Raw genomic sequence first — 55,628 nt, 5'->3', positions numbered from 1 at the left:
ATCCGGTGCTAATGTTTAATTATTTTTAAGACATTTTCATTTTTGCTTGACATCATTTTTTTAATATTTTTTCACTTTAATTATATCAAACTAATACTAAAACTTAAAAAAAATCATGATTTTTACTATCGAAAAGTATAAAAATCCCCCGTTACATACATAACGAGGGTTGTAAAAGTAATACTATTTATTTTCGTAATAAATTTCTTCTTTTACGGCATCTGCCTGTTTCTTTCCACATAAAGCTTCCAATATCGCAAATCCAAAATCAATTGTCGCTGCAGCACTTCTACCAGTGATGAAGTGACCATCTTTCACAACATACTGATATTGATAATCTCCACCAAAATCGTCGTTCATGGCAGTGAAGCATGTATATTTTTTGCCCTTTAAATATCCAAGTCTGCCAAGTACTGTTGGTCCTGCACAGATTGCACATACCAATTTATCTTCTGCATCAAATGTTTTGATTGCGGCTTTCACAGTTTCATTTGCTTCTAATACTTTAAATCCAGGTCCTCCTGGTAATACAATTGCCTGATAGTCATTAGCATTAAATTCTGCTAATGGTTTTAAATTTGTACAAGTCATGCCAAATCGACCTGTTTTATCATCTGATTCTACAGCATATAGATCTACATCCACGCCACCTCTTCTAAGAATCGCAAATGTTCCTATAGCTTCTATTTCTTCAAATCCTTCTGCTAAAAATACACAAACTTTCATTTATTTTTCCTCCTTTTATTCCTTTGGATCTCTAGGTTTATATGGTTCAAATGTATTTGGAAACAACATATATTCCACAATACGTGCACAATCCGCAACACAGCCTCGACAGCTTCTGATACGATCTGTAACACCATCACTTCCACGTAATACATTGCATTCACAACTACTATTCCATTCTTCAAATACTCTGCACATATCATGCCCTAAGGTAAATGTGGACTGTTTGGTTTTTGGATTTTTTAATTCTCCATCACTGTTTTCCAATCCTGCCAACATCATCATGCCACATACAGAACCACACATTTCATAACGTTTCGCAATACCAAGTCCAAATGCTTCACTTACACGAAATGCTGTTTTTTCATCCATTCCTAATAAATCTGCATAGGTACAAACGACAGACTGACAACAGTTATACCCGTTTTTATGACGATTTAATGCATCTTCAACTCTTGATTTCATTTGTGTCTGCCTCCATTTCTTTTTGCATTGTAACACATTTAAAATGGTATGAAAAATTATATTTTCTGATAGATAGATAACAAACGCTAATACTTATGATATTTAGAAATCTTTTATAAAAAACTTTATGATATTTCATATCCATAAACAGATATTGAAGAAAAAAATCAGGATATCCATATTATCGATAGATAACATGTCACAGGTCAAAAAAAGAGGAAACATGTTCCTCTAAGCTAAATCTTCCCCATTGCTGGCAATGACTTTTTGATACCAGGCAAATGATTTTTTCTTTGTCCGTCGATAACTTCCTTTTCCCATATCATCCACGTCCACATATATAAAACCATAACGTTTTTTCATTTCTCCACTGCTGGCACTTACTAAGTCAATTGGACCCCAGCAGGTATAACCAAGTAATTCTACACCATCTTCCTCAATGGCATCTTTCATGGCCTGTATGTGATTGCGTAAGTATTGGATACGTTCATCATCTTCTACATAGCCATGTTCATCTGTTTCATCTATGGTACCCAATCCGTTTTCCACGACAAACAATGGTTTTTGATAGCGATCATATACTTGATTTAACGTAATGCGAAAGCCTAATGGATCGATTGGCCATCCCCACTTGCTAAATGTCAGATAAGGATTTTTTGCGGATGCAAATAGATTTCCTTCTGCCATATTGTTTTTATCTAAGGATGCCGCAATACAGCGGCTATTATAGTAGGAGAACGCCACAAAATCTACGGTATACTCTTTTAGAATCTGTGTATCTTCAGGTTCCATTTTCGGCATACAGTTTTTCCGTTGTAGTTGCTTAATGGCATAGGCTGGATAAGCACCACGTGATTGTACATCAATGAAGAAATAATTCTCTCGATCTACCTGCATTGCCTTAAAGACATCTTCCGGTTTACAACTGTATGGATAAGCACTGCCTGCCGCAAACATACATCCAATTTGATTGTTTGGATCTATTTCATGTGCTAGTTTTGTTGCAAGTGCACTTGCAACGAGTTCATGGTGGGCCGCCTGATATTTAATGGCTGTTTCATTTTCTTCTTTTTGAAATACCAGTCCAGCACCCATAAAAGGTGCATGTAAAATCATATTTATTTCATTAAAGGTAAGCCAGTTATGTACAAGTCCCTGATATCTATCAAATAATGTTTTACATAATTTTAAATAATGGTCAATCATTTCTCTGCTTCGCCATCCACCAATGGTCTTTATAAGATGAATAGGACAATCAAAATGAGTAATAGTTACTAAAGGTTCTATGCCATAATGCTGACATAAGCGAAAGATGTTTTCATAAAACTGTAAGCCTGCCTCATTGGGAATATCTTCATCCCCCTTTGGATAAATTCTGGTCCAAGCAATACTCATGCGATATACTTTAAAACCAAGTTTTGCAAATAAAGCAATATCCTCCTGATAATGGTGATATAAATCGATTCCATGATGCGATGGATAGTGATGGTTTTTATCACATGATAAATGCTCAATATGTCCAGCGATGATCTTACTTCGATCTGGTCCACTTGGGCAGATATCCACATTGGCAAGTCCTCTGCCATCTTCTTGATATCCACCTTCACATTGGTTGGCAGCCGTTGCGCCACCCCATAAGAAGTTATCTGGAAATCCCATACTACACCTACTAACGAATGATATGCATTAGGTTTTCCCCATGCATAATGGTTTCTTTATTTTCTGGTAATACATCCATAAAGTTTGCGCTGTTGGTAATAACAATTGGCGTTTCAATACAATAACCAGCTTTTGTAATGGCCTCCATATCAAATTGAATTAGTTTTTGACCTTTTTCAATATGATCTCCCTGTTTCACAAATGCTTCAAATCCTTCTCCATGTAATTGAACCGTATCTAATCCAATGTGAATTAATACCTCTACTCCTTCATCACTGGTGATACCAATCGCATGCAGGGTTGGAAAAAGGGTTGTTACTACGCCATTTACTGGTGCATATACCATACCTTCTTCAGGCAGGATTGCGGCTCCTTTTCCTAATGCACCTGTTGAAAATGCACCATCTTGTACATCTTCAAGTTTCATTAGTGTTCCACTTATCGGGCTGATGATATCATCTTTCTGAATCAGGTTTTCTTCTTTTGTTTCGGTGTTTGTATCTGGCTTTTCTGTTTCTTCTTTATCCTTAAAACTTATCATCGTCATCACAAAGGCTATGATCATGGTAATGATAACACCTGTAATGGCAACAATCAGATTATCAATAGAACCATCTGGGGCAATCATTGCAGGAAATTCAAAGATTCCCATGCCACCCATCATAAATTTTCTAAAATTGAAGGCTCCATAAAATGCACCACCGATGCCCCCAGCGATACAACTGATTACAAATGGTTTCTTTAATGGCACCAGGATACCATAGATGGCTGGTTCTGTGACACCAAAGATACCAGAGATAAAGTTAGGCAGACACATTTCTTTTAGTTTTTTATTTTTGGTTTTGATAAAGATAGCCGCTACAACAGCTGAAGTCGCAAAGGTACATGCGAAGAATGGCATCATTACATTATCAAATCCATATGTCACAATATTATTGATATATACAGGAATAAAGCCCCAGTGTAATCCAAAGATTACTAAAATCTGCCATGTTAAGCCAACAATGCCACCAGCTAAAAGTGGAGAGAAATCGCGAATAGCGATTACTGTTTCCGCAATCAGTTTAGAACCAAAAGTTGCGACTGGTCCAATCAACAAGAAGCCAACTGGTAAAGAGATCATCAATGTCAACATTGGCACAAAGAAGAATTTCACCAGATCAGGCACAATTTTACTAAACAGCTTTTCACATTTGCTGGCAAAATATACGATAAAGATTACGGGTATAACCGTGGATGTATAATCCATAGAGATTACAGGAATGCCAAAGAAATCAATATAGACAGGTGATGCAAACATTGTTCCTTCAAACATTGTGTATAATGGCTCCATTCCATTTGAAATCATAGAGCTTTGAATGGCTGGATAACACATGATTGCGCCAACGGCTAAACCTACCATTGGTTTTAAGCCGAATTTTTTCGCTGATGTATATCCTAAAAATACAGGTAAAAAGGTAAATAATCCATCGCCAATCGCATTTAAAATCATATAGCCGCCACAGGTATCAGGATATAATCCCATGACAACAAATAAGGTATTAAAGCCCTTGACCATTCCACATGCGGCCATTAAGCCTAAAATTGGCTGGAAGATACCAGATATGATATCGATGAATTGATCTAATGGCTTTTGTTTTTTCGCATGTACAGGCTCACTGTTTTGAAGATTTAGTAAAGGCATGACTTCTTCATAAACATTCGCTACCTGATTTCCAATAACGATTTGATATTGCCCACCGCTTTTCATTACGGTCACAACACCATCCATACCTTTGATGACTTCATCATTTGCGATGTTTTCATCTTTTAATTTAAAACGCAGACGTGTGATACAGTGGGTTAAACTAATAACATTGTCTTTTCCTCCCACTTGTTTGACGATTTCTTTTGCTAGTTCTTGATATTTTTTCATTTTCTTTTCCTCCATTTTTTATTGTTGAAGGTCAAGCCAACTGAATGTAACTATCCTTTATGAATGTATCAAGTTTGTTTGTATACCGCTTTGATGCCTCCTTTTTATATCTATATATCAGTAGTTTCCTACTTTGATACCTGCACAATACGTGAGATGTGAATGCTTAAATACAGAATTTCTTCATCACTTAATGTATAGCCATATTTTTGTTTTAGGAAATGAGCAATTTTCTGTACACAGACACATGCTTTGGGATACTTGCTTTGGACAAGCTCCAACATGTTGTCCACATCCTGTCCTTCATAGCTTTTTCCCGAAAACAAGCGCTGTGCAAAGAATTTCAAATGGGTGATAAAGCGATAATAGTAGACGGAATCTTCATCTAATTCAATAGAAAATGTCATACGCACGATGGTTTCAATTTCCTGCATGACTTTTGTAATTTCTTTTACGGATTTAGTATGCATATCCAATTGTGCATTCACAATATGCAATGCGATAAAGCCTGCTTCATCATCATTTAATTGAACATGAAAGCGTTCTTCAATCAATTTGACAGCGTATTTTCCTACTTGATATTCATCACGGTAAAACTTTTGAATATCCCAAAGCATAACATTCTTTACTTCAATATCCTGTTTCTTACGTTCTACTGCCATATAAATATGATCACATAAGGAAACGATGACATTCTCATTTAATGGATTATCAATGTGAATTTTCGCATAAGATATAATTTCTTCTGCGATTTCCACATGCTCCACAGGTATGGTTTGAAACAGCTCCTGTAAGCGTTTGTTTGCTGTGGTATCCTTTAGAGTAAAGACTTTTTCTATCTTTTGATCATCTACAGGTGTTCCTGCTTCTACCTGAAAGCCAATCCCTCTGCCGGTTAAGATTTGTTCCTGTCCCTGTTCATCTAATGCAACTACTACATTGTTATTTAGACGTTTTTTATATGTATACATCTTTCCACCTCATCTCCACAAAAAAACCTGTCAATCTATCAAACGATATAATGAATCATCAAAAGATCACTATATAAACATTTTCAGATATAACAGGTCGAGCTTGTATTTAAACAATAACTATCCTATTTGCAAGGTTATTCTAACACTAGTTTTTCCCCTTGTCAATCAGGTTTTTTACTTTCTTTTGTAAATAATCGGATCATCAAATCCAAAAGTACGCTTTCCATTCATCTCCATGGATTCAGATACTTCTAATCGATCAGCTGAGAAAGTTTCATGTAATGTGAATTTTAAAACTGGTGTAAACATACTTTCACTGCCACCTTCCCAAACACCATCATGATATTGATAAAGAGCTGGTGTAAACTTAGATGAAACCTTTAATTCCTCATAATTCAAAGAGGATAAATGCTCATATGTAAAAGTAGATGCATCATAGCCGGATGGCATTTCATAAGAAGTTAATTTTATACCTTCTTCTACCTCTTCAAATAGAAATAGATGAGGTGATGCATGGCTTTTTCCATTGCTAGCGTAATTGCTTTCTTCTAAAAGGAAGATGCCTTCAAATGCTACTGGTAAATGCTTAATGTTTGCATTGATCACTGTATTACGGTGTTGGGCGAATGGAAAATTGATATCTTTTTTCTGTTGTTTGTCTTGAAACTGTTCACGATTATCAAATTCACCTTCTAATAACTTCACAAATTCTACTAATGTTTTCATTGGTACTACCTCCATCTGCCTACCATCATACACCGAACAGGACTCATTTACCAGATGAATGCTTCATTTGTATTAATTAATTAGACAGTGATTGAATATGGGCAACAATACTACCTATAATATCTACACGATTAAATGGTGTAATCAAATAAAATCCATCCACCAGATCATAAATTTTTTCTGCGATTTCACAGGATATTGTAACCGCAAGTTCACTTGCTTGTGTGCGATCTTTATCCACATACAGATCAATGATTTCCTGATCTACATCGATACCGGATATTTCATTATTCATATATACTGCATTACGATGGGATACGATAGGAATAATACCACCAAAGATTTTAGATGATAATGCTTGTTTTGCCAGCTTTAAGTTTTCATAGGCCTGTTTCGATAATACCGGCTGACTCATAAAGGCAGTAACGCCTTGTTTTTCTTTCTTTCTGGCTTTTTCCAGTTCTGCCTTAAAGTTGACTGCATTGATATTTAATGCGCCACAAATTAAGAATGGCTGTGGAAAGGTAGTTTGATTTAAATCGTTGATAAAGCCAGCCAAAAGCTGAGAATTGAAATTGAATACCCCTTTGACCTGTTTACGATCTTCAGCAGGGATTGGATCACCAGTTACAACCAATACATTATGCACACCTTCGATTTGTAGACCAAACAGCAAAGCCTTCGTCGCATTGATGTTACGATCACGACAGGTCATATGTGGTATGACATGCATTCCCATTTCACGATGTAGTTTACAAGCCAGTAAAGAGCTGTCAACCCTTGCACGTGCCACAGGGCAATCCGCAATGGTTAATGCATCTACACCTGCCTGCTTCAAATAGGCGGCATTATCCATGAAATGCTCGATATCACAATGATTTGGCGGGTCAAATTCAACTGCAATTATTTTTTCTCCTCGTTTGATTTTCTGATGAAAAGGATCATGGTCTATGATTTCTTTTTTATCATTTTTTATTTCTTTTGTGCTTGATTCTACTTTAGGACTTTGTATTTTCAACTGTTTACGAATAGCTTTAATATAAGCCGGTGTCGTACCGCAACATCCGCCAATGATACTGGCGCCATGGGTAATGATCTGCATCATTGCGTTGGCATAATAGGTTGAATTATCCCTAAAAAAGGTACGATTATGCAGAATGGTTGGATATCCCGAATTTGGCATGACACTGATTTTATGATGCTTGATGGATAATCCCTGAAGAATGCGATCTAAATGCATTGGACCACAGATACAGTTCATGCCAATCGCATCTACATAAGGACATGTGTCCATTTCCATCAATAGTTTTTCTCCACTGATTCCCTGTCTAGTATAGCCATCCCCACTTAACGCAAAGCTTGTGATGATATAGCTTTGTGGACTTTTTTCTTTGATATAGGCGCAGATTTCTTTTAAGGCGATATCATTATAAAAGGTTTCAAACAGAAAACGGTTGGCCCCTAAAGATAAAAAGATATCCACGATTGCCTGATATTCCTTAAAAAGATCCATTCCTTTCTGCTGGGCCATTGGGCCGATATCCGCAAATACTTCTACCTGGTATTCTTCACCAATGTCTTTTGCGAGTAGATATCCCTGATGAATGATGTTTTCAAGTTCTTCCTTCGTACAATCAAGGTTTTGGGCATTGGCAGAAAAAGTATTGGTTTTTATGGCATTGGCACCTGCTTCACAATATTCCCGATGAATCTGTAAGACTCGTGAGGGATATTGTATATTCGCTAGTTCACAAAGTATTGGTTTTTATGGCATTGGCACCTGCTTCACAATATTCCCGATGAATCTGTAAGACTCGTGAGGGATATTGTATATTCGCTAGTTCACAAAGTATTGGTTTTTATGGCATTGGCACCTGCTTCACAATATTCCCGATGAATCTGTAAGACTCGTGAGGGATATTGTATATTCGCTAGTTCACATGGCATATCTTCATCATATAAAGAAGCATAATATGTCCCAAATGCGCCATCAAATAAGAAGGGTTCTTTGATATCTAACATTGGAATACCTCCTTTGCGATGTCTGCGCTTTGTTTTGCGTCTTTTGCGTAATAATCCGCATGGATTTTTTTCGCATATTCTTCACTGACAACAGCACCGCCTACCATAATCTTACATGGATGTTTTGCGTCATGTAGTGCCTGGATGGTTGCCTCCATGGATGCTAATGTTGTCGTCATCAATGCACTTAATCCAATCAGATAAACATTTTCCTGAATGGCAGTTTCCACAATTGTTTCAACTGGTACATCCTTGCCTAAGTCAATGACTGTAAAGCCATAGTTTTCTAATACTACTTTTACGATATTTTTACCGATATCATGGACATCTCCTTTGACAGTCGCAAGTATAATCTTTCCTTTGGAAATACTTTCAGCACCGCTTTTTAAAATACTTTTTCGTATTTCTTCAAATGCACACTGACTGGCAGTTGCCGCATTGATCAGTCCTGGCAGATAGATTTCTTTTTTCTCATAGCGTTCCCCAACGATATCCAAAGCCGGAATCAATTGTTCATTAACGATATCCAATGGTTCTTTTTCTTTTAATGCTTCGATGGTCAATTGACGTGTTTCATCTTTCAATCCTTTACATACCGCCTCCATAAGTGTGACTTCTTTATTTGATGTTTGTGTTACTGGTTGATTGCTCATATTGGCATACGCCTCAACATACGCCATACAGTCTTTATCTAATCCAGATAATACACGATACGCACGGATTGCGTCCATCATTACTTTTTGATTAGGATTGATGATTGGCATTGTTAAGCCTGCGGATAGTGCCATCGTTAGAAAATGCTGGTTTAATATACTACGCTGCGGCAGCCCAAAGGAGATGTTACTGACACCGAGTACGCTTTGTACACCCAGTTCTTTGCGAATAGCAGTTAATGTCTGTAATGTTTGTTTTGCCTGATCCTGTTGGGCGGATACTGTTAGTGTTAAACAATCTAAAAACACACGTTGTTTTTCAATTCCATAGGCTTGTGCACATGCAGTGATGCGCTTTCCAATTTCTAAACGTTTTTCTTTTGTTTCTGGAATACCTTTTTCATCCAGTGTCAAACCGATGACATTGGCGCCATATTTTTTTATGAGTGGCAAGATTGCCTGCATATTGGCTTCTTCCCCATTACAAGAATTTACGATAGGGATACCATTATAAATCCGTAATGCTGCTTCCATGACTTCTGTATTCGTTGTATCAATCTGTAAAGGAACATCAATTACCGTCTGTAATTCTTTGATGACTTTTACCATCATGCTTTTTTCATCGATACCAGGCAATCCTACGTTAACATCTAAAATATCAGCGCCACCTTCTACTTCTTCCATCGCAATGGATAAAATTTCATCCATATTCTGATGGCGCAAAGCCTCTTTCATTCGCTTATTTCCTGTAGGATTGATACGTTCTCCAATCACATGCACATCATCTAGTTTCAGGCATTTTGTAGGTGAACAGGTGTAGCCTGCTTCTTCATATAAACTTTCGGAGCAGGTAGAAACAAGTGTTTCTGTTAGTGCCTTAATAAAGGCTGGTGTTGTGCCACAACATCCTCCCACATAGCGAACAGGCAGTTCTTCATAAGCTTTCATCTGACTTGCAAAGCTTTGTGCATCCATATCATACGTATTGCTCATAGGATCTGGCAGTCCTGCATTTGCTTTAATGATTAAAGGAAGGGGTGTCACCTTAGCTAATCGTCTGGCAATTGGCAATATTTCGGCTGGTCCTAAGGAACAGTTGATGCCAAGGGCATCTACGCCAAGTCTTGTGGCAGTAATTCCAAAGCTTTCCACACTACATCCGGTAAATGTTCTTCCATCATGTTCAAAACTCATTGTCACAAAGATTTCCATATCACTGTTTTCTTTTGCGGCAAGTATCGCCGCTTTAATTTCCATCAGATCACTCATTGTTTCAAAAACAACCAGATCTACACCTGCCTTTACTCCTGCGATAATTTGTTGTTTAAAGATATCATACGCTTCTTCAAAGCTTAAATAGCCATTTGGCTCTAACAGCTCTCCAATAGGTCCAAGATCAAGAGCAACTCTGGCCTTTCCATTTGCGGCCTTTTTCGCAAGCTCAACAGCCTTCATAATCACTTCTTCTACACTATATGGACATTTTTCAAGTTTCTTACGATTTGCGCCAAAGGTATTAGCATAAATAATCTGGGCGCCACTTTCAATATAATTTCTATGAAGCTTCATAAGCAGTTCTTCATGTTCAAACATAAATGCTTCTGGTAATTCTCCTGGTTTTAAACCATTCGCCTGTAGCTGGGTACCCATGCCACCATCTAAATATATTACATTACGCTCCACAACGATTCCCTCTCTTTCTTAACTCACATGTATCTTTTAAATCACAGTATGCACACCCACTGATGCGCTTTTCCTGCTTTTTATCTGATATCCCTATCATCGCAGTAATGGATTTTAGCGGGATCAATAAGGAAGATTCATTCACAAACAAACCGATTTTACGTTTGGTATCCAGACGTTCACAAAAGGTTTTCTGTATATCGATGCGTAAATCTCCATAGCCACAGGAAAAACGATCGGTTAAATAACGATGCTGCTTAGCATATTTCTGTGCCAGTTCTTCCTGAAAATCATTTGCGAATGCTTCAATACCTGCATTACATACTGCATCAAATACCAGCATATCTCCCATATCTTTTAAGGATAAACGTTTTGCTTCCACATCGATTGCAGTTCCAAGAGTGGCAGCCATAAAGATCACCTGATCACAGGTTTTCAATAATTCTCTGATATCTTTGCCATGTAATGGGATTTTCAAATCATTATCATATCCATGTATCGTAGAGATATGATACACCACCTTTGGCTTTGCTAGTTCTTTAACACGTTTGATTTGTGTCTGTATCTGATTTGTTAAATGTTCATCTGCTTCTTTACATCCAAGATAATGTAATACCTCATCAAATGGAATATCCGGCATCAATCTTTCCATGCTCATCTTCCTTTCTTTACAAAAAAAGCTTTCATCCATAGGACGAAAGCTCGTGTTACCACCTAATTTTATCTCAATCTCACAATTGAAATCTTCATAAGTACGCCTGCATATGCAGGTTATACCTTTGCCTGTAACGTGACATCACGTCATGATCTACTATATGTTCAACCATGCAACTCCAAGACCATCTTCCCATACACGCTCCTTATTTCCTTTCACCAAGCTGGAAACTCTCTTTGAAGGTTTATGTATCGTACTCTTCTTTTCATCATCTTTAATTTGCCTTATTTTACCATGCCACCTATCTTACGTCAATAAAAAGATATTTTTATAAAGAATTTTTCTGATATAATAAATAATGAAAGGTGATGAGGGAACATGAAAAAGAAACTCTTATGGATGATCGCTGTTAGTTTATTATTGACAAGCTGTTCAAAAAAACAAGAACCGCCAGTACAAAAAGAACTAACGAAAGAAGATATTTCCATAGCTGAAGAACAGGGAAAACAAGTAGGCTTAGAGATGTTGAAGAATTCAGAAAAAGAAACTGCCTATATCATGGTGGCAGAAGATGGAAATGCTAATGTTTATGATACAAAGATTGGTGGTACACCATATTTACCACCTGATTTTGATTATCCATATGATCGAGAAGCTGGTATGGAGAATCAGCCGTTAATCATGCTGGCACAATTCAATTTCTCCCAATTCCCAAAGAACGATCGTTTTCCTGATCATGGTATTTTGCAAATATATATATCTGGAAGTCATGGCGCCAATATGTATGGGTATCATTATGAAAATCCCAGCAATGATGAATCATTCCGTGTGATTTATTTTGATGATATAGAAACAGATGAAACAAAGCTTCAATCACCGCCAAAGATTGAAAATGATGAAGAATTCCCATTACAGCCAATGGATACCTGTATTAAAATCAAGATTGAAGAAAAGTCATATCCGACCATTCCTGAAATGGAAGATTTTAGTGATATCATGGCATCAACATATCAAAAATTATATCATAAAGATTTAGATTCCAACCCAGCAAGTGTTTATTTAAGCAGTGCGGTTTATGATACCCTTGGCTATACGCCAAGTCGTATGAGTGGGCATCCTTATTATATGCAAGGAGATCCTAGAAGTGAGCTGGATGCATTGGTTTATGATGAAGTACTGGCATTATTTCAACCTGATCTAAGTGATCATTTTATGTTTGCGGATGGTGGCTGTGCCGTCTTTATGATCAACCACGAAGATTTAATAAATCATGATTTCTCTGATGTATATTATACATGGGACTGTTTTTAAAAAGTCCCATGTTTTATTTATGGCGTTTTCTTAATTCCTCGATCTGCTTCATACGTTGTGTTACCTTTTGTTCACTTCCCTGCATGGTTGGTTCATAATAGATTGCATGTAATAAAGCATCTGGCAAACACTTCATATTTGTGATTTTATCATCATAATCATGTGCATATTGATACCCTTCTCCATAATGTAAATCAGCCATCAATTTGGTTGGCGCATTACGGATTTGTAAAGGTACTGGTTCTGCGATTGTTTGTAAAGCATCTTTTTTCGCAGCTTCATATGCCATATATAAAGCGTTGGATTTTGGCGCAAGTGCACAATAAGTAACGGCATGTGTTAAATGCACACTGCATTCTGGCATCCCCAGATAATGACATGCCTGATAAGCCGCAATACAGATTTCTAAAGCACGGCTATCTGCCATACCTATATCTTCACTGGCAAAGCGTACGATTCTTCTTGCGACATATAAAGGATCCTCACCAGCTTCTAACATTCTGGCAAGCCAATAAATCGATGCCTGTACATCTGAATTACGCATGCTTTTATGCAAAGCGGAAATGATATTATAATGCTCCTCTCCTTTTTTATCATACAACAGACTTTTTTGATTGATACATTGTTCCATGATTTCTTTGGTGACATAAATACCATCTTCTTTTTGTTCACTGTTGAGTACGATCATTTCTAAGGTATTCAAAGCTGTTCTGGCATCGCCATTCGCAAATCCGGCAATCATATACAACATATCATCATCTATATGAACATGGTCACCTTTAAACCCAAATTCATCATGTATGGCATTTTGAAGCAGCTCTACAAGATCTTCTCTTGTAAGAGGTTGTAAAACAAATACCTTACAGCGGGATAACAACGCTCCATTGATCTCAAAGCTTGGATTTTCGGTTGTCGCACCAATCAAAATGATACTGCCTTTCTCCACATAAGGAAGAAAAGCATCCTGTTGTGCTTTATTAAAACGATGGATTTCATCTACGAAAACAATGGTCTTTTCTCCTAAACGACGGCTTACTTCCGCTTCTTTCATGACTTCTTTGATTTCTTTTACACCACTGGTAACCGCAGAAAAATTGATAAAGCGGGCCTTTGTCTGATGAGCGATAATCATCGCAAGGGTTGTTTTTCCTACCCCAGGTGGACCCCAGAATATTAAAGAAGATATACGATCCGCTTCAATCAGTCGATACAATACTTTACCTTTTCCAATCAAATGCTTTTGACCAACAAATTTATCTAAACTCATGGGGCGTAAACGGCTTGCTAAAGGAGTATCACTTTTATCTTCAAATAAAGATTCCTGTTGCATAAGATCACCTGCTTTCCCCTCTATTATATCATGAAAAAGAAGGCATAATACGCCTTCTATTCTCTTTCAAAACTTGCTTCTATAATCTGACCTTTATCTACATCTACCATAATGACAAATGTGACATCTTGCTTTGGATGAGCTACCCAGCTTTCCACATGTCCTGGATCATAAATATGCTGTGTAGGGATGGCCTCTTTTTGAAAAGATAACTGTGCTGCATCTTTACGATAAGTTTTCACAAAGTCATCCACAAGCTGTTGCGCCTGTTGATCAGATAGCTTGTTTCCTGTAGATTCTGAAGATATTTCATAATTTTTAAATACAAAATGCTTTATTCCCATATCGTTGGAATGTATTTGTATACTATATCGATACGTATAACTACCATTCTTATCTTGCGTACTTGCATAATTACCAAACATATAAAACTTTACATTATCCACTGTTTCTATTTTCGCTGTATTCATTTGTGTCAAATATTTTTCTGGCACAAAAGCTGATAAAGATTGAAACAGTTCTTTTTGTTGCTGCAGCTCTTGATCTGTCAGCTTTTGATTCATTGCTTGTAATTCTTCATCATATATCTTTTGATATGTATCAACATCTTCAAGTTCTATATCTTCACTATTTTTCGTATATATCTTCATCAATTCCTGATCATCATGTTTTAAATGATAAATGACTTGATGTACCGATTGCTGCAATGCCAATATGGCGGCAGCGTTCTGCTTAAGACCTTCCTCTTGCAAAGTAAAGAAATGTTCATAGGAAAGATCCTGTGTTGTATTCATGGTAATCAATAGTTGCTGTTGTCCCATGCCATCTTTATCAGAAAGCTCACAATGCTCATAGCTAAATGTATCTCCATAATCTAATTTTGATACCCATTGATCGAAAGGTATCATACGTTCTTGATAAATATCACTAACATAATCTTCATCCTGTCTTGTCCACTGCTTATCCTTTTGTTTTGGTGTTGTCCATAGACCAATGCCGATTGCAATTATGATGAAAATCAAGACAATCGATAGCCATACTTTCATTTTTTTTAATTTTAAAACGTTTTTGATACGCTCTTTTATATTTCCTTCCCCAAAACAGACAACACTATTTTGTATCTGTGATTTCTCACAAGCAAAAGATAATAACGTTTGTGCATAGGCTTTTTTCTGTATCTGATATTTATTGATAACTGCCTCATCACAAGACATCTCCATATCTTTTCCCATCAATATATAAGCAAGCCATACCAATGGATGAAACCAATACATTACAGTTAGACAATATGCGAATAATTTCATGAGATAATCTTTTCGTTTGATATGCATCTGTTCATGAAGAATGATATATTTTGCTTCTTGATCAGAAATATCCGCAGGTAAATATATAGCTGGATGCAGGATGCCAAATACAAAAGGAGTTCCTGAAACATCACTTTGATAAATACCAGGTTCCCGCACGATAGATGAAGCAAGGCGTTTTTTTAAGTGTACATACGCCATGCCATTTTTTATAAACAATGCCAATATACCAATCGCCCAGATATAGATACTAATGATTTTCCATAATGGTTCCTCCTGTGCTTCCTTTGTGATATAAGGCATAGTTTCATCCACAGATTTCTTATCATCACTTACCATATACGTGCTATCTTCTGTATCCTTTGCAATGGAAGGGGCTATTAACATTTCTGTCATAGTTGTTTCCATTTTAGGATGTAATGTAAATTCACTTTCTATATGCCATGGAATCAATAATGGAATTGCCACAATGATCCATAAAGCATAGGCATATTTTTTAGGAAAACGTTTTAATATGAAACGTACGATCATCACAAATATGATGACATAACTGATAGAAATACTTTGTTTGATCAAAAATTGAAACACCTCAGTCATGATCATCACCATCTTCATAAGCAGCAATCATTTCTTTTAATTGCTCTGCTTCTTCTTTCGTTAATTTACGATGATCCATAAAAGATGCGATAAAAGCTGGTAAAGAATTATCAAACATACGTTCTATCAATCGTTTGCTTTCATATCGTTGTACCTGTTGCTTCTTCAAACAGGAAGTCACAATCGTATTTTGATTCTGTAATATTCCTTTATCACATAGTTTTTTTAATACCGTATACGTGGTTGTTCGTTTCCAGCCTAAACGTTTTTCACATATTTTGGTTAACTCCCCAGAAGCAATTGGTTCTACTTCCCAAATAATACTGATAAAATCATATTCCCTGTCATGTAAAATTGCTTTCTCCATTTTCTGTGCCATATAGTCTATTATTATAGACACCCTTTCTATCTTCAGTCTATCACGATAGACTAGCAATGTAAAGAAAAAGACACACCAGATGTCTTATTCAAAATATTTACGCCAAATCGCAAGTTCTCTTTCTGCACTCTCATGGGAATCACTTGCGTGAATGACATTATTTACTAAGCGCCATTGTTTTGTTGCCTGCTCATAATCATCATGGCTGTATTTACCACGAATCGTATCTTTCCCAGCATCCTTTGGATTTGTCTTACCAACAAGTGCCCGTGTATATTCAATAATATCCTGATTCCCTTCATACGTTATCATCATTGGCATAATGTAATGAGGTCCATCATAGTAAAAGGAATTAAATAATTTTCCCGGGAAATCAAACGCTTTATCCATGGAATCAATAACACCTTTATAATGATCCAATAAGGTTTTCATAACATCCATATCTACTTCTAATTTCACCTGTTTTTCTATTTTAAGGCCATGTGCTTTCAAATCCTTCAGTATTTCCTCATACTGGTTTGTAAATGCATCAGGTTTCAACATCATAAAAGTTTTCTGTTTCATCATTATCACTCCTCTTGCTCATTATACCCACTTTATACAAAAAGAAAAGCTTTCTGCATAAGAAAGCCTACTTTTCCATAAATTCTTTAATCATTGGTAAACGATTTTTTGTATCTTCATATCCTAAATCAAACCATCTTTGTAATAAATCTTTATCATGGGTATAACGTGTGACACCATAATCTGCACTAGGACGAAGAACCAGCGCTTTTCCCTCTTTTTCCAAAGATTGTACAATGCCCCATTGCTTTTGATAATTGATATGGCGAATCTTCAAATTCTCACGAATCTGCTTGTTGCCTGGATACATCAATTTTGCTAATTGTATCTGCCAGCCTGGTGCAGCTTTACGCACATAGTTTTCTTCCTTAGTAGAAATAAAAACATGCTTTTCCATTCCCTGACGAATACTTTGTTCAATTGGTATCATGTCAACCAATCCTGCATCCATATACGTATGTCCACGGAATTTCACAGGTCTAGTCAATAAAAATAAAGAACAAGATGCCTGCATTAACAGCTGCTCTTCATTATCGAAGAATTCTTTTGCATAATATTCTACTTCATTGGTATCCATATTGTATACACCGATATCCAATTGTGTAGGGTTTTTCATAAATGCTTCATAATCTAATGGTGCATGTTCTTCAATAAAGTTACATACATGGCGTATGCCAAACACACCACGTTCGTGTAATAAAGGATAGACACCAATGGCATGTGGATCACTTGCGGCATCAACTCCGGTAATTCTTAATCTTTCTTTTTGTTTGGAAACAAAAGGCAACAATACTTCTGCGCCTGCACTGATTCCAGCTGTGTATGGAAAATCGATATGCTCATCTAAAAAACACTTCAAAACACCGCAGGTATATGCTGCTTTTGTTCCTCCGCCTTCACAAATCAAACCAATCTTTTTACTCATCTTATATACACCTCATAGATTATTATTATACTATTTTCATTCAAAAAGGTAAAGAAATCATCAAGCTTTTTCACGAAAAAAGGCATAAAAAAGAGCTTTTTCAGCTCTTTTTACATCATTGGAGAGAATAAATTCAAAAAGGCACGCATAATACGAATTGGAAGTTTTACAGATCGGCATTCTTCCAATGTAACTTCATGACTCATCTCTAATGTTTTCATATAATCTTTTTTTACATCCATAACAACCTTACTCTTATAGAACCATACACCACATTCATAATGTAAATAATAAGAACGATAGTCCATATTCACTGTCCCAACAATGGCCATTTTATCATCCACAACGAATGTTTTACTATGTACAAAGCCAGGAGTATATTCATAAATTTTAACACCTGCTTCTATTAAATCACGATAATTGGATCTTGTGACTTCAAATACATACCACTTATCTGGAATATGTGGTGTCAATATTCTAACATCAATACCATTTTTTGCTGCCAGCATTAATGTTGTTTTCATTTCATTATCAATGACAAGATACGGTGTTGTCGCATATACATATTTTGTAGCACTGTTGATCATATTGATATGTGTGTACTCCCCAACATTTTCATCATCTGTTGGTGAATCGCTATATGGCTGTACAAAGCCATCATTTTCAATTTCTAAAAATTCTTGGAAAGATGGTTTAAAGTTGAATACATCATCTTTTATTTTTTCATCATAATTCCAGAATTGTAAAAACATTAATGTCAGATTCCATACAGCTTCACCTTTCAGCATAACACTGCAATCCTTCCAATGTCCAAACCGTTCTTTCTTATTGATGTATTCATCAGCAAGATTTATTCCACCTGTCATACCGACTTTTCCATCGATAACCAGTATTTTTCTATGGTCACGATTGTTCATTTGCATCGCAAGCATCGGGCGAATTGGATTAAATACTTTTGCTTTGATGCCAAGCCGGTTTAATACTTTATAATAATCTTGGGATAAGGTTGTAATACAACCTGCATCATCATATAATACTCTGACATCTACGCCTTGTTTCACCTTTTCAATCAAGATATCTAGTACCGTATCCCACATCAATCCTGGCGCAATGATAAAATATTCTAAGAAAATAAATTTCTCTGCTTTCTTCAACTCTTCAATCATTGCCTCGAATTTATCTTCTCCTACTGGAAAGAATGTCGTTTCTGTATGTTTATGAATAGGGAAACAAGCATTTTTCCAAATATAATTTGCCTGTTTATGTGCAATTGGATCTTCTAATTCAAGATCATCCATGATTTGTTGATTCTGCCAAATAATTTCCTGAACCGTTTCCGCTGATTCCATGTCACGTTTACGTAATTCTTTTGGAACTTTTTGACCACCAAATAATAAATAAATCAATCCCCCAAAGACTGGAAATGCCATAATCAACAATACCCAGGCAAGCTTATATGTAGGATTTTCATTCTTATTAATGATATATACACTCATACAAAAGCTTAACGCAATTAATATGAAATAAATCCAAACGAAATATTCACTCAGTTGAAATATAATACCTAAAAATACGGCAAGCTGAATCAATATTAATACTGTCACAATAAATATTTTGTTTTTAAGAACGGATAATACTTTCCTCATATGTTCCCTCCTTTCTTAAAAAACAAATTAATTTTATTTTTGTTTATGTAAATAGTTTGTGACCATGCCAATCACTCTTGTTAAATTTTCCTCTTGTAACTTGTTATCTTTCCCTGTTCCTGTACCTAATACATACAATCTGCCATCATTGTCAACTTCTCCACAACTAATGACGATTGCTTTATCAAAATGTGCCATTGCACTTTGAAATTGCATACCTTCATCTATTTTAACGACTTCAATATTCTTTTTATTTGGATCACATTTCACAACTTCCTGTGCCATTTTTCTGTTTTGTGGGCGATATCCAATTTGTAATGTACTTCCCTTGCCTATACAATCTAAACAAATGATATTTGGATTTTTTCCAGCATCTTTAAATTCTTTACCAGCAATATCAGCACCTAAATAACGTGTTTTATTTTTATCTGTAAATAAGAACCCAACTTTTTTTCTTTCATCCTTGCTTAATGCCTCCGCAATATCTAATGCTGCTATGATAGATGCAGAATTACGTGTAAAATTCTTTGTATTTCTAATTCCATGTGTCATAAAATATACTAGAAATAGCAACAGCAGAAACATAATCAATGAAATCATTGCGGTCATGATAGGGTTTGTCGTCATCTTTCCACCAAAGAATACAAATATTAAGATGATTGCATATAATGCTACAATTGGCACAAAGGTTGCGGCCATCGTTTTGCTGGCTGTTTTTTCTCCATCAAATGGAAAATAAAAAACCTTATTCCATATTTTACGCTCTGGTGTATCATATGGCACAACAATGACAGTTTTCGCATTTTTTATATTTCCAAAGAAATAATCTTTCGCTTTATTCAACCATTTTCTTCCTTCGATTTCTTTCATTTCATAACCTAATTCAGAAAATTCTTTTGCGATTTCATCCTTGAATTTATTTTTTTGTTTTCTTGAAAAACGTGTCCCAAATTGCTTGGTATATTTTTCGATACGGTTATCGTTCATTTTCATTTCCTCCTTGCGAATGACACTATTATACATGAAAAAGCTCTAATTTAAAACCCGTTAATCAAAAAAGTACCTGTGGGCTTCAGGTACTATTCTGTAATTTCTATAATTTTTTCGAAAGGGTTATTATATGCTTTTATGTATACAAGAGGTTTTCCACTCTTGCTGGTTATTACAGTTTCCACTCTAATAATAGGAGTATTCATTTTTATCTTCAAAAGATTTGCGAATTGTACTGGTACCAGCATAGGAATAAAACGCTGAATAATACGTCCATCTTTCAGATACGCATTTAAATCTAATAATTGTCTTAGATTATTCAATTCCGATTCGCTGATACTGCTTCGTATAAAAAATATCTCTTCCACACTAATAGGTTTTGTGTTAAGGGTATTCAAACGCAAGACAATTAGTGTCATTTCGTCTGGACTGATTTCAAGTCGTTCCGCTATTTCAGGACCAGCTTCATCAGCCTTTTTTACATTAAAATATAATACGTTAAATTCACTGATATCTTCCTGTAACAAAGCTGAAACAGGAGTTTTCTTAACAAATTTTCGATCCGCAACAAATGTTCCTTTATTTTTATCACGGTACAAAAATCCTTCTTCTACAAGTTCATTTATTGCATTACGCACAGTCATACGGCTAGCATCAAATCTAACCGCCATTTCACGCTCAGAATCGATAGGCGAATTTGCAGGTTTATCTTCAATTTCCTGTAAAATCATTTCTTTGATCTTACGATAGATTGGAGTCGCCATATTTTCACCTTACCTTTCTTTTTTTAACGCATGAAACCGAATGACCTCCAAGGCTTAATGTAATCTAATAACATAATTTCATCAGCTGGAATATGTCCAATGACATTCTTTCTACCATCATTAGGCATATCTTTCAAAACAATATGAAGTTCACCTTTATAACGAGAATATTCATCATTTACAATGACAACATCTCCACGTTTTAAATCTCTTGTATTTTTTGGTGGAACACTTTCTTTTGCGAATGTTACACGAGGCATTGTGCTTCGTGCCATATATTCACTCATGTCACCACGTACAAAGTGTGGATGCTCAAACAGAATCTTTTCCTCTGTTGGATGAAGTTCTGCTTCATAGTCGATTTTGAAAGTTAATAGACCTGGATCAATTGTTGAAAGTGTTTTCAACTCATCTTCAGTTGCATATGCATTTGCTATTATAACATCATCTACCAGTCTTGTGGCAAATAAATGTCTAGCCTGCACATCAATTGGCAAGTCCCTGTGTATTTCCAAAGTACATAATCCTTCATTTACAGGCCAAGGACCATAAGTTCCTTCTGCCTGAGAACTAACGAATGCTGCAACTTTTACATTCAAATTTTTAATATCCTTACTGCATTTTTCAAAATGTTCATAACTGATTCCACTAAATCTCTGTGGATAGAAGTTATGGCAAGTAATAATGTTATCCAGCTTTGGATAGTGACTCATAATATTGTCTAAGTATTTCGTACCTAAACTTGCGTTAATTTCGATTTTCAAATTTTCTTTGTTATAGCTCATTAAAGCTTCCTTTAATGAATCAAATCCTTCATCTAGACGAATCCCATCCGCATGCATTTCTTTGAAAAAAGATAAATCATCATAAGAAACGCCTAATTTTTCAAATACAAATGGCGCTACGTCAAGGATGACTTCCATTCCATAACTATGAGCGTGATCAATTAATTCACGGAATTCGCGTAAAATTTCTTCACGTTCTTTTTCAACACTTAACAGACAAGTAAAAATTCTTTTGAATCCGTATTTTGCTGCAAGTGTAACATATGCCTTATCCTTTTCTAATGTCGAATGTTCTGGATATAGTGATATCCCTAATCTAGCCATGATTAGCCTCCTTTAGAGCGCTATTTCTTTTCTTCTTGCTCAGGAATAGCTTCCTCTTTATTTTCTATTTTTTCATTTTCTTTTTTTTGATCAAGTATGCTTTTCTCAATGGCACGCAACAATTTTGTTGCCTTCTTCTTAGCACCACGGTTATAGAAGAAAGACATAATCTTGAAGTTTACTGCTTTTGTTCCGGTAGCAGCATCAAATCCTTCACGATATGTTACCCCAATGTGATCAGCATCAAGTTGTTCGATTTCATAAGCGATATAATTTACACCTTGAGAACTTTCAAATTTAGCCTCATATTTTACAGGCTCCTCAAATTCTGTTATGGTTACCTTAACAGATCCTTTTCTTCCTGTTTTGTTTTTCAGGGTTTTCGTATAAGTATAACCTTTTTTAATCTGTTTTGGTCTTACATTTTTACCTGTTGCCTGTGTAATATCATAAGCTAATGAAGTTTGTAATACTTCCCAAAATTCACTAGCACCTACATATAATTTTTCACATACTTCCATATCTATATCTCCTTATCTTTTCTTAGCCGGCTTATTACTTGACTTTGCATTCTTTTTGTCTTTATATACTAACACAAAACCTGCAATAGCGACAAGTACTCCAGCTAAACAAGTTGATAAAGATACTCCTGAATCTTTTGTTGTTTGCGAAAATATAATCATAATACATCCAATACTTGCTAAAAATAAACCCCAGCGTGTCATAATATCACCTTTTCTTATTGTTATCTTTCTATTGCCTTTTTATTTTACTTCAAAATTGAAATAAAATATAGATTTTTTACTGTTATTTTTTATTTATCAGTAATTTGGAAATACATAACACTTCCAATTTGAGTACCTTTGATAGCTGCTTTAGCGATAGCCATTGCTTTTGCAACATCATCTGTATTAACAGTAAATTCTAGTTTAATTCCTTTTTTTCCTTCGTATTTATAAGAAATACCTTCTTCAGTAGATTTTTCTAATAAATCGATGATAAAATCCTGATTCAGTCCACAACTGATGTAAATTTTGTTTTCCATGATCAAATCTCCTTTTTCCTAACCTATTTCTTAATTTCCTTATATAAATCGATAAATTCCTGTGCTAAAATTTTGAAAGCTTCTGCGCTCATCAACTGGTCTTCTGCATGTGTTAATAATAAAGTCATCTGAGTAACTTCACCACTAGCTTCCTGCTGAATCAACTGAGCATGTGCATGATGTCCTGTTGTGAAATTTTCATTACCTTCATTAATTTTCTGTTCTGCTGCTTCAAAGTTTCCTGCTTTTGCTTCCTGAATAGCTTCAATAAATAAGCTTCTAGCCATTCCTACTGACGAAATAATCTGAAAACAAGTTAATTCTAATCCTTCCATTAATAAGTACCTCCTCTTATAAAAGCAATTAAGGAAGAAAGAACACGATCTTTCTTCCTTATTTACTTTTGTCTATATTAGTTTTTTTATTCCTGAGTTGTATCCATGCGGTTTGCAACGATAACGAATGGGATCCAGCATAATGTAGCAACTACTAAGTTGATAGCAGCAATTACACCGGCCATGATGTTACCACCTGTAGCTAAGATAGCGTAAATTACTGGTGGAACTACCCAAGGAACTGTAATGAATACTGGTGGAATTAATCCAGCAGCTGTAGCACCATAAGCGATTAGAGCCAGGATAACTGGTGTAATCAACCATGGAATGAAGTAAATTGGATTTAATACGATTGGTAAACCGAAGATAACTGGTTCGTTGATGTTGAAGCATCCCATTGGGAAACTTAATTTAGCAACTGCTCTGTTATCATCACGTTTAGAGAAGATGAAGATTGCGATTAATAATGCGATTGTACATCCTGAACCACCCATCCAAATGAATGCATCGAATGATCCACGAGTCCATGTGAACATTGTTGGGATAAGATCGCTTAATGATTTTCCAGCGTCCATACCTACGTTATAGATATCTGTATTTTTGTTCAATAGAGGGATATAACCACCATCTAAGATTGGTGACAATACGTTTGGTCCATGTAAACCAAAGAACCAGAATAACTGAACTGCAAATACGATAATTACGATTGTCAATGGTCCCTGAGATAAGTTCTGGAATGGAGCCTGTAAGAATTCCATGATTAATTCTGGAAGGCCGTTTCCTGTTGTCATTGTACAAATCTGCTGAATAATACCTGCTGCATAAATTGCTGCAGTACCTGGAATAATTGCTGCGAATGCTTTAGATACAGCTGGTGGTACTTGTTCTGGCAATTTGATAGTAACTTTTTTGATCATCAGTTTTGAATAGATCATAACTGAGATTAAACCAACGATTAATGCTGTAAACAGACCTTGAGCGTTTGTCCATGCATATGGCAGGAATCCCCAACCACCTACATTATTTAATACAACAGCATTATTAGCAGCATCAGCAACTACGTCTAAGCCTAGTCCCTGTAATACTGATAATGAATCTGGTGTAACGCCTGGCAATGTATAAGCAATTCCGCTTGCACTCTGTGATAATACAGTAATGAAAGCAGCTGTAGAAACTAAACCACCTGCAAGAGGGTTAGTATCATATGATTTTGCTAATGTGTAACCAAATGAGAATGAGAATGCAATTGCAAGCATTGCAAGAGTTCCCCACCAAACACATCCATTGATTCCGATCAACCAGCTGAAAGTATCAGCGATGTGAAGATCTGGTAAGTAGTTGTTTGGTAAGTCACGGAAGAATACGTTTAATAATGTAGCGATAGCACCTGCCATTGTAACTGGCATAATCCCGATGAAACCATCACGGATTGCTACAAGGTGTCTTTGAGAACCGATTTTGGCAGCGATTGGCACAAAATGTTTCTCCATCCATGCTGTGAATTTTTCCATTTTTTCTTTCTCCTCCTAAAAATGAAATATTTTTTTACACTGTCCGACAAACTAGCCTTATTTGCCGATTAGTGACAATGCTTGTTTTAAGACTTTCTCACCGTTCATTGTTCCATAAGATGCCATATCAATGACCTGAACAGGTTTTGCGTCTTTTACTAAGTCCTTCATCTTCTTTTCTAAGAAACGAACCTGAGGCCCAAGCATAATAACGTCTGCTTTAGGTGCATTGGTTGGTGATTCTGCATCTCCGACCGCCCAAATATTTGCTTCAATGCCGTCTTTAGCAGCAGCCTCCTGCATTTTCTTTACCAACATACTTGTTGACATACCAGCAGAGCAAACTAGCAGTATATTAACCATGAGATGTCCTCCTTTCTGGTGGTCTATACCACCTCAGTACACACATATAATACACCGGATATTGAAATAATGCAAGCGTTTTCTTTAAATTTTTGTTATTTTTGTGTGATAGCTTCCCCCACGTTCTCACAAAAAGTGTTAAAAAGCCTTTAAAATAAAGGTTTTAAGCACTTCCATTTTTTTTGTTTTTTTTCAACTTTTTTGTGTTTTTCTTCTAAATTTTATGCTTTTTTTATCTATTTTAGACCATTTTACCATAACTTTTGTGGTATAAACCATGGTATGTGCGTGATTAATATGTGATTTTTCGGTGTAAAAATTTAGACCATGCAATTGACATAAAAAAAGGAAGTTTTTTATTCTTCCTCTTCCTGAAATTGACTATTATATAGTTTTTCATAAAATCCTTTTTGTTCCATTAAGGACTCATGTGTCCCTTGCTCCACAATATCTCCATTTTGGATAACCAATATTAAATCAGCATTACGAATGGTGGAAAGACGATGTGCAATCACAAAGCTAGTTCTGCCCTTCATAACTTTCTGCATTGCATCCTGCAACATTTTTTCTAATCGTGTATCAACACTGCTGGTTGCTTCATCCAAAATTAAAATAGATGGATTTTTTAAAATTGCTCTGGCAATCGTCAATAATTGTTTCTCTCCCTGGGAGATGTTATTTGCTTCTTCATTAATAAAGGAATGATATCCCTCAGGTAACGTTCTGATAAAATGATCAACATTTGCCATTTTTGCTGCTTCTACAATTTCATCATTTCGTGCGTCTAATCTTCCATACCGAATATTATCATACACACTACCATTAAACAGCCAGGTATCCTGTAATACCATACCAAACATACTTCGTAATTCGCCACGTTTCATATCCCGGATATCCACACCATCAATTTTGATGCTTCCGCCTTTGACATCATAAAAACGTAGTAACAGGTTAATTAAGGTAGTTTTGCCAGCACCGGTTGGTCCAACAATAGCAACCATTTGACCACTCTTTACTTCTAAGTTTAAGTCTTTCATTAATATTTCATCATTATAACCAAATTTCACATGTGAAAAGCTAACATTGCCTTTTACATTTTCTAATGTTTCCGCAGGCTGTTTCTCTGCGACTTCTTCTGGTTCATTCAACACATCCATGACACGTCCTAATGCCGCAAAGGCACTTTGTATCTGGGAGGATAGATTGCTAACCTGGGATAATGGATCATTGACCTGCCAGATATATCGTACAAAGGCCTGTAAATTACCAACCTGAAGTCTTCCATGAATGATATCAATGGTACCAACAACAGCAACAACACCAATGGTACAATAGGTCACAAAAGAATTTAATGGTCCAATAGCACTGGATACAAACTGCGCACGACTAGCATTTTTTCTTAAATTTTCATTGATAGTTTTGAATTTATGAATACTTTCTTCCTGTTTGTTATAAAGCAGGATTTCATTATACCCGGTATACATCTCCGTAATAGCGCCATTTAAATCTCCCAAAGCATTTTGCTGTGCCTGAAACAGTTTCTGGCTTTTTCTTACCACAAATTGCGTAATGAGCAAAGTCAATGGAATGATCATAAAAGCAATACATGCCATGGTCACGTTGGTTGAAAACATCATAAACAATGCCATAAGAATGGTTAAAATACCACTTAGCACCTGTAAAACACTTTGTTGAAGTGCATTTGAAATCGCATCAATATCATTGGTGATTCGACTTAATACATCTCCATAGTGATGTGAATCAAAGTAACGTACAGGAAGTTTTCTAATTTTATTCATCATGGCACTTCTCAAATCCCGCATAGAATGCTGAATTGCATTGGTCAGCCAGATTGTACCAAATGCCTGCGAGAATGTTTTTGCTAAATAAAATCCAAACAAAATTGTCATATAACGAAGCACCTGATCAAAATGTACCTGAATGCTTGTTTTATTTTCTAAACTTGTAGTAACATCTTGCATTAACCGTGTTGTGATCTTTCCTTCATATCCTGGCGCAAGTCCCAAGGATACGGTTGTTACAATAATCATAAGGACAACACCAAACAGCTGCCATTTATATGGTGCAATGAACGGCATCAATCCTTTGATATCACGTTTTGCTTTTGATAACTTATGTTTATTCATGAGCAAGTTCCTCCTCACTTAATTGAGATAGAGCAATTTCATGATAGATTTCGCAATTTTTCAATAATTCTTTATGGGTTCCCATACCTACAATATTTCCTTCGTTTAATACGACGATTTTATCTGCATCCATAATAGAAGAAATACGCTGGGCAACCACCATAACAATTGCTTCTTTGGTTTCTTTTTTCAATTCATGACGTAAAACAGCATCCGTTTTAAAGTCCAACGCACTGAAAGAATCATCAAATATATAAATTTCAGGTTTTCTGATGATAGCACGTGCTATAGATAAACGCTGCTTCTGTCCCCCTGATACGTTGGTTGCTCCTTCTGATATTTCTTCATCAAAACCATGCTCTTTTTCCATAATAAAGTCATATGCCTGAGCAACACGTGCTGCATGTATGATTTCTTCATCACTTGCATCTTCTTTTCCAAAACAGATATTCTCTTTGATACTGCCACTAAACAAGAATGCTTTTTGTGGAATGACACCTAATTTGCTTCTTAGTTCTTTTACATCATAATCACGGATATCAATACCATCAATATAAATCGTACCTTTGCTTACATCATAGAAACGTGGAATCAGATTGATTAACGTACTCTTTCCAGATCCTGTACTTCCGATAAAGGCTATGGTTTCTCCTTTTTTCGCTTCAAAGCTGATATCTTTTAATACCGCTTCTTCACCATCAGGATACACAAAAGTCACATGATCAAAGCGAATCGTTGTTTCATTTTTCGCTTCTTTTGTTTCCGATTTTGATTTAATCAATGGATCTACATCAAATACCTCTTCAATACGTTTGGCACTGACTTCAGCACGTGGATACATCATAAACACGGTACAAAATAACATGATACTAAACATGGCATGGAATAAGTAGTCTAAAAAGGCTACCAATTGTCCAACCTGTAAAGATCCATCCGCTATTAAATGAGCTGCGACCCAGAATATACATAAACCTGCGATATTCATCAATAAAAAGAATACCGGCTGTGTCAATGACATTAATTTAAACAGTTTCTTAGAATATCCGGTGAATTTTTCATTTGTACCTTCAAATCGGTTTTGTTCATATGCATCATTATCAAATGCACGAATGACTCTGATCCCACTTAAATTTTCTCTTGAAATACGGTTTAATTCATCTAATGATGTCTGCTGATTTTCTGAAATCGGCTTACTAAATTTTGCGACAGCAAATACTCCTAAAATAATAAATGGTATCGTTGCCGCAATAATGCCAGATAATGGCAATGACGCTCTTGCCGTCATGATAAAACTGAATATAAACATAACCGGAGTCATTAAGGCCGTTCTAAGTAATACATTGACAAACATCTGTATCTGAAATGCATCATTGTTTGTTCTTGTAATCATAGAGCTAATGCCAAATTGATTAAACTCATGTGCTGTAAATTTCTGTGCTTTTTCAAAAATATCATTTCTGATATCTCTGGTGATATTGGTAGAAATTTTTGCACAACAAAATCCTAATAATATCGTCATGGATACACCGATAATTGAAATTAGTAATATCACAAGTCCCATCTGAATCAGATAATTTTCATCACTTCGCAAAACACCCTGGTCAATCATTTCTGCAATGATTGTTGGAATACCCAGCTCCACCAGTGCGAATCCGAAAACAGATATTACATTGATAAACACCAGCAGTTTATATTTTTTCAAATAATGTAATATTAATCGCATATTATCCCTTCCCTTCTTGATTTCTTCGTGAAACTACCTTATCATAAACTATAAGGTAACCTTATAGTCAAGAGAGGATTGTGATTTTTTTGAAGAAAAATAAATATTTAACCGCAGGTGAGTTCGCTAAAATCTGTGATATACCAAAACACGTCTTATTTCATTATGACGATATTGGTTTATTTCAACCAGAGTACAAAGCTGAAAATGGTTATCGTTATTACAGCTACCGTCAATATGATACGTTCTTAGTTATTATGAATTTAAAAAAGATGGGCATGTCTTTAAAAGATATCAAAGTTTTTTTAAGTAAACGGGATCCTTCTTTATTTTTATCCTTATTAGAAGATAAGTTTGAAGAAATTGATTCCTTGATTGAATATTTAAAAGGTGTAAAATCAATGATGCAATGGATGAAAGACAGTACACAGGAGGCATTATGTCATAAAGATGATCCCATCAGTATCACACATCTACCACAGCGAATTATTTTATGCAGTGATAACATGGAGAATTCCAATAATACCTCATTTGTGAATTTCATGCAGGAATATATCCAGTTTATCAAAGAGAATAATATCAATATGCAGCAAAGTGTTGGCAACATGATCAGTGTAGAGGCTATTCGCAATCAGGATTATTTAAATTTTTCTTATCTTTATGTCGATGTTGATATTGAAATCCCTGAAAAGACGAGAGTTTGTAAAGAGCGAGATTATATATGTGGATGGCACCATGGTCCTTATGATACCATTACTGATACATATGATCAAATGATGGCCTATGCGATGCAAAATAATATAAAGCTGGGTACATTTGCATATGAAGAATATCTGATTGCGGATATTGCACAGATGAATCATAATGAATATGTGACTCGTATCCTTATAGAAATTGATGCATAACATAGTACATTTTACTTTTTTCTTCCATTCATGTATCATAATCGACCACTTGTGAGCATTGTATCTTCTAATTCATATTTTTTCTTATAATATATATAGAAAATGATGATATAAAACATGAGAGGACAGATATTATGAAAAAAAATATTCAACATGAAGATTTCACAGAATTTAAAGGTATCGGCCATAAAGAAATTATACTTTTTTCTATTACATCAATGTCTACTGATTATACTGCGAATATGAATTTTCTCATTAGCAGAATGTATAAAGTCGCAAAAGCCAATGATATTGATGTTAGCATCCATATGGATAGTGCTTCTAAGATTGAAAGTCGTGGAAAAAATGCCGATATTATCTTATTGACACCAGAACTATTTGCAATGTTAGATGAGATACAAAAGAAATTACCTGATAAAGTTGTCAAAGTTATTGATCGGAAAGATTATGGATTTTTAAATGGTGAGCATGTCTTAAAAATGGCATTATCATAAACAAAGCCGTATCATCTATTGAAAAGGTGATACGACTTTTCTTTATTATTTAAGTATTTTAAGAGCTTTTTCTAAACATTCTTCATCAAATACATCTGGGCATACAACACAATGTCCTGGAAAATGGGACTCCATGTTGATATCATCTAATATAACATACGCATCAATATCAGGATGTGCATGGAGATATTCTTCAATGGATGGTTCTTTAAGAAAACTGGATGCCATAGGTGCGATATCAATTACCGCATCTTTTAAGCCATGAATATGAAACATCTGTTTAAAATCTTTTATGGTATGCATAAACCGCCATGAGGATGATACAACGATATATGCGCCCGTTTCATCAACTAATTTTTTTAAACGCTTCATTGCATCTTTATCAAAGCCTTCATAAGAAGCCAGTAAATCTTTGGCATTGGCATCTTCATAATAGCTATCTGTAGCGATCAATTTGGCTTTTACACGATCTTGATTCATTTTTAAACGACCACGATGAAAACAAGGATATAATACCCCATCAATATCCTGAAAAATAATTTTCTTCACACCTATCACCCTCTCTACCATAAGTATATCGTATTATGTTTGAAAAGTAAGTGTTTTCATAGGTAAATTTTACATATGGAAAGCTTGCTTTCCATTCTGATATATTGTATACTGGTAATGTAAAGTTAGCTTTCCATTTGAGGTGAAATATGAAAAACAGACTGGAAGAAATAAGGAAACGAAAAGGAATTAGTCAGGAAGATCTGGCAAAAGCCCTGGAAGTATCGCGTCAGACGATTGGTTCTTTAGAGAATGGACGATATAATCCCTCTATTTTACTAGCGTTTAAAATTGCCCATTATTTTCATATGCGCATAGAAGATATCTTTATTTATGAGGAGGAATGATGTATGAATCACAAAAAAATTATGATACCTATTGTTTTACTTGGAAATTTGATTTCGATTGCTATCCTTATGTTTACCTTATATATTTTTATCACAAAACCGGCTTTCTTAGAAACGATTTTTCCTGATGCTGGAAATGCACCACTTGCTTTTTTGATTATTGGAATTACCTTATTGATTGCATCTAATCGTCCATGGGGAAGACTCATTCAAAAAGATACTATGCCAAGCGAAAAACGCATTGAAAGAAATGATGAACGTAATATCCAGATTGAACAAAAATCTGATCAGTTAGCCTTTCAATTTTTGAGTTTGGCAATACTATACGCAATCTGTATTCTTAGTATTTTAGGATATCTAAATGATACTCTTAACTTGATATTTGTGGGAATTGTCACAATTTCCTTACTGATCAAATATCTATCAAAACGCTATTTTTCTAACCGCTTATAAAAAATCAACCATGACGGTTGATTTTTTTATTTAAAAACTGGCATTTTTCGTATAGCAACATAAGCTAAACCACATGCAATGATAAATACGATGATGAAATTTATCACAGGTGCTACCAAATTCACAGAACCTTGTAGTCCAAAGAAATATAATACAAAATCAAAGATAGCTGACATTACAACACCCTGCAACAAATAATGATCAATCGCTGGTATCAGTGTTACTAATGCAATTGGAAATGCAATAAATATGACGATTCTTGAAAACTTAGATAAGCGGAAATTAATGATCGTAATCAATAATGCAACTGCACCGATGATACAATAGATACCCCACAGCCATAAGAACTGCATAATCAAAGGCTGTGATCCATATAGCTGCATAAATAATGATGAATAATTCATTATACTAGAAGTTGCGATTGCCAGTATAATTTCAACAATAGAAATAATCGCTCCTACTGCAAGAAACTGACATGTATAAAGTTTGATAAGTGATTTTCGTGAATATCCATTCTGTAAGAAAAATTTAAAATCATCTAAGATGGAATATACCCCTAAAAATCCCATAAACACCATGGAATTACTTTCCATAGCTGACATATTTGTTTTTTGATTCCCTGATAAAACAAATATCACAACCATCGCCAAACGAATCGCAATCATGATACTGTAATATATACCTACTGCCTTGAAACTGGAGCATATCTGATATTTAAATGCTTGTTTTAATCTCATATTTCTCCCTCTTTCTTTGTTAATTCCACAAACAATTTTTGTAGATTTAATGGATTGATTTCCATTGTATCTTTTAATGAAGTTTTATCTACTTCCCCCATGATGTAAGCTATCTTTAATCCACCTAAGACATCGTAGCCAAGTACATGTTTCCCTTCACAATAGGTATCAATATCTTTTGCAAGTCCAGAAACACTATAACCTGCCGCAAGAATATCTTCTATCGGTTGATTCACAATCACTTTACCATTTTTTAAAATGATGATTTCTTCTATCAGATTAGCGATTTCCTCAATCAGATGAGTCGCAATCACAATGGTCTGCTGTTTTTCCATATAAGTTTCTAACAACAGCTTGTAAAACATTTCACGATGATTGGCATCCAATCCAAGTACCGGTTCATCCAGAAAAACATAAGGAACATCTAAGGACAACGCAATGATCAGTTTATAGATTGATTGATAACCCGTTGATAAATCTTTTACTTTTTTGTTGATATTTAATTCAAATTTTTTCGCAAGTTCTTTTGCTTTTTCCATGTTGAAGCAGCCATAAAATTCATCTGTCCAGTGAAACACATCTTTTACCTTCATAGATTTTGGATACATATCTTCTTCACTCATCAAATACATCTGATGCAATACTTCATCATTCTCCATTACTGGCTGATCATTTAAATAAATCACACCATCATCAGGGAAGATACGATTGGTCATAGCTTTTAATAAAGTCGATTTCCCTGCGCCATTTCTTCCCAGCAAGCCATAGATTTTACCTGCTTCAAAGTTAAGATCCACATGCTCCAATGCGTAAATATCCCCATAACGTTTTGTTATATTCGCTACATTAATTGCTTCCATTTCCATACCCTCTTTCTATCAGTCGTATAATCTCTTCATAACTCATGCCAAGCTTCTTTGCTTCTTCCACCAGACTTTCTATATATGTATCATAGAAATTTTTCTGACGTTTTTCTCTGATTTTCTGTACAGCGCCTTCTTTCACAAACATCCCCAATCCTCTCTTTTTGTATATCATGTCTTCATCAACAAGAATATTCATTCCTTTTAAAACGGTATGTGGATTGATTTTCCACATGGCTGCCATTTCATTCGTACTTGGTATCTGAGCTTCTTCTTCAAAAATACCAGTAAAAATATCATCCTCTAATCCTTCTGCAATCTGAAGGAATATTGGTTTATCACTTGCAGGATCGATTCGCATCACCATCCTCCTTTCTGTCATCGGTATGTTATTTAGTTTGTTAGTTGAGTAACTAACTTACAAACTTAGTATATATGATACATTCTCATCTGTCAATAGATTAACAAAAAAAAAGATATTCCCATTTATGAGAATACCTTACAGTTCTATTTCATTGTTATCCTTTAATATTTGTACATATTTTTCAAAACTTAATGGACAATTAAAATAAATTTTTAAAGTCTTTCTTATCTAACTTCAATTGTTTTTTCATGCAATTTATTAAATGATCATTAATATCTTGTTGATTATGGCTTGTATGCGTATTGATTGATGTTCTTTTACCATTGATATATAAAAAGTAAAAATTATGATCTTTTGGTTCTTCTTTAAACTTTTTTTTCTTTAAAGCTCCCCTTACTTGGTAAGCATTAAATACTGTCATTTCTTAACTCATTCTAAGGTATCAATTAACATATTCCTTAATTTTATAGCATCTTTAGATAATTCATCTTTGTCACATTCCACATACATTTTCCATTGAACAATTAAACTCATGGCGATATCATCCATTAATTCTTCTTCCGTTTTTCCTGAACAGAATAAATTTAATTTTTTATCATCTGCATAATAATATTCATCCTCGATATAGTAATGAATAAAATATCCTCTTTTAAATTCAAGTGCCTTATCTTTATATTTTACCTTTTTTAAGTAAAATTGGTTTTGTAATATGGCAGCTGGTTCATAGTGTTTTTTTATAGCATTCGCAGTCTTCATATAGCACCAGCTCCTTTGTTTTATAATAACATTCTTTTAACTATTTGTATAGAAAAAGATATTCCCATTTATGAGAATACCTTACAGTTCTTTTTTCTTCATGATTTTATTTGAAATAACAATGGCGATTGCTTCTATGCCTAAACTGATTGGAAGTATCAGATATGACAGATACTGGTCTAAAAATACTGTAATTCCACTCAGATCAGGCTCTCCAAATACTTTTCCAAGTAACCCGCCAATAAAACCAAGTCCAAGAAAAGTTACCAGAAATACAATTCTACCCTTTTCTGAGCCATATTTAAACATGATAATCAAAATAATGGATGCCAAGATGTTGACAATCATACTGGCAATATATGTGTATTCTAAGAAATATACAGGACTGAAGTTCACAAATTTATCAGGTGCCAGCATAGCAATTCCATTTGCGAATAAGTTACTGATGATTAAGACAATGACTAAAAATAAATTAGATATCAAAAACTTGGAAATAACCAGATCTTTACGATCAATAGGAAGTGTCAATGCAAAATTATTGAAATGCGCCATATCATCATATGCAAAGCTGCTAATGACGATAAATATTCCTAAAAAACATGTTCCAAATGCTAATAGATCCGTAGATCCATCTTGATAACCAAGAACCGCAAACAACAAAGGAATTAGAAAATAAATTTTTAAAGAACTTCCAACATTGTAGAAATCTTTTTTCATCAACCCAATCATAAACGTTCTCCTTTCACTGTAAACAACATGATATCTTCTAAGGATGCCTGATCAATAATCGCATCAGGAATTTTTCTTAGTATCATATCTTTATTTTTGACCAATACATCTAATGTAAATGAAGATTTACGATATGCCACATATTCATCTTCCTTCAATGCTGTAAATATTTCTGGCGTTGTTTTTAAGATACCATAGCTTTCCAGTAATTCATCCTTTTGTTCACTTAAAACAATCTCACCTTTATGGATAAATGTTACATAATCTGCTACTTTTTCAATATCACTGGTGATATGAGAAGACAGGAAAATACTGTGTTCTTCATCCTGGATAAAATCCATAAAAACATCCAGAATTTCATCACGAATAATTGGATCCAGTCCACTGGTTGCTTCATCTAAAATCAATAGCTTTGGATGATGTGCAAGTGCCATTGTGATATTAAGTTTCATGCGCATTCCTTTTGAATAATCTTTGATACGTTTATCTTTAGGAAGCTGAAAATTTTGAAGTAATTCATGATAATATGCACAATCCCATGTTTGATATACGCTGGATAATACATGCTCAATTTGCACAGGGTTCATATTTTCAGGAAAACTGCTTTCTGATAAAACCACGCCAATATCATGACGAATTGTTTTTCCATCTTTTATTGCATCTTTCCCAAATACTGTGATTTCTCCACCATCGATATGAATCATATTCAGAATCGCTTTGATGGTTGTGGTCTTGCCTGCGCCATTTTCTCCAATGAATCCCATAATGACACCTTTGGGAATTGTTAAAGATAAATCTTTTATTTGAAAGCCAGGATAGCTTTTCTTCATATGTTTTATTTCCAGTATGCTTTCCATACTTATGCCTCCTTATATATGAGTGATAGAATATCAACTAATTCTTCATAGGCGATACCACTTGTTTTGGAGATGTCACAGGCCTTGCTTAACAATTCCTCTATCTGGCGATATCGTTCTTCCTTAATCAGTTCTTTATTTCTGCCAGCCACAAAGCTTCCTTTTCCAGTTACGGTTTCAATAAACCCTTCACTTTCTAATTCTTCATAAGCCCGCTTTGTTGTGATAACGGATATACGCAAGTCTTTCGCAAGTACACGCATAGATGGAAGAGCGTCCCCTTCTTTTAAAACATCTGTCATGATCAGCTGTTTTATCTGTGCGACAATTTGCTCATAGATTGGCTTTCCGCTGGCATTGCTAATAATGATATTCATAACTTCACTCCTTCATCCAATCATCAAAGTGTATATATTGGACATATACAATATACAATGTATATACACAGTTGTCAATAGGTTTAGAAATATTTTATCTGTTCATACTAATAAAAAAGAATGGAGGAATCATCATGGAAGAATTTGATTTACATGAAAAAGTTGCTTTGGTATCCGGTGCCAGCCAAGGTATGGGATATGCAATGGCATTAACACTTGCACGTCATGGCGCAGATATATTTGGTGTCAGTATTGGCGATGATCAGGATTTAAAGAAAGAGGTAGAAGCAATGGGGCGACGATATCATTCCCTTACGATATCACTTACGACACCGGGTGCTATCTATACTTTAATGAAAGAAGTGTTGGCTGCTTATGGACATATTGATATCTTATTGAATTTTGCGGGTATCATGAAAAAGGAAGATACCTTGAACATTCATAAACAAGAATGGGAAATGACAATGGATATCAATGTGAATGCGGCATTTATCTTAGCACAGGAAGTGATCAAGCAGTTTATAAAACAGGGATGTGGCGGTAAAATCATCAATGCCAGTGGTATATTGCCAAAACATACTTCTCAATATTGTGCGTATTATACAAGTAAAGGTGCCGTTGATGCTATGACACGTTATTTGGCGATGGAATTTGGAAAAGATGATATTCAGGTCAATGCTATTGTTTTTGGTTTTATGACAACTGGAACTTCTTTAATGGCTGGTGATGGCAACCATTATGATGAAAGTATCTTACATGATATACCCGCAAAACGTTGGGGCTGTTACAAAGATGTGGATGGATTATTATTGTTATTAGCCAGTAAACAGAGCAATTATATCAATGGCGTATGTATACCTGTGGATGGTGGCTATTCTATACAAAAATAAATCAGTGAGCGTATCACTGATTTTTTCATCTATTGTAATAGATTATCAAGTAAAAATATTAATAAAACACCAATCACAATAATCAGCATGATGAAATGGTAAATATCATAATGTACTGGATGTTTCATGAGCTGCCCCCTTCTCTATAGCATAAGAAAGAGGGACTTTTTTGTGTAGGCGCTTAAAAATTTGGAAATTGATATCGAAAACGTTACATTTTGGAGAGTTTTTGGACTCTATTTACAATAATTTAACTCACTATAGAAAAATATATATTATTTGTTATAATTACCTTAGCTGGTGTGTCATGGAAATGACGATATAAGAAAGGTGGTATTTATGAAATCTGAATTTGGAAGAATTTTTCAAATTGCTTTAGAAAGAAGCGGCTATTCACAAAAAACGGCAGCTGATCTGCTGCACGTTACTCCACAAACTATAAATTCTTACCTTAATGGAAGAAGCATTCCTAATATTGAAACATTTAGTGCCATGATGAAATACTTTGGTATTGATATGTTAGAAGTATTTGACCTTGATCCGATTCCTAAACAAGAAGAATTCAACCGTGAAAAGATTTGTGAAATCGCTAAAAACTTAAGTACTCAGCAAATCACACTGCTTAAAGGAATCTTATTATATTTTCATGCAATTAATACAAGTAGTATTTAGCACACAAATGATACCAGATATACCACAACACATGCGGCAACTGCGACACTTAACAATCCTTTGCCTTTATAGGCAAGAAATAAAGCAGCAATTGCTCCACATGTAGAAGCAATCATATTTCCTGAAGCTGTAAAAATAGCTGGAAATGTCATTGCACCCAATACCGCATAAGGTACATAAAATAAAAATGATTTAATAAACTGACTCTTGATTTCCTTTTGAAAAAAAGTGAGTGGAATCATACGGATCAAATAGGTCACAAGCGCCATAATCAGCATATAAGGTAAATATTGTGTCATGATGACACCTCCTCAACTGGAAAAAAGTATGCGCCAAAGCCACTGGCTGCGACAGTACAAATTATAATGACAAAACCAGAGCTGATTGGTAAAATATCCTGTAATAATGAGAAAATACAGCTCATGATAATAGATAAAATCAAAACGATACGTACAGAACGAAATTTTTCTGCAGGTGGAATAATAATCGCAAGAAACATACCATAAATCGCAATACTTAAAGCTGAACGAATACTTTCTGGCAATAATGTACTGGCCGCTCCGCCAATAAAAGTGCCAAGTGTCCAACAGGCCATAGGAAATGCGATTAAACCATACATATATTTTTTGCCAACACGCTCATAAGTACTGCTGGCTAACGCAAAAATTTCATCCGTTACCCCATAAGAAACTATTGCACGCTGTGCTGTTGTCATTTTACGATCAACTTTTTGTGATAATGATAAAGACATCAGCGCATAACGTAAATTGATAATAAATTGTGATAAGGCAAGCTCGATATAAGAACCCTGTGCCATGATGAGTGCCAAACCTGAAAACTGACCTGCACTTGTCAAATTGGTTAAGGATATTAAAACTGCAACTTCTAATGGCATTCCCTGTGATACTGCCATCATGCCAAAGGTAAAAGATACAGAAATATACCCAAGTCCTATAGGTACGCCATCCTTAATACCCTGCATAAAGTGATTTTGTACATGCTCCATGTAGAATCTCCCCTTTTTTAGTCTATATTATATCGCATTATGTTGGAATTTCAAACAATTCATGAAAAAAAGAATCAAATTTTACATATCTGATTCTTCTTTATCACTATTTAAAATGATACAAAAAGTTAATCTTCAATCTGCCAGTCAATTGGTGTTTTCCCATGCTCCTTCAAAAAAGCATTTGCTTTTGAAAAATGACGACATCCAAAAAAGCCATAATCCGCACTATAAGGACTTGGATGTGAACAAGATAAAATCAAATGGGAAGGATTTGTGATAAGCGCTGTTTTTGCTTTGGCATTCTTTCCCCACAAAAGAAAAACAATGGGTTCTTTTCGCTCATTCAATTTGCGTATAATTTCATCAGTTAATATTTCCCAGCCTTTTTGCGCATGAGAATTTGCCTGTCCTCTGCGTACAGTCAACACGGTATTCAACAGTAGTACACCTTCTTTGGTCCATTTTGTCAATTCTCCATGTGAGGGTATCTTACATCCTAAATCATTATGTAATTCCATAAAAATATTTTGAAGACTTGGTGGCGGTGTTACTCCCTTTTTCACAGAAAAACATAATCCATGTGCCTGATTAGGACCATGGTAAGGGTCCTGTCCTAATATCACCACTTTTACATCCTGATATGCTGTATATTTCAACGCATTGAAGATATCATACATATCTGGATAAATGGTTGCTGTTTTATATTCATGTGCAATGAAATTACGTAATTTCCGATAATATTCTTTATCAAATTCTCCATCTAAAACCTGATCCCAGTCATTTCCTATATGTACCATTTTTATCACCATTCTCATTTTATATCATTTTCATAAAAAAAGGAACGTTTTTCTTATCATTCATTTGAAAGTATGATACCATTAATTAATAAAAGGAAGGTGATATTCATGATGGAACTTGTAAGATGGGAAGAATACAATACCATGGATGAACAGAATGGAAAAGAACTAAAAACACTGCTTGATCAACTGGCAGTCGCAGAGGATGATCAGGAATTTGATCAAATATATCTTACGATTAGTCAAATGCTGATACAGGATGGAGAAAGTAATGAATGTGGTGTATTCGCCTTTCCTTTTCTTGTTCAAATAACCTTAAATCAAAGTGATATCAACCGTATCATTCAAATGCTGGTATTATTGGGAATGTTGAAAACATTTAATCATCGTATAGATATCTTTGATTTCCACCAGAAAATATATACAGATTATTATGAAGCTCTTTTTATTTTACAGGAACAGATGATTTATATTATGAATCCATCGAAAATGAAAGAACTGCCTGTGGATGATAAAACAGAATTAGCCCGTATCTGGCTGTCTATCATGGATATTGGTGTTGATTATTTACCATTTGCGACTACCGGATGTTTTGATGAAGCTTTCTCTATATCATGCCCATATTGTACCGCAAAGATTGAACAGGTCAATTTATTTAATAGTGATCAAAGAAATACCATTACTATATCACCAAATCGAAGAATCTCACCTGCTCCTTTTCTGGCACCTTTAGAAAATACAGGCATTCTCTTCCAACGTTTTCTAAAGGATTTAAAAGAGGAATACTTATCCAGTTGTCTGCCTCTATTATATGGCACAATGGTATGTCCACATTGTACTGGCACGATTCGTGTGATCGATGGTATCATTGATTATTTAAAATATGAAACAACTTTAATCAATATGCCTCAAGAAGAAGAAATTACTTTTTTGATTGATTATGCAAATAACCTACGTATTGAAGACACAAAAATGGCGCATCATTATTTAGTGAGAGCTTTATTTTTATGGAAGATGTTATATCCAGAAGGTGTTTCAAAAGAAGAAGTGCGTATTTATAATTCTTTAACTGTATGTTATCGTCTGGTTTATGATCATGGAAAAGAAAGAACATGTGCAGAAACAGCATTATCTTTAGCACTAACTCTTCATGATGACCAGGAGGAACTTGCCAGAGCTTATGCTAATATTGGTTTAACATACCATAAAAACGAAGAACCTAAAGATTCCCCAAGTAATACAAAAGCTTTAGATTACTATCAAAAAGCCCTTGATATCTACACAAACATTCAGGGCAGTCAGGGAAAAGACACAAAGATCTTAAAGAAAAATATTGCGATGATCTTAGGTATCTCCTCTGATATGGAAAAAGCGATTGAAGCATTGGATGAACAAATTGAAGAAGAAAGTGATGCTTATGAAATCGCTGATTTATATAAGAAAAAATGTGATATTTATATAGATCATGGACATTTCACTGAAGGATTAAAAGCATATGAATATTATCTGCAATATCATATCAAAGAATATGGCGAGGATAGTGATATCGTTGGTGATTGTTATGCTGAATTAGGCGATTATTGTATGGAGTGTAATTATTATAATTATGCAATGGAATGTTATCATCGCGCAAAAGTAATCATGTTATCCTGTTATCTAAATGCTTTACAAGAGGATGATGGCTATATGGAAAGCCTGACATTAGCTGACTGTTACAGCAGTATGGCACATTGTGCCCACCTCATGAAGCAAGATATCACAGCATTTACCTTGATAGAATCCTGTTATGCTTTAATTATGAAATCACAGCCAAACACTCCTACCAAAGAAAAAGGAGATGCATTGTGCTTCATGGGTGAATTAATGGAAGGCTTTGATCAAAAAGCCATTACTATGGCTTATTATGAAGCAGCACTAGACATGTATAAAAACACCCAAAATTATGATATGACACGGAATGAAAATATCTTTCTTGAAGAAGCAGATGATTGTGATGTAATTATTCAATCACTTTATGAGAAAATAAAAAAACTGAAACATACTGCGTAAACCATAGTAAACGTAAAAAAGACGATTATCGAAATCGTCTTTTTATTATCGCTATGATCAATTACTCTCCGCTAATCGCAAGCTCCTTAAATTTAATAGAAGGTGCACCAATGCCTGAATAACTAAATTTTAAATCATTTCCAACAGCTTCTATTTCTTTCATTGCGTCCATAAAGTTTCCTGCAACTGTAATTAAATTGATTGGTTTTACAATTTTACCATGTTCTACATAAAAACCACTGGATTGTAAAGAAAATTCTGTACTGATGGGATTTAATCCTGCATGTAGTCCGGTAATATCTGTAATGATAACCCCCTGTTCCATGCTGCTTACCATATCATCAAAGGAAGTATCCCCATTTTGAATATAGAAATTCGTTGGAGAAATGCCTACATTGCTGGCGTATCCTGCTTTAAATCCATTGCCGGTAGATGTGGTATTCATTAGTTTTGCACTTTTTAAATTATGCAGATATGTCTTTAGAACACCCTGTTCAACTACCGTTTTCTTTTTACAGGATACCCCTTCATCATCAAAGGAACAACTGGAATATCCATAGTCCATTAATGGATCATCTATGATGGTAATTTTTTCATTAAAGACCTGTTTATCTAAAGAATCTTTTAGAATAGATATACCTTTGCTGGCATTTTCGCCATCAAACAGTCCACATAATGCACCCAGCAGACTGATCATCGTATCCTTTTCCATAATGACTGGATAATTTCCACTTGGAATTTGTGTCGCATTAAGTTTGTCACAAACCTTTTTAGACAATTTATTTGCGAATGCTTGTACATCAATGTCTTTTTCATCCATGATCACAGCCCAATCGTAATCACTTTTTACATCTTCATGATCTTTTGCCATCACTTGCGCCATAACCATAGAATAAGAATTACTATCACTTAATGAAAGCTGCTTGCTGTTTAATATACTTCTTGTGACATCACTTTCCGCATAATCTACACTCATGACCTGTTCAATACGTTCATCACTTGCGTAAATTGCCTCTTCAATCTGTTTCAATAAAGCGATTTTCTCTTCACTGCTTTTTAACTTGAATGTATTTTCTTTCTGTTTAACTTCTGGATAACTATCTTCTCCAGCATAAATTTCTACTTCATCTTCACTGGTGATAATACTTGCATTATCCATCAATTGTGAAAGGGCATAATCCATATTGGCATCACTGGCATCTTCTAAATAACAAATTCCCATTTTTCCTTGATAAATTCCACGAATGGCTACTCCATCACATTCACTGATTGTAAATCCATCAACTTTATGTTCAAACAACTGAATACTGGTAGAAGAAGATTTCTGCTCATAAATTTCAAAATCTGTGATTCCACGTTTTTCGGCTTCCTTCATCCATACTGTTTTATTCATGTGCATTACCTCCATCTTTTCCACCAACAATCATAGAGCTGACACGAATGGCAGGTTGACCAACATCAGTTGGAATAGAACCACTGCTTGCACCACACATTCCCTGTGCACGCTCTAAATTCTTACCTACTTTATCAATTTTCAAAAGGGTATCTGCACCATTACCTATTAATGTAGCACCTTTTACTGGTTTATCAATCTTACCATCTTTGATCAAATATCCTTCACGAACAGAGAAGTTATAATCACCTGTACTTGGCTCTACACTTCCTCCACCCATATTTTTGGCATATAGACCGAATTTGATATCCTTGATCATATCTTCAAAGCTATCTTCACCTGGTGCAATAAACGTATTGGTCATACGTGATACTGTTTCATATTTATAAGATTCTCTACGTGATGAACTGGTGGATGCCATATGCATTCTTCTACCGTTCAGCGTATCGATCAAATAGCTTTTTAAAATGCCATTTTCAATTAATACATTACGTTTGGTAAAGTTACCTTCATCATCAATATTTGCACTACCCCATGCGTTTGGAATTGTTCCATCATCAATGGCTGTTACACAATCACTTGCGATTTTCTGTCCTAATTTCCCACAGAATACGGACTGATTTTTAGCGACAGCAGCTGCTTCTAAAGAGTGTCCACATGCTTCATGGAAAATAACACCACCAAAACCATTATCAATAATAACCGGCATCACACCACTTGGACAATCATCTGCATACAGCATCGTCTTGGCAATTCGTGCTGCCTCTGTACCAATTTCTTTTGGCTGATGTGTTTCATAGAATTCCATTCCTTCATGACCACCTGGTGCACAACTTCCTGTTTCTACTAATTCACCATCCTCCGCAATTGCATTCACTGCCATTCTTGTATGAACACGACAGTCTTTGATATAACGCCCTTGGGAATTCGATATTGCGACATGTTGCTCCTTATCTAAATAAGTAACCATAACCTTTTTAATTACTGAATCATATGCCATTGCTGCATCATTTGCTTCCTTCATCAGTGCAATTTTTGTTTCTGCATTTACACTTTTTGGATAAACCTTGATTGGATGTGCATTTTCATATTCCACTTCCTCTAATGGTTTTACATCAATGATCCTTTCTCCATGAATAGCACCTGCCAAATTACTTGCTGTTTTCATCAGATTTTCTTCACTTGTATCGTTGGTATATGCATAAAATGATTCTACATCATGATAGATACGCAGCCCAATACCGTATCGAATACCACTATTTGCACTTTCTACCACTCCATTCAGCATTGAATAAGAGGTATTGTAGTTTGTTTCTTCAAAGATTTCTGCAAAATCCCCACCTGTTTTCAATGCTTCCTGCAAAACTTTCTCTAACAGAGATTTTTCTAACATAAATTTTCACCTCGCTATGAAACATTATACTATGATTTATAGCAGGACACAACCAGCAAACTCTGTGCTTTTCACAAAATCTTGACAGCGTTTCCAATTATACCCTAAACTATATTTCCAATCTCATTCTTCAAATTATAATAAAGATATAAATAGAAGAGGGATGATAGTCATGGCAAAAATCATTTGAAAGTTCATCATAGTATTGTTTTGTTTAGTTATTTCATCAGAAAGGAGAAAATCATGGCAAAATCTGGTAAACTATTCATTTTCGTTATTTTTTTCTTATTTCTATGCTGTGGATGCAAGGCAGATCATTATACATTGATCATTTATGAGCAAGAACCTGTCAAGAATACATTACAGAATCAAAAAGTAAAAGAATTTGATCAATTCATGACCACAATTATGAATCACAGTGAAAAAGCCAACATCAACAAAGATAATCTACCAAAAAGCAATCCATAATTCAAAGGCGATTTTTGAGGTTGAGAAAGGCAAATCTTAAATCTCCTTCATATTTAAAAAGACGAATGTTTCACATTCGTCTTTATCTTATTCTTCACTTGGTGTTGTATTTTCTGTTGTTGGCACAATATATTGTACCGTGATATCTTTTTTGCCTTCATTTCCGCTGCTGTCCTTAACTTTTAACGTATAAGTAACTGTTTCATTTTTATCAGATAATTCTTTTGGCCATCCTGTAATTTGATCAGATGCAATGACACCATCCACATCATCTTCCGCAGTAGCGTTCACAAAAGTAATCAGCTCTTCTAAGGTACTTGTTGGTTCTAATGTAAATACTACCTGTGCATTTGCCACTGTAATAACGGGTGCTGTTGTATCTTTCACAACGATAGGGATATCAATACTGTCATTTTTATAAGTAAGTTTTGCTGTATATTCTCCAGCTTTTGTCATATCCACATGAGAGAAATCTATTTCAATTTCCTTCATGATATCATCACTTGCTTCCACATAAGTAGAAACCTTTTCACTCAGTTTTTTATTTAAGCCAACCACAAAGGTAGATTTCTTTAATTTAATACCTTTGATATCAGATTCTTTTGGTTCTTCTTTCTTTGATGTTGTTGTCGTTTCTGCACTTTCTGGAACCTTAAATGGTTCTTTTTTATTATCGATCAAGGTCTTTTTCGCAAATCCTAATGCCACAATCAATAAAATAACGATGATGCCGCCAATTAGGACAACTTTTTCTGCTTTACTAAACTTTAACATAAAATCTCCTTCCCTGAAATTTTCACGCTACTTTATTATAGCATATACAAATAGAAAAAATAATCAAAAATATGCCGATTCTAACGGTATTTTTCACTTTTTTTACATTTGTTCCAAAAAGGTTTACAATTGGATACGCCTTTTATGCATAGATGCCTAATGTTACACCATTTGCGATAATACTGCCACTTTCCAACACACGAATCATGACCATATTTTCCTGTTTCACACTGGCTACATCTTCCACAACAATAAATTCATCTTCTTCTTTTCCACAAAGCCAGTCTTCTTTTTTAATATCAGCTGCTTGTTTCCAGCCTATTGCTGTTAATATCATCTGTTCATTTGATACTACAAGGGCTTCTCCATCTTCCAGTGTGATTTTCACACCATCTAAACATTCTTTTTTTACTTCTGAAATTGTCACATATGTATTTTCATAACCACGTAATCGATCTGTTTCTTGAATTTTATCCGCAACTGCGGGAAACCCCATCATCATGCTTACCTGTGTATCTTTTCCAAATGCCATAATTATTTTCTCCTAAGCTTTGCCATAAAAAAGCCATCGCTTTGATATTCAAATGGGAATATCGTTTTCTGTTCTTCTAAAATAAAATCTTCATGTGTGGATAGAAATGCTTCTATCTGTTTTTCATTTTCTTTTTTATTCAGGGTACAAGTAGAATACACCAGAACTCCATCTTGTTTTACCTTTTCACATGCACAGTTTAAAATCTTTTGTTGTAAAGGAATCAGGGTATCCATATCACTACTTTCCATATGATATTTGATATCACTCTTATTTGCCAAAACGCCATAACCACTGCATGGAACATCACATAAAACGCGATCAAAAGTACCTTCTATATTTTCTAAAGTGGTCGCATCCATAACGACTGCCTTCATACAGGTAATACCCAGACGTTTCGCTCCTTCTTCAATCAAATGTACACGGTGTTCATGAATATCACCACATAAAATTTCTCCTTCATCCTGCATCAGCTGTGCAATATGTGTTGCTTTTGTACCTGGTGCACTGCAGGTATCTAATACACGCATGCCTGGTTTTGGATCTAACAAATAAGCAACCATCTGACTTGCTTCATCCTGAATAGACACAAAACCTTCTTTAAAATAGGAGGTAGCTGCCAGATGACTACCATGATAAATCAAAGCATCTTCACTAACATTTCCCGCCTGAAACAAAGGTTCTTTTTCAAGCAGCTCCTGTTTGCTTATTTTTAATGTATTGACACGTGCAGTTACTGGCTTGATTTCCAGATTACTAAAACAGATTTTTTCAGCGATATCATATCCATATTGTTTGATCCACATATTCACAAGCCATGTTGGATGGCTGGTTTTAATTGCCAACACTTCTTCTTTTTTTCCTACCACTTCTTTTACTTTCTGCTTGTCTACTTTATGTAGCACTGCATTTACTAGATTTGCATATCGCCCATTGATCTTTTTAGCGATATCTACTGCATCATTGATGATAGCATAAGATGGTACTTTATCCATGAAAATCATCTGATACACACTCATATCTAGCAACAATGCGATTTCTTCATGATCCATTTTCTTCACGAAGTCTACCCATTGATAACGACAATAACGATAATTCTGTAGGGTACCATAAACAATTTGTGTAATAAAGCCTTTATCTTTTTCCTGGGCAAGTTCTAATTTTTTCTGTAAAACCAGGTTGCTGTAGCCTTTTTGTATACATATTTCTTTTAATATATTAAAGCTGATCATTCGTGCTTTCATAAACTCCTCCTCATATGAAACTGATAACGATAAATCAAATAACAGCTATAGGTTATCATAAAACCTGCGGCTGTATCACTTAAAAAATGGGCGCCCATTATCATACGTGTGACTGGCATAAAGATAATGCATGCGGTAATCACGATATAACGAAATGGGGATACTTTCTGTAAGGGGTGTGTCTTCCATTGAAGGAAACATAAAATAGATGTAAATGCTGTCGTATGTCCACTTGGGAAGGAATGATTGCCATATAATCCACAAGGTTTATACCAGACACAAAACTGTGCAGCATCTTGCATATCCCGATAACGTATTCTTCCCCAGATATTTTTTATGATAAAGGTCACAAGAATTGCGCTCAATAATACGCAGGTATAAAACATAAAGAACCGAAAATGCTGTTTTATGGTATATTCTGAAAATTTCATCACCACATAATTTACAAGAGCTGTGATAAGCACTGCTACCAACATACACATACACCATACCATCATATCAATATGTACATAATAATGGGTGAAATCTTGAATCATATATAAAGAAACCACCCATCCAAGCAACAGATAGATGCGATTATGATAGATTCGCTTGCACATGCACATCGTAATGACGATCATCAGCTGTACAGGAAGCAATAAAAAACGTTCAAACAAGATACCAATCAGATTTTCTTTATCATAAAAGAAATCTGTAATTTGATAATCATAGAAGGCGCCAATTATCAAAGCAATCAGCACTAATATATAAGGAATCCATTCTTTTTTCTTCATAAGCTACTCCAATATGATCGGTGCCAGATCAATTTCCAGTCTGGCTTTTTGTTTAGATGCGATATGTCGATCATATACATCTTTTACCATTCTGCTTAACTGACGCTGATCTTTACCTTTTAATAAAATCCGTGTTCGTTCTTCATCTTTTATTTTGTGTAAACCTGCCGGTCCTAATACTTTAAATCCTTCTTTTTTCATCAGGTATTCCATCGCATAGGATACACTTTGTGATACCGCTGCTTCTTGTTTATGTTGAAACACCATGGATACCAAATAGGTATAAGGTGGATAATTTGCCATATGACGATACTTCATTTCTCTTTGGAAAAAGTACTGGTATTGATGATTGGCAGCAGCAAGTATCGCATAATGATGAATGTCATATGCCTGGATAATAACTTCTCCTCGTTTATCTCCTCGACCACTTCTTCCACTTGCCTGTTCCAGTAAATCATAGGTTAATTCTGCACTTCGATAATCACTTCTGGCAAGCATGGCATCTCCATTTACAATACCTACCAATGTTACATCTTCAAAATCAAGACCTTTCGCAATCATCTGTGTTCCAAGTAGTATATCTGCCTCATGATTGGCAAAGGCCTGTAAGATATCTTCATGGGCATTCTTTTTTCCTGTTGTATCAGCGTCCATACGCAATATTTTTGCCTGTGGAAATTTTACCTGTACCAGCTCTTCCAGTTTTTGTGTACCCATGCCCAGATATCGCCATGTGGAAGAACCACAGCTTGGACAATGTGTTGGTACCGGCATTTGATAGCCACAGGTATGACATTTTAACTGCTTATCCTGTTTATGATAAGACATCGCCACATCGCAATGAGGACATTGTATCACATGTCCACAAGAGATACATCTTAAAATAGGTGTATACCCACGGCGATTTAATAATAGAATCACCTGTTCTTTTCGTTGTAAACGCTCATAAATTGCATCCAGCATGGTATTGCTTAAAGTCGCATCTTCCCCGTTTTTAATTGCCTGACGCATTTCCACAAGTTTTACCTCAGGAAAGCTTTCATTGATACGCTGTGGCATTTCCACCAAATGATATACCTTTTTTAATGCTCTTGCGTAGGATTCCAAACAAGGTGTTGCACTTGCTAAAACAACCTTTGCATCATGATATTTTCCACGTTCAATCGCAATATCACGACTATGATAGCGTGGCATACGATCCTGTTTATAGCTGGTATCATGCTCCTCATCCATAATAATTAAGCCTAAATCATCAAACGGCATAAAGACTGCACTTCGCGTACCTACAACGATTTGTACCTTGTGATGTTTTACCAGCTGATATTGTTCATATTTTTCCTGTGCATTTAAGCCACTATGATAGATTGCTAGTGCATTGCCAAAACGTCGTTTTACTCGATTTACCATCAACGGTGTCAATGATATTTCAGGGACCAGAAATACCACCTGTTTCCCCTGTTTGATCGTATCTGATGCAAGCTGTAGAAACACTTCAGTTTTACCACTGCCAGTCGCCCCATGTAATAAAAAAACTTCATGATGCTTACTTTTACGTATTTCATGCAATGCCTGTATCTGTTGCGTACTTAATGTAAATTCACTTTCTTGTACCTGTATTTCATTAACAAATGCACTTGCTTCTTTTTCAATGATTTTAGCACATCCCAGTGCGATTAGTTTTTTACCTGGTGTTTTATATTTCTGATAGAATGCAGCTCTGGGCATCAATTTAACGGCTTTTAAATCTTCCAACGCTGTTTTCTGTTTGATCGTTAAGTTATTTATATCTTTTACATATTGTACAAAAGCTTCCATTTTAATTGTACCATGCGTACTTTTCGGTTTTAGCTTTGCGGGCAGCATACACTGAATACAGCTGATTTTAGGTGCAACATAGGTATCAGCCATCCAATCCGCTAGCGTAAATAATTCCTCATTGATAAGTGGCTCTTCATCAATGACGCTATCGATAGACTTGATCTCAAAACCATAGCTTTTCTTTTCTTCTTCACTTATTTCTTTCACTTCACTCACAAACCCGATAATATGTGTTCTTCCAAAAGGAACCTCTACACGTACACCACGCTGTAAATCAAAACCATCACATGCGTAGGTAAAAGTATGATCTAAATGATAGATAGGATGTTCCACAAATACATGTGCAATTTTCATATAAAAAGGCTCCTTTCTCATGCATGTTTTATTATACCATATCATATCCTTTAAGTTTTCATTTATTTCCTGCTTTTTTTAAAGTATAATAAAGAAAGAAAGGGAGGAATTATTATGTGGAATCGTCAAGAATTAAAACAACAGGCAAAACAAATCATGAAACGTTCTTATTGGAAAATGTTCTTGGTTAGTCTGGTTGCCACTATATTGATGGGTATATTATCACGTGTAGATAATCATGGAGGATTTCATTTCACACAAAACATTCAAACTTATAACGATGGGTTCTATAATGTGAATGAGGTAACACATGAAGGTGTATCTTTTGTTTCAGGAATCTTAGGAGGAATCTTTCCATTTAATATTGCCATGCATTTATCTATCATCAGTATCATATCGATTATCGTTGTAATTGCATCCATACTATACAACATCTTTATTTCAAATCCGATTGAATGTGGTGAATGTCATTTCTATATTGAGAATACCGATCATGAAGATACTGATTTTATGACATTGTTTTCCGCCTTTAAACAAGGATATATGAATATCGCGAAAATCTTAGTCATTCGTGATATCAAAATCTTCTTGTGGTCATTATTATTTGTCATACCCGGCGTTATTAAATCCTATCAATATCGCATGTTGCCATATATTCTGGCAGAGAATCCAGATATCACTACACAAGATGCATTTGATCGAAGCAAGCAGTTAACAGATGGTCAGAAACTGGATATCTTTGTTTTAGATTTATCCTTTATTGGATGGTATTTTCTAGGTAGTATTTTATTTGGCATTGGCTTGTATTTTGTATATCCATATTTCAAATCAACAAATGCATTATTATATTTGTACTTAAGCGATCAATATCGAGAAAATTCTTATTACCACTATTAAAAAGGAAACCGCAAGATTTCCTTTTTTTTAAAACATATCCATATCCTCTTCAAAATTCTTAAAATATCCTACAAAAATATTTTGCATTGCCTGACATGGTATCTTTAAAGAAATCCCACTGCCTTCTTTTTCACTAATAGTTAAATATCCCAGATAAAACATCAGGGAACAAAAATCATCCAAAGAAAAATGTGAATCCATCATAAATTCTTCACTCATAAAAATAGAAGGCTGTTCTCCATTCACAAGACGCTGGATACATTGATTTCTTTGATAATCCTTTGATATCTGTAAGAGGCGATGTAATTCTTGATATTCCTTGACAATTGATTTTTCCAGTTCTTCACTTGATTCAGAATCATGATAATGCGTTTCATCAAGATATCGCAAGATTAATTCCGGAGGATATAAATGATGTTTTCCATCTTTTGAAAACAAATATCCATCAAATTTTTCTTTGATATGATCCATGAAAGTATGCTGAGGCTGTACACTGCTCATACATTGTAAGATTTCATTTTCATTAAGTCCCATCATTTCGTGAAAATCAGAATATAGCGAAATATTTACGCCAATTTGATTATCCATGCTCATAGTATCTAATATAATAGGCGTGACGCCTGTCACCATCACTCTTTGTATAATGCCCTTTTCTTTTCCTATTTTTAAGGTTTCATAAAATTTACGAATGAATCCATTCTTTCCTATCATATTCTGAAAATCATGGAAATGAGTTGACATCAATTCATCAGAAAAATGATCACATTCATCCACCATAATATATAATGGACAATCAATGAACTGTGTCACTACATCAAGAAAATCGGACAAAATCGCATAGGGATTTTGATCAATATCTAAATCTATCGATGCCTTTATCTTCCGCATAAACTTCTCACAAGTATTTTTGATTTCTTCACAATACGCTTTTTTCAATTCTTTACAATCTTTCATATCCAGTTTTGAGAAATCAAATGTTAATACATGATATTTATTTTTTTCTCTAGTTGGATGATCATGGATATATGTATCATAGAAAAGCTGATCAAAATCCTGTTCATATGATATATCATAATAATAAGAGAGCATGGATAAAAACAATGATTTCCCAAAATGTTTTGGCCGTAAAAACTGAACAAAGCGATCTTCGCAATGCTCAAGTTTTTCTATAAACATGGTCTTATCTATATATAAGCAACGCTCAGTTCTGACATCCTTGTAATCCGAAATCCCAATCGGTAATTTTTTCATGACAGTTCCCCATTTCCCTATGTTCTTATTTCTCTAATTATAACGCATATACATCTTATGTGGAATTAATATGACAATATTTTGATATATAAATTCATATAAAAAATACGATGTTATTTCACATCGTATCCTATTTCTTCGATTGCCTCTTTAATTTGATCTTCGCTTACTTTACTAGAATCAAAAATTACTGTCGCATTGTTTTCCTGTGCATTTGCTTTACATTCACTTACACCATCCAATGCGGTTACTGCATTGTTGACACGTTTTTCACAATTGCCACACATCATGCCTTCTACCATAAATACTTTTTCCATTATGATCACCTCAATTTCTATTATAACGCAAACCTTGATTGTTTGCTTAAGATTTGCTTCTTTCTTTAATCGTCACATGAATTTTGTCGCCTGGCTGTTTTTGTATTACCTGTCGAATATCCTTTCGAATACCGATGATATGGTTCACTGTTTTCATTTTTACCAGACTTCCATCATAAGGATAGCCATCAAATGTCGCATGCACCATTACTCTGCCTTTGCCAAATTCTGCTTTTACATCATATGGAAACTCAATATACGCTCCATCAATGCCTTCTACTTTTTGAATAATTGCGTCAAACTCATATGTTTTATCGTTCATTTTTTCTCCTATACGTTATAGATTGGATCAATCTGTTTCAGCTCTTTAAAGGTATCAATCTCTACAATATCTTCTTTATGTACCGATTTTACCATAACTTTATGATGATCTAAACATTCCCTTAAAGCAACTTCATCCCAATATTTTTCTTTTCCTCCTGGCATACGGAAAACTTTATCAATATCTTCAGACATCTTTTTTCCATCTTCTTTATTCCAGTAAGATATACCAACCATTTGATGACAATCCTGTCCACCAACTGCCAGCTTGCTGATATAACCTTTCTTGGTATAGAAGCACCAATCATCTGTGACATCCATTTTAATACCACAGTAATTGGTAGTATACTCATATTTACGGATGATATCCGGATTAAACAGTAATAAATCACTTTCTAAAACATAAGCATTTTCCATCATATCCTTAATCAGATATGCACTAGAAATGTTGTTTGTTTCATTATATAGTGGATTTTCAATAAATTTAATCTTTGGATATTTATGTAACAATACATCAAACTGTTCTCCTAAATATCCACGTACGATCGTGATATCCTCAATACCAGCTGCAATGACTGCATCTAACAACGTTTCAATAATACGTTTTCCATGTACCAAAACCAATGGCTTTGGTGTATTTAGTGTAATTGGTACCATTCTTGAGCCAAATCCAGCTGCTAAGAAAATTGCTTTTTTTACACGATATGGTTCCAGCCATTCATATCCTTTTAAAGTCACATCATAAATAGAACCATCTGCCTTGATTAATTCCATCTCTGTTAATTCCGCGAGTGTTTTATTAATAGCACCCAAAGACAAGTCCAATTGTTTACTTAAATGACGCTGTGTTAATTTATAATCCTGATGACGTTCGATATATACAAGTGTTTCAAATTGATTTAATGTTAAATTCATAGTTTGTTCTCCTCTTTTATTACATGCCATTTTATTATAGCATATTTTTTCAATATCTTCGTTCCTAACAAAGGATTTATGTTTTTATCACATCAAAAGCAAGGCTTTGACATGCTGTACCATTGATGATTAATGTGAGGGTATGCTTACCTGTATAATGCTTTCTTACACTTGTATCCTTGAAGGATTGTTTTCTTACATAAGATAACTGTTTACCAGCTTTCAGGCTTACTTCTGATAACTTGAATATCTTTTGATTTGTTTTCCCATTTGCTTTTATGTAATCAATACCATATTCTATCCTTATTTTTATATCCTGATCTGATACAATATCAAACATAAAAACTAATTCTTCTCCAATCGCTATCGTATCCTTTTCCAAATGAAATTCTTTTATATGCACTTGATTGATCGCCTGATATCCAAAAAGCTGCATAATCTCTAGATTACCTTTTTTCAATAGACTTCGACAACCATGTTTGATGATCCAATCCGTTCTTTCATCTTTTCCAATCCATGTTTTCATCAGATCAATCACAAGTTGTGGATGCGTTTTCGATATATCATTTAAATTATTAGCGACACTTTTTCTTACATACAATGCATCATCTTTTTTTAATGCTTCTAATATAGGTAAGATTGGTGATGGATCTTTCTTAAACTGTGGAATGGATTGACCCCAAGGAAGCATTGGACGACATCCCTCACTAGCAAGCCTTCTGACATGTTCACTTTCATGTGTTGTCCACACTAACATTTGCTTCATCATCCGCTTTTCATCTTTTAAAATAAATGCTCTTACCGCAAAT

General features: G+C 34.9%; 62 protein-coding genes and 1 other annotated feature (1 of these 63 only partly in view). Of the genes, 10 read left to right on the top strand and 52 right to left on the bottom strand.

Annotated elements, in window-relative coordinates:
* Positions 1-183 precede the first annotated feature (183 nt).
* From DW114_RS11755 to DW114_RS11705, 11 genes are all read right to left on the bottom strand, one after another.
* Entirely contained in the window at positions 184-726 is a 543-nt protein-coding gene (locus DW114_RS11755; protein ID WP_117453941.1) for a DJ-1 family glyoxalase III, read from the bottom strand.
* A 15-nt stretch (positions 727-741) separates the two neighbouring features.
* On the bottom strand, positions 742-1,191 hold the full coding sequence (locus tag DW114_RS11750; protein WP_117453940.1) for a C-GCAxxG-C-C family protein: 450 nt from the start codon (positions 1,189-1,191) through the stop codon (positions 742-744).
* Between the two features lie 231 nt (positions 1,192-1,422).
* Entirely contained in the window at positions 1,423-2,850 is a 1,428-nt protein-coding gene (locus DW114_RS11745; protein WP_117453939.1) for a 6-phospho-beta-glucosidase, read from the bottom strand.
* Between the two features lie 10 nt (positions 2,851-2,860).
* Positions 2,861-4,765, bottom strand: a complete 1,905-nt coding sequence (locus DW114_RS11740) for a beta-glucoside-specific PTS transporter subunit IIABC (protein ID WP_117453938.1) — start codon at positions 4,763-4,765, stop codon at positions 2,861-2,863.
* A 128-nt stretch (positions 4,766-4,893) separates the two neighbouring features.
* Positions 4,894-5,736, bottom strand: a complete 843-nt coding sequence (gene licT / locus DW114_RS11735) for a BglG family transcription antiterminator LicT (protein WP_117453937.1) — start codon at positions 5,734-5,736, stop codon at positions 4,894-4,896.
* A gap of 177 nt (positions 5,737-5,913) precedes the next feature.
* Positions 5,914-6,465 carry a hypothetical protein gene (locus DW114_RS11730; RefSeq protein WP_117453936.1) on the bottom strand — a complete coding sequence of 184 codons (552 nt, stop codon included), beginning with the start codon at positions 6,463-6,465 and terminating at the stop codon, positions 5,914-5,916.
* A 76-nt stretch (positions 6,466-6,541) separates the two neighbouring features.
* Positions 6,542-8,224, bottom strand: coding sequence for a bifunctional homocysteine S-methyltransferase/methylenetetrahydrofolate reductase (locus DW114_RS11725; protein ID WP_117453935.1), 1,683 nt, complete (start codon positions 8,222-8,224; stop codon positions 6,542-6,544).
* Positions 8,214-8,297, bottom strand: a complete 84-nt coding sequence (locus DW114_RS22185) for a homocysteine S-methyltransferase family protein (RefSeq protein ID WP_394336425.1) — start codon at positions 8,295-8,297, stop codon at positions 8,214-8,216. The genes DW114_RS11725 and DW114_RS22185 overlap by 11 nt, the downstream gene beginning before the upstream one ends.
* Before the next feature lie 10 nt (positions 8,298-8,307).
* Positions 8,308-8,487, bottom strand: a complete 180-nt coding sequence (locus DW114_RS11715) for a homocysteine S-methyltransferase family protein (protein ID WP_117453934.1) — start codon at positions 8,485-8,487, stop codon at positions 8,308-8,310.
* Positions 8,481-10,823, bottom strand: a complete 2,343-nt coding sequence (locus DW114_RS11710) for a homocysteine S-methyltransferase family protein (protein WP_233509463.1) — start codon at positions 10,821-10,823, stop codon at positions 8,481-8,483. The genes DW114_RS11715 and DW114_RS11710 overlap by 7 nt, the downstream gene beginning before the upstream one ends.
* Positions 10,813-11,475, bottom strand: coding sequence for a 5-methyltetrahydrofolate--homocysteine methyltransferase (locus DW114_RS11705; RefSeq protein ID WP_117536244.1), 663 nt, complete (start codon positions 11,473-11,475; stop codon positions 10,813-10,815). Before DW114_RS11705 ends, DW114_RS11710 begins: the two co-directional genes overlap by 11 nt.
* 35 nt (positions 11,476-11,510) lie before the next feature.
* Positions 11,511-11,756 (bottom strand) — a binding site (T-box leader).
* A 100-nt stretch (positions 11,757-11,856) separates the two neighbouring features.
* On the opposite strand from DW114_RS11705, the gene DW114_RS11700 reads away from it, so the two are divergent.
* A complete protein-coding gene (locus tag DW114_RS11700) occupies positions 11,857-12,789 on the top strand; it encodes a YwqG family protein (protein WP_117453932.1) in 933 nt (310 codons plus the stop codon).
* 13 nt (positions 12,790-12,802) lie between these two features.
* Here DW114_RS11700 and DW114_RS11695 read toward each other — a convergent pair whose 3' ends face one another.
* From DW114_RS11695 to DW114_RS11615, 17 genes are all read right to left on the bottom strand, one after another.
* Positions 12,803-14,119 (bottom strand): replication-associated recombination protein A, encoded by a 1,317-nt coding sequence (locus DW114_RS11695; protein WP_117453931.1) that lies wholly within the window; start codon positions 14,117-14,119, stop codon positions 12,803-12,805.
* A gap of 56 nt (positions 14,120-14,175) precedes the next feature.
* Positions 14,176-16,020, bottom strand: a complete 1,845-nt coding sequence (locus DW114_RS11690; RefSeq protein ID WP_158552241.1) for a M56 family metallopeptidase — start codon at positions 16,018-16,020, stop codon at positions 14,176-14,178.
* Entirely contained in the window at positions 16,013-16,420 is a 408-nt protein-coding gene (locus tag DW114_RS11685; protein WP_199484319.1) for a BlaI/MecI/CopY family transcriptional regulator, read from the bottom strand. The genes DW114_RS11690 and DW114_RS11685 overlap by 8 nt, the downstream gene beginning before the upstream one ends.
* A gap of 63 nt (positions 16,421-16,483) precedes the next feature.
* Positions 16,484-16,963 (bottom strand): nucleoside-diphosphate kinase, encoded by a 480-nt coding sequence (locus DW114_RS11680; protein WP_117453949.1) that lies wholly within the window; start codon positions 16,961-16,963, stop codon positions 16,484-16,486.
* 67 nt (positions 16,964-17,030) lie between these two features.
* Positions 17,031-17,888: a patatin-like phospholipase family protein gene (locus DW114_RS11675; RefSeq protein WP_117453929.1), complete on the bottom strand. Its 858-nt coding sequence runs from the start codon at positions 17,886-17,888 to the stop codon at positions 17,031-17,033.
* A gap of 110 nt (positions 17,889-17,998) precedes the next feature.
* Positions 17,999-19,534, bottom strand: a complete 1,536-nt coding sequence (gene cls, locus DW114_RS11670) for a cardiolipin synthase (RefSeq protein ID WP_117453928.1) — start codon at positions 19,532-19,534, stop codon at positions 17,999-18,001.
* Positions 19,535-19,567: 33 nt separating this feature from the next.
* A complete protein-coding gene (locus DW114_RS11665; RefSeq protein ID WP_117453927.1) occupies positions 19,568-20,521 on the bottom strand; it encodes a hypothetical protein in 954 nt (317 codons plus the stop codon).
* A gap of 92 nt (positions 20,522-20,613) precedes the next feature.
* Positions 20,614-21,288 (bottom strand): GntR family transcriptional regulator, encoded by a 675-nt coding sequence (locus DW114_RS11660; protein ID WP_117453926.1) that lies wholly within the window; start codon positions 21,286-21,288, stop codon positions 20,614-20,616.
* Positions 21,289-21,311: 23 nt separating this feature from the next.
* Complete coding sequence (locus tag DW114_RS11655; protein WP_117453925.1) at positions 21,312-22,397, bottom strand: DUF871 domain-containing protein; 1,086 nt, start codon at positions 22,395-22,397, stop codon at positions 21,312-21,314.
* Positions 22,398-22,417: 20 nt separating this feature from the next.
* A complete protein-coding gene (locus tag DW114_RS11650) occupies positions 22,418-22,918 on the bottom strand; it encodes a DUF3284 domain-containing protein (RefSeq protein ID WP_117453924.1) in 501 nt (166 codons plus the stop codon).
* Between the two features lie 12 nt (positions 22,919-22,930).
* Complete coding sequence (locus tag DW114_RS11645; protein WP_117453923.1) at positions 22,931-23,122, bottom strand: hypothetical protein; 192 nt, start codon at positions 23,120-23,122, stop codon at positions 22,931-22,933.
* An 89-nt stretch (positions 23,123-23,211) separates the two neighbouring features.
* Positions 23,212-23,442: a hypothetical protein gene (locus DW114_RS11640; RefSeq protein ID WP_117453922.1), complete on the bottom strand. Its 231-nt coding sequence runs from the start codon at positions 23,440-23,442 to the stop codon at positions 23,212-23,214.
* Positions 23,443-23,465: 23 nt separating this feature from the next.
* Positions 23,466-23,777: a PTS lactose/cellobiose transporter subunit IIA gene (locus DW114_RS11635; RefSeq protein WP_117453921.1), complete on the bottom strand. Its 312-nt coding sequence runs from the start codon at positions 23,775-23,777 to the stop codon at positions 23,466-23,468.
* Positions 23,778-23,863: 86 nt separating this feature from the next.
* Positions 23,864-25,288 carry a PTS sugar transporter subunit IIC gene (locus DW114_RS11630; protein ID WP_117453920.1) on the bottom strand — a complete coding sequence of 475 codons (1,425 nt, stop codon included), beginning with the start codon at positions 25,286-25,288 and terminating at the stop codon, positions 23,864-23,866.
* A gap of 57 nt (positions 25,289-25,345) precedes the next feature.
* On the bottom strand, positions 25,346-25,651 hold the full coding sequence (locus tag DW114_RS11625) for a PTS sugar transporter subunit IIB (RefSeq protein WP_117453919.1): 306 nt from the start codon (positions 25,649-25,651) through the stop codon (positions 25,346-25,348).
* A gap of 356 nt (positions 25,652-26,007) precedes the next feature.
* Positions 26,008-27,798: an ABC transporter ATP-binding protein gene (locus DW114_RS11620; protein ID WP_117453918.1), complete on the bottom strand. Its 1,791-nt coding sequence runs from the start codon at positions 27,796-27,798 to the stop codon at positions 26,008-26,010.
* Positions 27,791-29,521 carry an ABC transporter ATP-binding protein gene (locus DW114_RS11615; RefSeq protein WP_117453917.1) on the bottom strand — a complete coding sequence of 577 codons (1,731 nt, stop codon included), beginning with the start codon at positions 29,519-29,521 and terminating at the stop codon, positions 27,791-27,793. Before DW114_RS11615 ends, DW114_RS11620 begins: the two co-directional genes overlap by 8 nt.
* Positions 29,522-29,610: 89 nt before the next feature.
* On the opposite strand from DW114_RS11615, the gene DW114_RS11610 reads away from it, so the two are divergent.
* Positions 29,611-30,426: a MerR family transcriptional regulator gene (locus DW114_RS11610; protein ID WP_117453948.1), complete on the top strand. Its 816-nt coding sequence runs from the start codon at positions 29,611-29,613 to the stop codon at positions 30,424-30,426.
* A 134-nt stretch (positions 30,427-30,560) separates the two neighbouring features.
* Positions 30,561-30,920 carry a hypothetical protein gene (locus DW114_RS11605; RefSeq protein ID WP_117453916.1) on the top strand — a complete coding sequence of 120 codons (360 nt, stop codon included), beginning with the start codon at positions 30,561-30,563 and terminating at the stop codon, positions 30,918-30,920.
* A gap of 45 nt (positions 30,921-30,965) precedes the next feature.
* Here the strand turns inward: DW114_RS11605 and DW114_RS11600 are convergent, their stop codons facing one another.
* Complete coding sequence (locus tag DW114_RS11600) at positions 30,966-31,469, bottom strand: HAD domain-containing protein (RefSeq protein WP_117453915.1); 504 nt, start codon at positions 31,467-31,469, stop codon at positions 30,966-30,968.
* A 149-nt stretch (positions 31,470-31,618) separates the two neighbouring features.
* On the opposite strand from DW114_RS11600, the gene DW114_RS11595 reads away from it, so the two are divergent.
* On the top strand, positions 31,619-31,816 hold the full coding sequence (locus DW114_RS11595) for a helix-turn-helix transcriptional regulator (RefSeq protein ID WP_117453914.1): 198 nt from the start codon (positions 31,619-31,621) through the stop codon (positions 31,814-31,816).
* A gap of 3 nt (positions 31,817-31,819) precedes the next feature.
* Entirely contained in the window at positions 31,820-32,269 is a 450-nt protein-coding gene (locus DW114_RS11590; RefSeq protein WP_117453913.1) for a hypothetical protein, read from the top strand.
* Between the two features lie 26 nt (positions 32,270-32,295).
* Here DW114_RS11590 and DW114_RS11585 read toward each other — a convergent pair whose 3' ends face one another.
* The 8 genes from DW114_RS11585 to DW114_RS11550 form a co-directional block, all read right to left on the bottom strand.
* Positions 32,296-33,006, bottom strand: a complete 711-nt coding sequence (locus DW114_RS11585) for a hypothetical protein (protein ID WP_117453912.1) — start codon at positions 33,004-33,006, stop codon at positions 32,296-32,298.
* A complete protein-coding gene (locus DW114_RS11580) occupies positions 33,003-33,866 on the bottom strand; it encodes an ATP-binding cassette domain-containing protein (RefSeq protein ID WP_117453911.1) in 864 nt (287 codons plus the stop codon). The genes DW114_RS11585 and DW114_RS11580 overlap by 4 nt, the downstream gene beginning before the upstream one ends.
* On the bottom strand, positions 33,853-34,230 hold the full coding sequence (locus DW114_RS11575; RefSeq protein WP_117453910.1) for a GntR family transcriptional regulator: 378 nt from the start codon (positions 34,228-34,230) through the stop codon (positions 33,853-33,855). The genes DW114_RS11580 and DW114_RS11575 overlap by 14 nt, the downstream gene beginning before the upstream one ends.
* A gap of 202 nt (positions 34,231-34,432) precedes the next feature.
* A complete protein-coding gene (locus tag DW114_RS11570) occupies positions 34,433-34,654 on the bottom strand; it encodes a type II toxin-antitoxin system HicA family toxin (protein WP_117453909.1) in 222 nt (73 codons plus the stop codon).
* A gap of 8 nt (positions 34,655-34,662) precedes the next feature.
* The gene (locus DW114_RS11565; RefSeq protein WP_117453908.1) at positions 34,663-34,989 is read right to left on the bottom strand and encodes a hypothetical protein; all 327 of its coding nucleotides are present in this window, start codon (positions 34,987-34,989) and stop codon (positions 34,663-34,665) included.
* A gap of 81 nt (positions 34,990-35,070) precedes the next feature.
* The gene (locus DW114_RS11560; RefSeq protein WP_117453907.1) at positions 35,071-35,718 is read right to left on the bottom strand and encodes an ABC-2 transporter permease; all 648 of its coding nucleotides are present in this window, start codon (positions 35,716-35,718) and stop codon (positions 35,071-35,073) included.
* Positions 35,715-36,575: an ABC transporter ATP-binding protein gene (locus tag DW114_RS11555; protein ID WP_117453906.1), complete on the bottom strand. Its 861-nt coding sequence runs from the start codon at positions 36,573-36,575 to the stop codon at positions 35,715-35,717. Before DW114_RS11555 ends, DW114_RS11560 begins: the two co-directional genes overlap by 4 nt.
* Positions 36,576-36,577: 2 nt before the next feature.
* The gene (locus DW114_RS11550; protein WP_117453905.1) at positions 36,578-36,952 is read right to left on the bottom strand and encodes a GntR family transcriptional regulator; all 375 of its coding nucleotides are present in this window, start codon (positions 36,950-36,952) and stop codon (positions 36,578-36,580) included.
* A 134-nt stretch (positions 36,953-37,086) separates the two neighbouring features.
* Here DW114_RS11550 and DW114_RS11545 point away from each other — a divergent pair, with 134 nt between their 5' ends.
* Entirely contained in the window at positions 37,087-37,842 is a 756-nt protein-coding gene (locus DW114_RS11545; RefSeq protein WP_117453904.1) for an SDR family oxidoreductase, read from the top strand.
* Positions 37,843-38,181: 339 nt separating this feature from the next.
* Entirely contained in the window at positions 38,182-38,514 is a 333-nt protein-coding gene (locus DW114_RS11540; RefSeq protein ID WP_117453903.1) for a helix-turn-helix transcriptional regulator, read from the top strand.
* On the opposite strand, the gene DW114_RS11535 is transcribed toward DW114_RS11540, so the two are convergent.
* The 3 genes from DW114_RS11535 to DW114_RS11525 all read right to left on the bottom strand — a co-directional run bounded on the left by DW114_RS11535 (position 38,511) and on the right by DW114_RS11525 (position 40,320).
* Positions 38,511-38,813: an AzlD domain-containing protein gene (locus tag DW114_RS11535; RefSeq protein WP_117453902.1), complete on the bottom strand. Its 303-nt coding sequence runs from the start codon at positions 38,811-38,813 to the stop codon at positions 38,511-38,513. The genes DW114_RS11540 and DW114_RS11535 overlap by 4 nt on opposite strands.
* A complete protein-coding gene (locus DW114_RS11530) occupies positions 38,810-39,520 on the bottom strand; it encodes an AzlC family ABC transporter permease (RefSeq protein WP_117453901.1) in 711 nt (236 codons plus the stop codon). The genes DW114_RS11535 and DW114_RS11530 overlap by 4 nt, the downstream gene beginning before the upstream one ends.
* 128 nt (positions 39,521-39,648) lie before the next feature.
* Entirely contained in the window at positions 39,649-40,320 is a 672-nt protein-coding gene (locus DW114_RS11525) for a uracil-DNA glycosylase (protein ID WP_117453900.1), read from the bottom strand.
* Between the two features lie 111 nt (positions 40,321-40,431).
* Between DW114_RS11525 and DW114_RS11520 the strand changes: the two genes are divergently transcribed.
* Entirely contained in the window at positions 40,432-42,369 is a 1,938-nt protein-coding gene (locus DW114_RS11520) for a tetratricopeptide repeat protein (protein ID WP_147322627.1), read from the top strand.
* Positions 42,370-42,430: 61 nt separating this feature from the next.
* Here the strand turns inward: DW114_RS11520 and DW114_RS11515 are convergent, their stop codons facing one another.
* The gene (locus DW114_RS11515) at positions 42,431-43,762 is read right to left on the bottom strand and encodes a TldD/PmbA family protein (protein WP_117453898.1); all 1,332 of its coding nucleotides are present in this window, start codon (positions 43,760-43,762) and stop codon (positions 42,431-42,433) included.
* Entirely contained in the window at positions 43,755-45,155 is a 1,401-nt protein-coding gene (locus tag DW114_RS11510; RefSeq protein ID WP_117453897.1) for a TldD/PmbA family protein, read from the bottom strand. The genes DW114_RS11515 and DW114_RS11510 overlap by 8 nt, the downstream gene beginning before the upstream one ends.
* A gap of 243 nt (positions 45,156-45,398) precedes the next feature.
* Between DW114_RS11510 and DW114_RS11505 the strand changes: the two genes are divergently transcribed.
* Positions 45,399-45,623 (top strand): hypothetical protein, encoded by a 225-nt coding sequence (locus DW114_RS11505; RefSeq protein ID WP_117453896.1) that lies wholly within the window; start codon positions 45,399-45,401, stop codon positions 45,621-45,623.
* A gap of 87 nt (positions 45,624-45,710) precedes the next feature.
* On the opposite strand, the gene DW114_RS11500 is transcribed toward DW114_RS11505, so the two are convergent.
* From DW114_RS11500 to priA, 5 genes are all read right to left on the bottom strand, one after another.
* On the bottom strand, positions 45,711-46,397 hold the full coding sequence (locus DW114_RS11500; RefSeq protein ID WP_117453895.1) for a hypothetical protein: 687 nt from the start codon (positions 46,395-46,397) through the stop codon (positions 45,711-45,713).
* A 142-nt stretch (positions 46,398-46,539) separates the two neighbouring features.
* Positions 46,540-46,929, bottom strand: coding sequence for a hypothetical protein (locus DW114_RS11495; RefSeq protein ID WP_117453894.1), 390 nt, complete (start codon positions 46,927-46,929; stop codon positions 46,540-46,542).
* 2 nt (positions 46,930-46,931) lie between these two features.
* Positions 46,932-48,173: a 16S rRNA (cytosine(967)-C(5))-methyltransferase RsmB gene (gene rsmB, locus DW114_RS11490; protein WP_117453893.1), complete on the bottom strand. Its 1,242-nt coding sequence runs from the start codon at positions 48,171-48,173 to the stop codon at positions 46,932-46,934.
* Entirely contained in the window at positions 48,170-48,946 is a 777-nt protein-coding gene (locus DW114_RS11485) for a phosphatase PAP2 family protein (RefSeq protein ID WP_117453892.1), read from the bottom strand. Before DW114_RS11485 ends, rsmB begins: the two co-directional genes overlap by 4 nt.
* A gap of 3 nt (positions 48,947-48,949) precedes the next feature.
* Entirely contained in the window at positions 48,950-51,118 is a 2,169-nt protein-coding gene (gene priA, locus DW114_RS11480; protein ID WP_117453891.1) for a replication restart helicase PriA, read from the bottom strand.
* Between the two features lie 114 nt (positions 51,119-51,232).
* Between priA and DW114_RS11475 the strand changes: the two genes are divergently transcribed.
* On the top strand, positions 51,233-52,015 hold the full coding sequence (locus tag DW114_RS11475) for a DUF975 family protein (protein WP_117453890.1): 783 nt from the start codon (positions 51,233-51,235) through the stop codon (positions 52,013-52,015).
* A gap of 27 nt (positions 52,016-52,042) precedes the next feature.
* Here the strand turns inward: DW114_RS11475 and DW114_RS11470 are convergent, their stop codons facing one another.
* From DW114_RS11470 to DW114_RS11450, 5 genes are all read right to left on the bottom strand, one after another.
* The gene (locus tag DW114_RS11470; protein ID WP_117453889.1) at positions 52,043-53,266 is read right to left on the bottom strand and encodes an AAA family ATPase; all 1,224 of its coding nucleotides are present in this window, start codon (positions 53,264-53,266) and stop codon (positions 52,043-52,045) included.
* A gap of 113 nt (positions 53,267-53,379) precedes the next feature.
* Positions 53,380-53,583 (bottom strand): cation transporter, encoded by a 204-nt coding sequence (locus DW114_RS11465; RefSeq protein ID WP_117453888.1) that lies wholly within the window; start codon positions 53,581-53,583, stop codon positions 53,380-53,382.
* Between the two features lie 46 nt (positions 53,584-53,629).
* Positions 53,630-53,905: a DUF1905 domain-containing protein gene (locus tag DW114_RS11460; RefSeq protein WP_117453887.1), complete on the bottom strand. Its 276-nt coding sequence runs from the start codon at positions 53,903-53,905 to the stop codon at positions 53,630-53,632.
* Between the two features lie 8 nt (positions 53,906-53,913).
* Complete coding sequence (locus tag DW114_RS11455) at positions 53,914-54,819, bottom strand: phosphocholine cytidylyltransferase family protein (RefSeq protein WP_117453886.1); 906 nt, start codon at positions 54,817-54,819, stop codon at positions 53,914-53,916.
* 76 nt (positions 54,820-54,895) lie between these two features.
* Positions 54,896-55,628, bottom strand: partial view of a DNA alkylation repair protein gene (locus tag DW114_RS11450; RefSeq protein ID WP_233509456.1) — the 3' portion only. Its footprint extends 341 nt past the window's final position; only the last 733 of its 1,074 coding nucleotides appear in the window; its start codon lies beyond the right edge, outside the window; it ends in the stop codon at positions 54,896-54,898.

The organism is Absiella sp. AM09-50, assembly GCF_003433845.1.
Classification (GTDB): domain Bacteria; phylum Bacillota_I; class Bacilli_A; order Erysipelotrichales; family Erysipelotrichaceae; genus Hoskinsella; species Hoskinsella hominis.
This window is presented reverse-complemented; position numbering and strand designations above follow the sequence as displayed.

Bases quoted from the DNA above. Each gene is read 5' to 3' on its own strand.
- licT (WP_117453937.1), bottom strand. From the start codon at position 5,736: ATGTATACATATAAAAAACGTCTAAATAACAATGTAGTAGTTGCATTA.
- cls (WP_117453928.1), bottom strand. From the start codon at position 19,534: ATGAGGAAAGTATTATCCGTTCTTAAAAACAAAATATTTATTGTGACA.
- DW114_RS11460 (WP_117453887.1), bottom strand. From the start codon at position 53,905: ATGAACGATAAAACATATGAGTTTGACGCAATTATTCAAAAAGTAGAA.
- DW114_RS11605 (WP_117453916.1), top strand. From the start codon at position 30,561: ATGAAAAAAAATATTCAACATGAAGATTTCACAGAATTTAAAGGTATC.
- DW114_RS11615 (WP_117453917.1), bottom strand. From the start codon at position 29,521: ATGCGATTAATATTACATTATTTGAAAAAATATAAACTGCTGGTGTTT.
- DW114_RS11705 (WP_117536244.1), bottom strand. From the start codon at position 11,475: ATGGAAAGATTGATGCCGGATATTCCATTTGATGAGGTATTACATTAT.
- DW114_RS11575 (WP_117453910.1), bottom strand. From the start codon at position 34,230: ATGCGAATCGATCCTGCAAGTGATAAACCAATATTCCTTCAGATTGCA.
- rsmB (WP_117453893.1), bottom strand. From the start codon at position 48,173: ATGAAAGCACGAATGATCAGCTTTAATATATTAAAAGAAATATGTATA.
- DW114_RS11455 (WP_117453886.1), bottom strand. From the start codon at position 54,819: ATGAATTTAACATTAAATCAATTTGAAACACTTGTATATATCGAACGT.
- DW114_RS11755 (WP_117453941.1), bottom strand. From the start codon at position 726: ATGAAAGTTTGTGTATTTTTAGCAGAAGGATTTGAAGAAATAGAAGCT.
- DW114_RS11635 (WP_117453921.1), bottom strand. From the start codon at position 23,777: ATGGAAGGATTAGAATTAACTTGTTTTCAGATTATTTCGTCAGTAGGA.
- DW114_RS11465 (WP_117453888.1), bottom strand. From the start codon at position 53,583: ATGGAAAAAGTATTTATGGTAGAAGGCATGATGTGTGGCAATTGTGAA.
- DW114_RS11630 (WP_117453920.1), bottom strand. From the start codon at position 25,288: ATGGAAAAATTCACAGCATGGATGGAGAAACATTTTGTGCCAATCGCT.
- DW114_RS11470 (WP_117453889.1), bottom strand. From the start codon at position 53,266: ATGAAAAAATTACCGATTGGGATTTCGGATTACAAGGATGTCAGAACT.
- DW114_RS11510 (WP_117453897.1), bottom strand. From the start codon at position 45,155: ATGTTAGAAAAATCTCTGTTAGAGAAAGTTTTGCAGGAAGCATTGAAA.
- DW114_RS11690 (WP_158552241.1), bottom strand. From the start codon at position 16,020: ATGACTGAGGTGTTTCAATTTTTGATCAAACAAAGTATTTCTATCAGT.
- DW114_RS11535 (WP_117453902.1), bottom strand. From the start codon at position 38,813: ATGACACAATATTTACCTTATATGCTGATTATGGCGCTTGTGACCTAT.
- DW114_RS11550 (WP_117453905.1), bottom strand. From the start codon at position 36,952: ATGAATATCATTATTAGCAATGCCAGCGGAAAGCCAATCTATGAGCAA.
- DW114_RS11475 (WP_117453890.1), top strand. From the start codon at position 51,233: ATGTGGAATCGTCAAGAATTAAAACAACAGGCAAAACAAATCATGAAA.
- DW114_RS11485 (WP_117453892.1), bottom strand. From the start codon at position 48,946: ATGAAGAAAAAAGAATGGATTCCTTATATATTAGTGCTGATTGCTTTG.
- DW114_RS11515 (WP_117453898.1), bottom strand. From the start codon at position 43,762: ATGAATAAAACAGTATGGATGAAGGAAGCCGAAAAACGTGGAATCACA.
- DW114_RS11655 (WP_117453925.1), bottom strand. From the start codon at position 22,397: ATGGCTAGATTAGGGATATCACTATATCCAGAACATTCGACATTAGAA.
- DW114_RS11680 (WP_117453949.1), bottom strand. From the start codon at position 16,963: ATGAAACAGAAAACTTTTATGATGTTGAAACCTGATGCATTTACAAAC.
- DW114_RS11695 (WP_117453931.1), bottom strand. From the start codon at position 14,119: ATGCAACAGGAATCTTTATTTGAAGATAAAAGTGATACTCCTTTAGCA.
- DW114_RS11650 (WP_117453924.1), bottom strand. From the start codon at position 22,918: ATGGAAGTATGTGAAAAATTATATGTAGGTGCTAGTGAATTTTGGGAA.
- DW114_RS11745 (WP_117453939.1), bottom strand. From the start codon at position 2,850: ATGGGATTTCCAGATAACTTCTTATGGGGTGGCGCAACGGCTGCCAAC.
- DW114_RS11640 (WP_117453922.1), bottom strand. From the start codon at position 23,442: ATGGAAAACAAAATTTACATCAGTTGTGGACTGAATCAGGATTTTATC.
- DW114_RS11740 (WP_117453938.1), bottom strand. From the start codon at position 4,765: ATGAAAAAATATCAAGAACTAGCAAAAGAAATCGTCAAACAAGTGGGA.
- DW114_RS11505 (WP_117453896.1), top strand. From the start codon at position 45,399: ATGGCAAAATCTGGTAAACTATTCATTTTCGTTATTTTTTTCTTATTT.
- DW114_RS11585 (WP_117453912.1), bottom strand. From the start codon at position 33,006: ATGAGATTAAAACAAGCATTTAAATATCAGATATGCTCCAGTTTCAAG.
- DW114_RS11545 (WP_117453904.1), top strand. From the start codon at position 37,087: ATGGAAGAATTTGATTTACATGAAAAAGTTGCTTTGGTATCCGGTGCC.
- DW114_RS11580 (WP_117453911.1), bottom strand. From the start codon at position 33,866: ATGGAAGCAATTAATGTAGCGAATATAACAAAACGTTATGGGGATATT.
- DW114_RS11660 (WP_117453926.1), bottom strand. From the start codon at position 21,288: ATGGCGACTCCAATCTATCGTAAGATCAAAGAAATGATTTTACAGGAA.
- DW114_RS11590 (WP_117453913.1), top strand. From the start codon at position 31,820: ATGAATCACAAAAAAATTATGATACCTATTGTTTTACTTGGAAATTTG.
- DW114_RS11750 (WP_117453940.1), bottom strand. From the start codon at position 1,191: ATGAAATCAAGAGTTGAAGATGCATTAAATCGTCATAAAAACGGGTAT.
- DW114_RS11565 (WP_117453908.1), bottom strand. From the start codon at position 34,989: ATGAAGACTGCGAATGCTATAAAAAAACACTATGAACCAGCTGCCATA.
- DW114_RS11525 (WP_117453900.1), bottom strand. From the start codon at position 40,320: ATGGTACATATAGGAAATGACTGGGATCAGGTTTTAGATGGAGAATTT.
- DW114_RS11495 (WP_117453894.1), bottom strand. From the start codon at position 46,929: ATGGCATTTGGAAAAGATACACAGGTAAGCATGATGATGGGGTTTCCC.
- DW114_RS11540 (WP_117453903.1), top strand. From the start codon at position 38,182: ATGAAATCTGAATTTGGAAGAATTTTTCAAATTGCTTTAGAAAGAAGC.
- DW114_RS11625 (WP_117453919.1), bottom strand. From the start codon at position 25,651: ATGGTTAATATACTGCTAGTTTGCTCTGCTGGTATGTCAACAAGTATG.
- DW114_RS11665 (WP_117453927.1), bottom strand. From the start codon at position 20,521: ATGAACGATAACCGTATCGAAAAATATACCAAGCAATTTGGGACACGT.
- DW114_RS11530 (WP_117453901.1), bottom strand. From the start codon at position 39,520: ATGGAGCATGTACAAAATCACTTTATGCAGGGTATTAAGGATGGCGTA.
- DW114_RS11500 (WP_117453895.1), bottom strand. From the start codon at position 46,397: ATGTTAAAGTTTAGTAAAGCAGAAAAAGTTGTCCTAATTGGCGGCATC.
- priA (WP_117453891.1), bottom strand. From the start codon at position 51,118: ATGAAAATTGCACATGTATTTGTGGAACATCCTATCTATCATTTAGAT.
- DW114_RS11645 (WP_117453923.1), bottom strand. From the start codon at position 23,122: ATGACACGCTGGGGTTTATTTTTAGCAAGTATTGGATGTATTATGATT.
- DW114_RS11700 (WP_117453932.1), top strand. From the start codon at position 11,857: ATGAAAAAGAAACTCTTATGGATGATCGCTGTTAGTTTATTATTGACA.
- DW114_RS11595 (WP_117453914.1), top strand. From the start codon at position 31,619: ATGAAAAACAGACTGGAAGAAATAAGGAAACGAAAAGGAATTAGTCAG.
- DW114_RS11675 (WP_117453929.1), bottom strand. From the start codon at position 17,888: ATGAGTAAAAAGATTGGTTTGATTTGTGAAGGCGGAGGAACAAAAGCA.
- DW114_RS11570 (WP_117453909.1), bottom strand. From the start codon at position 34,654: ATGACAGTATTTAATGCTTACCAAGTAAGGGGAGCTTTAAAGAAAAAA.
- DW114_RS11715 (WP_117453934.1), bottom strand. From the start codon at position 8,487: ATGTTAGATATCAAAGAACCCTTCTTATTTGATGGCGCATTTGGGACA.
- DW114_RS11620 (WP_117453918.1), bottom strand. From the start codon at position 27,798: ATGAATAAACATAAGTTATCAAAAGCAAAACGTGATATCAAAGGATTG.
- DW114_RS11520 (WP_147322627.1), top strand. From the start codon at position 40,432: ATGGAACTTGTAAGATGGGAAGAATACAATACCATGGATGAACAGAAT.
- DW114_RS11560 (WP_117453907.1), bottom strand. From the start codon at position 35,718: ATGATTGGGTTGATGAAAAAAGATTTCTACAATGTTGGAAGTTCTTTA.
- DW114_RS11730 (WP_117453936.1), bottom strand. From the start codon at position 6,465: ATGAAAACATTAGTAGAATTTGTGAAGTTATTAGAAGGTGAATTTGAT.
- DW114_RS11555 (WP_117453906.1), bottom strand. From the start codon at position 36,575: ATGGAAAGCATACTGGAAATAAAACATATGAAGAAAAGCTATCCTGGC.